The following is a 57,671-nucleotide window of genomic DNA, read 5'->3' on the forward strand; positions in this document are numbered from 1 at the left end:
CCGGTGCTGCGGGTCGAGGAGCAACGCCGGCGGGCGCTGGCCTCCCGGGCGCTGGAACTCCACCGGTACGCCGAGGAGGTGACGGTCGCCGCCGAGCGGTCGACCGTCACCGCCCAGCGGCGTCGCGACGAGTGGCTGGCGGCGCAGGAGCAGGCCGAGGCGGCCTGGCAGGCGTACGAGGCGGCGGACGCCGCCGCCCGGCGGGTGGCGGCGGCGGCCGTACTGCCCGAACCACGTACCCCACGCACCCCGGCCGAGTACGCCGACCGGGAGCGTTACCTGCACCGGGCCGCGATGGCGGCCTGTACCCGCAAGGAGCTCTCGGTCCTGCAGTTGAGTGACGCGCTGGCCAACCGCAACGGCTGGGATCCCCGGCGGCACCCGGTCGAGCAGGAGATCGTGCTGCGGCGGACCGTCCGGGACAGCCTGTTCGCCGCGCACCGGGCGGCCGCCGAGCGGGAGCGGGCCGCGTGGCGGGACGCGGAGGTCGCCGCCGAGGCGGCCCGTACGCTCCGCGAGGAGGCGTTCGCCGCCGCCGCCCGGGCCGAGGAGTTCCGGCGCTGGCTGCCGTCGTCCGTGCCGTCGACCGGCTCCACGGACGGGCCGACCGGCGGCGCGAACGGGCGGCTGCGTCCCGTGGTCCGCTGGCGGACGGCCCGGGCCGGCTGAGCCGGCCGCCGCCCCGGCCTGTCGTGCCCGGCCTGTCGTGCCCGGCCTGTCGTGCCCGGCCTGTCGTGCCGGTCCGCCGTCCCCGGGGCGGACCGGGGCAGGTGTCCCGGCCGGGTTCCGCGCTGCTACGGCTCCGGGTCCCGGCCGAGGGCCGACCGTCCGCCGTCCACCGGTACGACGGCTCCGGTGATGAAGGCCGCGTCGGTGGAGAGCAGGTGTGCGACCGAGGCGGCGACCTCCTCCGGCCGGCCCATCCGGCCGACCGGGTGCAGGTCCCGGATCTCCCGCTCGACGCGGCGCGCCACGGCCGGCTCCTGACGGGCCAGGTGGGCGGTGTGCCGCTCGGTCTCGATCGAGCCGAGGGCGACCGCGTTGACCCGGATGCCGTACCGGCCGTACTCCACGGCGAGGGCGCGGGTCAGGCCCTCGATCGCGGCCTTCGCCGTCGCGTACGGCAGGCAGCCCGGCACCGGACGCTGGGCCTGGTGCGAGGAGACGTTCACGATCGCCCCGGCGGTGCCGGCGGCGAGCAGGTGGCGGACGGCCGCCGCGCAGCCGACGACCGTGGCGTCGAGGTTCAGCGCGATGAGGTCGAGGATCCGCCGGGCCGGGGTGTCGTGGACGGAGGCGTCCCGGAACACGGCGGCGTTGTTGACCCAGCCGGTGAGGGTTCCGCCGGCGTCCGTCAGTCGGGCGCCTTCTTCGGTACGACGTTGCGGAACCGTTCGTGCGCCGACTGCCGGCTGATGCCGAGCGCGCCGCCGATCTCGGCCCAGGAGAGTCCCGCCTCGCGGGCGGCCGCCACCGCCCGTTCGATCAGCGGTCTCTGCCAGCGTTCGACCTCGGCGAGCAGGCCGAGCGCCTGCAGCGGCCAGGTCGGGGCCAACTCGGCGATGTTGTCCCGGAGGGTGTCGGAGCGGGTCACCAGCCAGCCGGGCGGGGTGGCGGCCCAGAGCGGCCTCATGTGCGCCGAACCCCACTCGGAGGTGGCCATCCAGGTGCCCTCGTCGCCGGCCGGGTAGTCGGTGTCGCCGACCCAGCCGCACGAGCACCGGGCCCGGTAGCCGACGGTGCCGTCGGGCCGTTCGGCGGCGGTGCTCAGGGTGCCGTCCGGTAACCGGAACCCGAGCAGGTCGTGGTGGCCCGGGACCGTTTCCTCCTGCATCCGTTCAGCATATTGCTGTCAGGGTTGCCTGACATCGGTCGTCAGAATATCCTGACACAGCTTCCGGGAACGCGGATGGCGCGGCCCGGAGTCGAGTCGTGGACGGAGAACGGCATGACAGTGGTCAGTGGCACCGTGGCCCCCGGTTTCGAGCCGGTACGGGACGCGTTCGTCGAGAACTTCCGCGCCGGTACGGAGGTCGGCGCGGCGGTCAGCGTCTACCGGCACGGGCGGGAGGTGGTGCATCTCTGGGGCGGGGTCGCGGATCCGGACACCGGCCGGTCCTGGCGGGAGGAGACCCTGCAGGTGGTCTATTCGGCGACCAAGAGCGTGCCGGCGGCCTGCGCGCACCTGCTGGTCCAGCGGGGTCAGCTCCGACTGGACGCCCCGGTCGCCGACCACTGGCCGGAGTTCGCGGCGGCAGGCAAGAGCGACCTGCCGGTCCGTTGGCTGTTGTCCCACCAGGCCGGCCTGCCGGTGCTGGACCGTCCGGTGCCCCTGGCCGACGCGCTGGCCTGGGAGCCGATCGTCGCCGCACTCGCCGCCCAGGCGCCGGTCTGGGAGCCGGGCGCCGCGCACGGCTACCACGGACTGACGTACGGCTGGCTGGTCGGCGAGGTGGTACGCCGGGTCTCCGGACGCGGCGTCGGGACGTACTTCGCCGACGAGATCGCCAAACCGCTCGGCCTGGACTTCTGGATCGGGCTGCCCGACGCCGAGGTGCACCGGGTCAGCCGGCTCGTCGAGGCGCCGGTCGAGCCGCCCGCCGAGCCGCTGTCGGCGGAGCTGCGGGAGACGCTCGCCGCGTACACCGATCCGGGCTCGCTGCTGGTCCGGTCGGTCGCGGTGACCGATCCGCCGCTCGACCTGGCCGACCCGGCCACCTGGTCGGCGGAGATCCCGGCGGTCAACGGCATCTGTACGGCCCGGGCCCTCGCCCGGTTCTACGCCGGGTTGATCGGCGAGGTCGACGGGATCCGGATCCTCGACGCCCCGACCCTCGCCGCCGCCACCGTCGAGCAGGCGCACGGTGTCGACCGGGTACTGGGGATGCCGACCCGGCCGGCCCTCGGTTTCGGCCTGCCCCTGCCCGACCAACCCTGGTGGTCGCCGACCGCCTTCGGCTTCCCCGGCCACGGCGGTTCGCTCGGGTACGCCGACCCGGCCAGCGGCGTCGCGTTCGGCTACGTGACGAACAACCTGAGGGTCACGACGACCCCGGACCAGCGGACGGTCAACCTGGTCGGCGCACTCCGGTCGGCACTGGCGGCGGTCTCCCGCTGACCGATCCCGGATTGCCGGGGGCGGCTCGGCGTCGCCCGGCTCCGGCCAGTCCCCGACGCCGGCGGGGGCCGGGTCACCGCCGCCGTCCGCGTGCTGCGGATCACCGCCTGATCCGGTACGGGACAATGAGCAACCGGAAAGATCACTGAAGGTAGGTCATGAGCACCGAGAACACCTGGCTGACCCGGCGGACCGGCATCACGCCGACCGCCGCGCCGACCGACAGGCTCAGCCCGAAGAGCGTGCTGGACGAGACGACCCGGCCGACCGCCCCCGAACCCCCGGACGAGGTCGAATTCACCGCCCGCGGCCGGTACGCCGGTCGGCACCTCGTCGACGTACACGACCACTACCGGGCCGAGCTACGTCAGGTGCGGGACATCCTCCGGCAGGTGAAGGAGGGGACGACCCAGCTCGGCGACGCGCGCAGCCAGATCAACCTGATGACCATCCGGGCCAACGACTGGACCCTCGGCGGGGTCTGCCAGGCCCAGTGCCGGTCGCTGACCACCCACCACACGATGGAGAGCGACGGCATCTTCCCGTACCTGCGGCAGCGTCAGCCGGACCTGGCCGCCGTACTGGACCGGCTGCACGAGGAGCACCTGGCGATCCACCACGTGCTGGAGGGGATCGACGCCGCCCTGGTGCACCTCGCCGCCAACCCGACCGACTACGGGCCGATCACCGAGGCGATCGACCTGCTCACCGACACCCTGCTGTCGCACTTCGCCTACGAGGAACGGGAACTCGTCGGCCCCCTGGCCCGGCACGGCTTCTTCGCCGGCCAGCTCTGAGCGGTCGGACGGGGCCCTTCCCACACCAGAGACGAGAGGAAAGGCCCCGTCCGTTCAGAGCAGGGTGCTGGCGGTCTGTTCGGCCTGGGAGAGCGCCTCGGCCGTCCGCTCGGAGCGCCGGCCGCCCGCGCTGGCCAGGCGACCACTCCCGCCCGTACCGCCACCGATCGTCCGGGCCGCGTCGAGGAGCACCTGCCGGGCCTGTAGCCCCCGGTCCAGCAGGGGACGGCTCAGGCCGGCGACGAGCTGGCCCTTCCCGCCGTGTCGGGTGGCCAGGACCGCGACCAGCGGCTGCGTGTCCGGGGCACGGTCCAGCAGCGACGTCACGACCGAACGCAACTCGGCCGGGGTGAGGTCGTCGCGGAGCGCGGTCACCAGCCACCCGTCGCCGACCGTGCGGCGTCGGCCGAGCAGGGTTCCGGTGAGCGTGTCCAGTTCCCGGTCCCGGTGCCGGCGCAGCGTCCGCTCGGCCTCGGTGAGCGCGTCGAGGCGCCGGGCCAGGGTCGGCACCAGCTCGTCCGGCGGCGTACCGACCAACCGGGTCACCTCGGCGAGCAGCCGCCGCTCGGTGTCCGCGTACCGCAGCGCGTCCCGGCCGGTCAGCGCCTCGATCCGGCGCAGCCCGGCACCGACCGACGACTCGGCGACGATCCGCACCGGACCGGCCTGGGTGCCGTGCCCCACGTGCGTACCGCCGCACAGCTCCCGGGACGCGTCGCCGATGTCGATGATCCGGACCTGCTCGCCGTACCGGTCGCCGAAGAACGCGAGCGCACCGGCCGCCTCCGCCTCGGCCCGGCTCGCGTGCCAGACCCGGACCTCCGGATCGTCCAGCAGGTAGTCGTTGACCAGAGCGCCGATCGTGGCCAGCTGGCTCTCGTCGACCGGCGAGAAGTGGGTGAAGTCGAACCGCAGCCGGCCGGGCGCGACCAGCGAGCCCTGCTGCCGGGCGTGCCCGCCGAGGGTACGGCGGAGCATCGCGTGCAGGACGTGGGTCGCCGAGTGGGAGCGGGCCACCGCCGCCCGGCGCTCACCGTCCAGGGTCGCCTCGACGGTCCGGCCGGGCCGCAGTTCCCCGTGCCGGACCAGCCCGTGGTGGACGTGCAGCCCGGTGACGCCGTACCGGGTGTCGGTAACCTCCACGAGCGTGCCGTCGGGCAGGCGTACCGTGCCGGTGTCGCCGACCTGGCCGCCGGACTCGGCGTAGAACGGGCTGTGCCGCAGCACCAGCTCGACCCGGTCGCCCTCACCGGCGACCTCGACCGGCCGCCCGTCGACAAGTACGGCGAGCAGGTCGGTTCCGGTGGAGATGGTGGACCCGGTGAACAGCTCCGGATAGCCGACGAAGACGGTCGGTCCGTGCCGCCCCAGCAGTTCCCGGTACGTCTCCTGTCGACGCAGGGTCTGCGCGTTCCGCTCCCGGCCGCCGCCCCGGCCACGGCGGCGCTGTTCGTCCAGCAGGGTCGCGTACCGCTGCTCGTCCACGGTCAGCCCGGCCGCCTGGGCGATCTCGACGGTCAGTTCGACCGGGAAGCCGTACGTGTCGTGGAGTTCGAACGCGGTCTCGCCGTCCAGCCGGGTCACCCCGGTCCGCCGCGCCCGCCCGATCGCCGCGTCCAGCAGCCGACCGCCCTGGCGGAGCGTACCGTCGAAGGTCTCCTCCTCGCGGGCGGTGACCGCCGCGACGAGTTCCCGCCGGGCGTCGAGTTCCGGCCACGCGCCGCCGAGGTTGTCGACCACGGAGCCGGTCACCGCGGTCAGCACCGGTTCGGTGATGCCGAGGGTACGGGCGTGCCGGATCGCCCGGCGCATCAGCCGGCGCAGTACGTAACCGCGCCCCTCGTTGCCGGGCAGCACCCCGTCGGCGATGAGGAACGCCACGGTCCGGGCGTGTTCGGTGACCACCTGGAAGGAGACGGACTCCGGACTGCCGTCGTGGCCCGGGAACGGCCGCCCGGCGAGTTCCTGCACCAGGCGGAGGGTGGGGCGGAGCAGGTCGGTCTCGCAGACCGTGCCGACGTCCTGGAGGATCGCCGCGAGGCGGTCCATCCCGAGTCCGGTGTCGATGTTGCGGGTCGGCAGGTCGCCGAGGACCGGGAAGCCGTCCTTGCCGTCGCCCTCGCCCCGCCGGTGCTGCATGAAGACCAGGTTCCAGAGTTCGAGGTAGCGCTCGTCGTTCACCGCCGGGCCGCCGTCGACGCCGAACGCGGGACCCCGGTCGTAGCAGAGTTCGGCGGACGGGCCGGACGGGCCGGGTACCCCCATCGACCAGTAGTTGTCGGCCATCCCGAGGCGCTGGATCCGGGACTCCGGTACGCCGATCCGCCGCCACAGGGTCGCCGCCTCGTGGTCGTCGTGGTGGACGGTCGCCCAGAGCCGTTCGGGGTCCAGCCCGTAGTGCCGGGTGAGCAGTTCCCACGCGTACGCCATCGCCTCGGCCTTGAAGTAGTCGCCGAAGGAGAAGTTGCCGAGCATCTCGAAGAAGGTGGCGTGCCGGGCGGTCCGGCCGACGTTGGTGATGTCGTTGGTCCGGACGCACTTCTGCACGCTGGTCAGCCGGCTGTGTGGCGGCCGTTCCTCGCCGAGGAAGTACGGCTTGAACTGGTTCATCCCGGCGATGGTGAGCAGCAGCGTCGGATCGGTGGGGATCAGCGGGGCCGACGGGACCTGCCGGTGGCCACGGTCGGTGAAGTAGTCGAGGAAGGTCTGACGGATGTCGGTGGATCGCATGGCACTGTCCTTGTCGGACGGTGGCGAACGCGCACCGGAGCCCGTCCGGTCGATGACCGGGGTACGGGTCCTCGCGGTGTCCGTCCAGGGCACGTTCGCACGGCTGACGGGGCCGGGGAAGCGGGTACGCCGAGCCGGGCCGAGGGGGTCAGGCGAGGACGCTGTCCTCGTTCCCCAGCTCGGCGTGGCTAGCTCGCCGTCCTGTCGTGCCCATCCGTGTCTCTCCGGTCGACTCGTGCCGGCGGCTCCGCTGCCCGGGCGCCCCGTAGAAGAGGGCAATGTCCCGGCGGGGCCGACGGCCTTTGCGGAGATCATATCTCGGGCCGGTGACGGACCGCGACCCTGATCCGGCGGCCGGATCGAGTCAGTCGTCAAGGGTTCCTTGACGGGGCAGCTTGTCAGGTCTAGCCTGACGGAATGGACGAACTTGTGGCGACGGCGCTGCGCCTCGACGTGACCGACGCGGCGCAGGCGTGTGTCAACACCGCCGTGAACGAGGCCAGCCGGCAGGCGGAGCTGCTGATCGGCCCCCGGCCGCTGCCCGGCACCCCCGAGTGGGTGGCGGAGCAGGGCGGCGAGGTGGGGCGGCAGCGGGAGGTCGCCGGCCAGTTGCTGCACTTCCGGATCCTCCTGGCGGCCGGGGTCGACCCGTTGGCCAGTGTGGTCGGCCTGCGCCGCTGGGGGATCACCTGGGAGTTGATCGCCCGGGCCGCCGGGGTGAGCCGTCAGGCCGCGCACGAGCGCTGGGGACGCCGGGTCCGCCAGATTCTCGACCCGTACGGGACGGGGGAGCCGGGTGGGCCGGTGCCGGACGACGAGGCGGATCTGATGTAGTGGGATGACGGTGTAACCCTACAGGGGTTATACTGGTCTCCCAGCCTGGCGCGGCGAGGAGGCACGACCATGCCGAAGATCAACGTGTATCTGCCGGACGAGTTGGCGGAGGCGGTGAAGGCCTCCGGCGTACCGGTCTCGGCGGTCTGCCAGCGCGCCCTGGAGCAGGCGGTACGCCGGGTCTCCGCGATCCGGGAGACCGTGCTGGTCGACCTCGACGACGCCGACCTGGCCGCGCGGCTGCCACGGTTCACCGAACGGGCCCGCACGACGGTCAGACTCGCGATCGAGCGGGCCCGGGCGGACGACGTCCCCGGCGTCGGCACCGGCCACCTGCTCGCCGGCCTGCTCGCCGAAGGCGGCAACCTCGCGTTGCACGTACTGCGGGTCGAGGAGATCGAGCCGGAGCGGGTGGCGCAGGCCCTCGCCGGCCGGTCGACGCCGGAACCGGGCCTCGACCCGGGGAGCTCGCCGCACTTCACCAGCCCGGCGGCCAACGCCCTGGAACTCGCGGTCACCGAGGCGACCGCGTTCGGCCACAACTACGTCGGCTGTGAGCATCTGCTGCTCGGCCTGGTCGGTGAACCGGAGGGCAACGCCGGGCAGGTGCTCCGCTCGCTCGGCGCCGAACTGCGGCTGACCCGCCGGGCCGTCGCCGCGGCCCTGGCCGGTTACGTGCACCTGCGGGCCCAGACCGGACAGTCGGCCGCTGCCGCCGGTCCGGGCGCCGGCCCGGGGTCCGCCGGCGGTGCGGCGCCGGCCACCGGTCCGGCGGCATCGGCCGGGGTCGGCCCGGTGCCGCCGACGGGGGTCGGCATCGACCCGACGCGAATCGCCAACATGCTGACTGCGGCGATCCGGCAGGAACTCCAACCCGTCGTGGCCCGCCTCGAACGCCTCGAGCAGCGGGCCGGCCTGACCACCGAGGACTGACCGTGCCCGCCCGACCCGACCGGTGGGTGTGGTGGCGGACGGTCCGGGCCGGTCCTGCGGCGCTGCTGCTGTTCCTGCTGCTCGTGCTGCCGTTGTTGACCGAACGGCCGTAGCGCCGGACCGGAGATCGGATACCGATGAGAGAGGAGCCGGACGTGGAGAGCCAGGTGCTGTTGCTGGCGACCGGGGACACCATCGCGTACTCGACGGGAGTGGGTCGGGAGGGGGTCGCGTCCGGCGCGCAGCTGCTCGCCGACGTACCACAGTGGTGGCGCGCGGCGCGGGTGGTCGTCGAGGACGTACCGGCCGAGCCGAGCTGGGACATGTCGACCGCGACCATGCTGGCCCTGGCCCGCCGGGCCCGGGCCGCGCTGGTCGACGACGGTTTCGACGGGGTGGTGGTCAGCCACGGCGCGGACACCCTGGAGGAGACCGCGTACCTCAGCGACCTGCTGGCCGGGCCGGCGGTGTCGCGCGGGACGATCGTTTTCACGAGTGCGGTACGCCAGCGTGACGCGCTCTCCGCCGACGGCCCGCGCAACCTGGCCGGGGCGATCGCCGCGGCCGTGGATCCGGCGCTGCGCGGAGCCGGTGTGCTGGCCTGCCTCGACGACGAACTGCACGCGGCGCGCTGGGTCGGCCGGGTCGACGCCACCACGGTACGGGGCTTCTCCTCGGCGCCGTACCCGCTGCTCGGACGGGTGGTCGACGCCGGCGGCGAACAGGCTGGCCTCCGGGTGGAAGCGCTCGGCGGCCCGCCGCCCCGGCCACCCGCCGGGTACGGCGAGCCGGAGACCGGGGTCGCGGTGGTCAGGACGTATCCGGGCATGGGTGCCGAGCAGCTCACCGCGGTTGTCGACGCGGGCGCGCGGGGTGTCGTACTGGAGGGGACCGGTTCGGGCAACATCCCGGTCAGCCTCTTCGCCGCGATCGGTGACCTGCTGGAGTGGGACATCCCGGTGGTGGTCGCCTCGGTGTGCCGTACCCGGGAGGTCGACCTGACGGAGCTGCCGCCACCGGCCGGGCTCGCCGGCCGGCTGGGAGCCATCGGCGCCCGGGGCCTGCCCGCCACCAAGGCCCGGTACGCCCTGATGGTCGCGCTCGGCGGGGCGACCCGGTTCGGCGGCGGTGTGGCGGCGGCCCGGGACTGGTTCGGCCGGATCGAGCCGACCGGACCTGCGGCGGGTGGGCAGCCGGGCTGAGCATCACGCGGCGGGCATCGCGCGGGGTCGATGCCCGGCCACGGCGGTCGCGTAGGCTGCTCCGGTGACGACCGGTACGGCACCGCAGGCTCCAGGGGAAGGGCGGGGTCGGGTGCTCACGGTCGCGAAGATCGCCCGGCTGGCCGGGGTCTCCGCGCCGACGGTGTCCCGGGTCCTCAACGGACAGACCGGGGTGGCGCTGGAGACCCGGGAACGGGTCGAGGCGGTGCTGCGCGAGCACGGCTACCGGCGTCCGGGCGGGGCCAGCTCCATCGCCGTACTGGAGTTGGTCTTCCACGCGCTGGACAGCCTCTGGGCGTTGGAGATCATCCGGGGCGTGGAGAAGGTCGCCCGCGAGCACGACCTGGCCGTTGTGCTGACCGAGATGCAGGGCCGGCTCACGCCGGGACGGGCCTGGACCGAGCAGGTGCTGACCCGTCGCCCGACCGGCGTGATCGCGGTCTTCTCCGAACTGACCGTCGCCCAGCAGTCGCAGTTGGCCACCCGGTCGATTCCGCTGGTTGTCCTCGACCCGACCGGTGAGCCGCTGCACCAGACGCCGTCGGTCGGGGCGACGAACTGGAACGGCGGTCTGGCCGCCACCCGGCACCTGCTCGACCTCGGCCACCGGCGGATCGCGATGCTCAGCGGGCCGACGGCGTGGCCCTGCTGCCGGGCCCGGCTCGACGGCTACCGGGCCGCGATGGACGCCGCCGACGTACCGGTCGACCCGGAGCTGGTCCGGATCAGCACCCTGTACGTCGAGGGCGGGCTGGCCGACGGCCGGGCGTTGCTGCGGCTGCCGGATCCGCCCACGGCGATCTTCGCCGCGAACGACCTGCAGGCGCTCGGGGTGTACGAGGCGGCCCGGCGGGAGGGCGTCCGGATCCCGGAGGAGTTGAGTGTGGTCGGCTTCGACGACCTCTCCTTCAGTCGGTGGTCCGGGCCGCCGATGACCACGGTTCGCCAACCGCTGGAGCGGATGGGGGCGACCGCTGCCCGCATGATCATCGAGTTGGCGGCGGGTCGGCCGCTCGAGCAGCACCGGGTGGAACTCGCCACCGAGTTGGTGGTACGGGAGAGCACCGCGTCGCCGTCCGGGTGCTGAGCAGCTGGATCGGTCGCCGGACCGGGTGCCGATCGGCCGCCTCGTCGGACGGTGTCAGCCGGACCGCGGACCAATCTCATAGTCAGATGCGTCTATCTATTGTGCGCCGAAACATTCCGATCCATACTTCGAAATGTTTCGGGTTGATGGTCGGCCGATGACCGCCTCGTTGCCCCGACGGCCGCCCGTCCCACGGCGACCCTCGGCTCGACCCGGTGGTCGACCGTTGCCGGCGGCTCAGGCATGAGGAAGGAACAGAACGGATGAGAAGGCTCCTGCAAGCGATCGGCGCCGCCGGGGTGGCGGTGGCCATGGCGGTCCTGGGCCTGGTGGTCGCCACCCCGGCATCGGCGGCGACCCTGACCGAGGTGACCAACTTCGGCACCAACCCCAGCAACCTGCGGATGCACCTCTACGTGCCGGACCGGCTCGCGGCGCGACCCGGGATCCTGGTGGCCATCCACTACTGCACCGGCACCGGCCAGGCGTTCTACTCCGGCACCCAGTACGCCTCCCTGGCGGACCGGTACGGCTACATCGTCATCTACCCCACGGCCACCCGGAGCAGCCAGTGCTTCGACGTCTACTCGCCACAGGCGCTGCGCCGCGACGGCGGTAGTGACCCGGTCGGCATCGTCTCCATGGTCCGGTACGTCCAGCAGCGCTACAGCACCGACACCTCGCGGGTCTTCGCCACCGGTACCTCCTCCGGCGCGATGATGACAAACGTCCTGCTCGGCAACTACCCGGACGTCTTCGCCGCCGGAGCCGCCTTCGCCGGCGTGCCGCACAGCTGCTTCGCCACCAACGGATCGGGGGAGTGGAACAGCCAGTGCGCCAACGGTCAGATCATCCGCAGCGCCCAGGAGTGGGGTAACGCGGTCCGCTCCGCGTACCCCGGCTACACCGGTCGCTACCCCCGGATGCAGCTCTGGCACGGCACCAACGACGAGACGCTGCGCTACCCGAACTTCGGCGAGGCGATCAAGCAGTGGACCAACGTCCACGGCCTGAGCCAGACGCCGACCTACACCGACACGCCGCAGTCCGGCTACACCCGCACCCGGTACGGCGGCAGCGGGCCCCAGGCGCCGGTCGAGGCGATCAGCATGCAGGGTGTGTCGCACAACCTGCCGGTCAATGCGGCCGAGGCGATCCGGTTCTTCGGCCTGGACCAGACGAACCCGCCGACGAACCCGCCGACCACCCCACCCACCAACCCGCCGACCACTCCGCCCACGAACCCCCCGACCACTCCGCCGACCACTCCGCCCACGAACCCGCCGTCGGGTTGTGCGGTCAGCTACGTCGTCAACGCCTGGAACACCGGCCTGACCGCCTCGGTGACCATCGCGAACCGGGGAACCAGCGCGATCAACGGCTGGAGCCTCGCCTTCACCCTGCCGTCGGGCCAGACCATCACCTCGGGCTGGAACGCCTCGTACAGCCCGACGAGCGGAGCGGTGACCGCACGCAACGCCAGCTACAACGGCACCATCGCGCCGAACTCCTCGGTGAACATCGGCTTCCAGGCCACCCACACCGGCAACACCGGCCGACCCGGCTCCTTCACGCTCAACGGAGCCACCTGCACGGTGAGCTGATCCCGGTTCCCGGCGGCGCCGTCCCCGCGCCGCCGGGCCGACCGGCCACGGACACCGCGCGGGGCGGTGGAGGTGGTGCCGCCGGCACCACGGCGCGTCCGGCCAGGACACCGGTCACCGGCGGCGGTATCGGACCGTCCGGGCGTACGGGGTGAAACCGAGGGCGGCGTAGACCTGCCTCGGTACCGGGTAGTCGTCGTCACCACGGGAACTGACCAGGGCGGTACGGGCACCCGCCTCGCGGAACGCTCGCAGCACGGCCTCGATCGTGGCCCGGGCCAGCCCCTGACCCCGGAACTCGGCGAGCGTGCCGACCGGCTCCAACACGCCGACCCGGTTGACCTCGTCATACCAGCCCAGGCAGTAGGCGAGAAAACGACCGTCGGGGGCCTCGACCACCATGTCGAACTCACCGCGGTACGGCCAACCGGCGCTGACGTTCCGGAAACGCTCCTCGGTCACCTGGGAGGGGTGCCAGACCTCGCGGTGCACGGCGGTGCGGCGGACCAGGTCGGCTTCGCCGCGTACCGGTCGTACCGTCAGCCCGGCCGGCAGCCGCGGCACCGGAGGCAGTTCGTCGAGGTCCCGGCGGTGGGCCAGCAGGAAGGTCCCGCCGTGGTCGGCGGTGTGACCACGCCGGAGCAACGCCGCGACCAGATGCCGCTCGGTGTCGAGCACGGTGACCGTCAGCGGCCCGGTCGTGACGGTGCCGGCCCAGTCCAGCACCTCGTCGACCAGGTCAGGACGCGCCGGATCGACAAGCAGTGACAGTTCGTCCTCCGGCCGGACGACCCAGCCCCAGGCCAGCACCGAGCCGTCCGCCTCCCAGAGCGCCATCGGCCACTCCGGTCGGCCGTCCGGCACCTGGCCCAGGTTCCACGCCAGCTCCCCGGCGTGCCATCGGCCGCCCGGTGACCAGATCCGTTGGGCGAAGCCGTACAGCGCCGGCAGATCCGCCGCCCCGGCAACGTCGCGTCGCATCCGGACAACCTTCGTCGGGGTCGGGCCGGTTCCGCAACCCGGTTCTCCGGTACGCCCTGCCGGGCCGCCGGCGGCCCGGCACCGTCGACCCGTCGACGCCGGACCGGGCGGCTGTCCGCAAGACGCGACCTGACAGGCTGGGCCGGTGCGACGCCTGCTGGACACCGCGACCCTGGAATCGTCGGCGGTGGTGGCGAACTCGGCGATGAACCGGGAGCGGCAACTCGACGGGGTCAACAGCTACGCCCGCGAACTCGGCTTCAACCCGCTCGACTGGCTTCTCGACCGTGCCGGCGACAAGCCTGACGGCGTCGGTTGGCTCGACCTGTGCTGCGGCAGCGGGCGGGCACTGATCCGGGCCGCGGCCCGGCTGCACCGGCTCGGCCGGACGGGTGCGGTGACGCTGGCCGGGGTGGATCTCGTCGACCACTTCGACCCGCCCGGCACTGCCGGGCTGCCACCCCGACTGGTCTGCGCATCCGTCGCCGACTGGACGCCGAACCGACGATTCGACCTGATCACCTGCGTACACGGGCTGCACTACGTCGGAGACAAGCTGGGCGTACTGGCCCGGGCCGCCGGTTGGCTCACCGAACACGGTCGGCTCGTGGCCGACCTGGATCTCGACGCGGTACGGCTGGCCGACGGCCGGCCCGCCGGCGCCCGGCTGACCCGGCTGCTCCGGGCCGCCGGCTTCACCGTCGACCGGCGTCGTCGCCGGGTCAGCCGTACCGGACCGGCGACGATCTCCCTCCCGTACCGGTATCTCGGTGCCGACGACCGGGCCGGACCGAACTACACCGGCCAACCGGCGGTCAACTCGTACTACATCGAGAGCTGACGTCGACCGGTCAACCTGCCGCGTCGCGGCGGGCCCGGGCCCGCCGCCGACCCTCGTGCATCGCCTGGACCCGGGGGATCGGAATAGTGTGCCCCTCCGCGACCAGGTCGGCATCGAGCCGCTGCGGCCCGGGCATCCGCTCCACCCACGGGTCGGCACCGTCGAGCAGCGCCGGCACGGTACGCAGGGTGAAGTCGGCCGGTGTGACGGAATCCAGGTCCGCCCAGTCCACCGGAAACGACACCGGCACCCCGGGCCGGATCCGTGGACTGTAGGCCGCCACCACGGTCGCCCCGCCGACCCGGGTCGGATCGAGGAAGACCCGCCCGCCCCGGTCGTCGCGGATGAAGGCGGTGGTCGCCAGCGCCGGGTCGAGCCGTTCCGCCCGGGCCGCGAGCGCCCGGGTCGCCGCCGCCACGTCGTCCATCGCCGTCGCCGGATCCACCGGTACGAAGATGTGCAGTCCCTTCGCCCCGCTGGTCTTCACCACCCCGGTCAGGCCGACCTCGGCCAGCGCCCGGCGGACGAGTTCGGCGGCCCGGACGACCAGCGGGAACCGGCCGCCCTCCGGCGGGTCGAGATCGAGCACCAGGTGCGTCGGCCGGCTCGGGGCGTCGGCCTGGACCAGGGCCGGGTGGTACTCCACCGCGCGCTGGTTGGCGAACCACCGCAACGTACGCCGGTCGTTGCAGAGCGCGTACGACACCTCGCGCCGGGACGTCTCCGCCCAGAGCGACACCGTCGACACCCACTCCGGGGTGTACCTCGGCACATTCTTCTGCATGAACGGTGCCTGACCCCGGAGCACCCGGACCACCGACAGCGGCCGGTCCCGCAGCTGCCCGCCAGCTGCCCGTGGACGGCGTCCAGATAGTCGACCAGCTCACGTTTGCTCGCCTCGGCACCGTCGAAGAGCGGCTGGTCGAGATTGGTCAGCGCAACCCCGTCGCGTACCTCGTCCGCAGCCGCCATCAGGTCACCTTGCCGGGGTAGGGCCGCCCGGTCAACCCGACCCGGCGTAGCGGCGGTGGAAAGGACGGTACGACGCAGGTTCAGCCGGGGACGAGGGTCACCTGGGCGCCGGACTCGTCGTGCCGGAAGCTGATCCGGCCGGTCAGGCCGGCGAGTTCGCCCGTACCAGTGCCTCCGCGTACCTGACCGTCGAGAACGGTCGGGCCTGGCTCTACGGGCCACCCCGACGCAGGTTCGAGCGGGTGCTCGCCGACGCCGGACGGGTCGTCGGCCTCGGGCCCGGCTGGGTGGTCCGGCGCTGCCGGCTGCCGGAGGCGGCGTTGTACGCCACCGAGGGTGGGCCGGTCGACTGGGTCGGACTCGCCGCCGACCTCGGCTACTACGACCAGGCACATCTGGTGCGGGACCTCACCGCCGCCGTGGGCGTACCGCCGGCCCGCTACACCGTCTGCTCCGTCTGAGGCTGCCCGTCGGGGACGGTTTCACAGATCCACCAACACCCTGGAGGATCCGGGCAGAGTGCCGTCCGGTCGCCCCGTTACCAGCGCGGACAGTATGCGGTGCCGGGAGCTTTTGCCTGCGGTTGACTGTTCCAAGAGGCGGGCCGGTACTTTCAACAGCAGTCGGGACGCGATCCCCATCTCGTCGGCCGCTGACGACAGAAGGTGGGCGAGGGCTGCGGCACGTTGTATCAAAGACGCATAGGCGGTAGCTCCGTGTCGACAGACCTCCGTCTGCAGGTCGGCTCCGATCAGAACGAATGTGAGGTCTCCCGGGACGATTCCCGACAGGGCGCCCCGGAGCGCGGCACGGGGTACGGGATCCTGTTGGACGCGGGTCCGTCCGGCGTACGCCCCATCCTTGACCCGAACCTCGCTCAACTCCTCATCGCCATCCCAGCAGTACAAGACCAAACCATCGACGACCGACGGTGCGACCTGCCGAACGGTGGCCATCGCCGTGCCGAACCAGGACTCGAACGTTGACGGAGCGTTCGAGGGCAGGCCGGTGACAGGCGGTCTCCTCGTCTGAGCCGAACCAGCCTCGTCGCCGACCACGGCATCGAGATCGAGGATCGCGAGCACGTCTTCGCCGGCAGCCAGATCGAGGACGGAGCGTGCGGACGCTGTCGACCAGTCGGACGGGACAGCTGGTCGCAGCCCCAACTGCGATCCGCTGTGTAGCAGTTGGGCCAACAGGAATCCCGCATCGTGAAGCACGACACGTCGGCCGAACCGTCCGAAGGTCACTTCGGCCGCCGTGAAGTTTCCGGTAACGCAGAGGCTGAAGCCGGTCGTCGGTTGACTTCTGTCGCCGACCGGCCACCGGAGAGGGAAGAGGTCGCCCTCATAGGGATCATAATGAGCTCCGCCGCCGAGGAGGGCACACTGCTCCAGGGGAAGCGCGTAGACCGAGGCCGTTCCTATTCCTTCCACGGTCGGCAATCTCCGGTACCGGAGTTCGCTGACCTTGCCATGACTCGTCGTGACGTCAGCCTCCAGCGCCATGCCCAGTAGCGACAGCAGCTGTCCGGGGATCTCCGCCCCGTGCGCTTCCGCGAGGTGCCGCAACGGTGGCATGTTGAAGTGCCTCCGTCGGAAAATGGACTGATTCCTGACGGACAGCCACTGCTCCACCCGACCAACGCGCCCCATCGGAATCTCGACGCTTTTCTCGTAGGTCCAGGCACGTTGCGCGGTGGCGTGCGGCGTCTCGCCATCCCTCGTGGGTACCCCGCACCCGGGACAGGTCATGTCGCCTCTCGGGAGCGCCAGATCAGATTGCCCCGTTCGCAGGTCATAACGAACCGAAGTCGTCAGGATCTCACATGGGTGAAGACCGCCCAGATAGGAGAGAACAGCGGCAGACACGATACCGCTTCCCACGGACCTGGCCGCTCGTGGCGCGTCGACCCAGTCACGCCCGTTGGAGTGGGGACCGCAGCAGCCACGACAACGCCCGACGCCGCCTTCCAGCACCGGCCCTACGACAATCTCCTCGCCGTTCCAGATGGCTGGCAGCACCGCGACCTCACCACCGGCAGCACCCGCCGTGGTTCCGCCGGTCGGCCAGGTCAGGTCCACGATCAAATCCAATGGGCGGGGAGGTGCGGCCTCGCCGTCCACCGGTGGCGTGGACACTCCCCGAAGGCGCGACCTGCCGACGCCGGAGCCCTCCAACGCGCGGACGATCTGCCCACCCATCCACGGGTCGCCGACGATCACCACGTCGGCTTCCGCAAGCCTGTGCCGAACGCCTTCCACGAGATCCGCCGCGTAACGGCCCCGCAGACTCACCAGATAGTCGTTCGTCCGGTCCGGTCGCCTCTCCAGCGCGGCCCTGTCTCCGGATTCGAGGAGCCCGGAACCCGTCAGCAACTCGACAACGTCCAGCAGCTCGGAGTCATCAGCCGAGTCGGGCCTCGAATCCATGACGACCTCGCCGGCCACCTCGCCCGACGACGCGTGTTTGAGAATGCTGATCGCCCTCCTGTCGCGTATCCGGACCCTCAGGCCGGGCTTCTCGGCAACGAGATGGTCATCCACCTCTCTCAGGAACACACCTGGGCTCAGCGCCAGGCGGCGCAGGATGGTCATCATTTCTCCCACAGGTCTCGGTACAGCCGAAGCAGCTGCGCATTGCCACGCCCAGCGCTGGCCGGGCGCGTACACCGTGGGCAGTCATGGACAGCCGTCAGGGCCTCAGCCCGCACCTTGAGCCCGTTCACGTGGAGCAGGTACACCGACCGGGGGCGACCACGCCCGGTGGGCTCCAGTAATCCGGAGAGCAAGCCGGCCACCGTGTAGGCCAGGTGTCGAGGTATACCTTCGACATGGTCTCCGCGCACGGGCACGTCGACACCGCGCAGAGGTACCTCGGTTCGCCCGTGCTGCTTCAGGCGGACCTGTAGACACAGGTAGCAGGGGCCGTCGTCCGGAACGACGTGGGGTCCGACGAACACGTACGGATAGGCGTAGCCCACGAAGCACCACGGGACGCTGAGGCGATGACTGGCGGCGTCGAACGCGTGCACCTGTCGCCAGTCGAAGCGGGAAGTGACGAGGACCGTTGTCCTCCCTGCCGCCATCACCGCGCCCGGGTTGTCCGCGCATTCTGACAGCGCCACGAGGCGGGTTTCGTACGCGGTGTCGAGTGTCTCCGCCACAGCGGCGGCGACCAGAGCGCCGAAGCTCCCGTCGAAGACGAGCTGGACGGGCGCTTCCGATGGCGTGGGATTCATTCAGGACACCGGAAGCGGATAGGGATTCAGCTCCGACTCGGGCCGCACGACGTGGTTGAGGAAACGTGGGAGTTCGTAGAGCCTTGTAGAGCCCCGGTACTGGGCACGTGGCCATACGGACAGCGGTTGCGCCTGCGGGACGATCACCTTGACGCAGGCGAGGCCGGCGTCGGCGACCTCTCGAGTGGTCATATCGACGGCGTAGACCGAACAACCTCTGGCAGACAGCCGCTCCAGCACGTGTTTCAGCGCCCTCCGTGGGTCCAGGTCGCTGTCGCCGCGTGGCTCCGCTCTTCTTCTGTCGCGGTAACCGCTGACGAGAAAGTCGAAGGCGGGTCGCCTGGCGCGCATTCCGGTGTAGGCCGCGCCGGAGTTGATGTCGGCAAACCTCTCGTGGGCGTCACCGGGCTCGCTCGCTTCAATGGCCGGAGTAAACCGCGAGCACTCCAGTATGGACTTGAGTGCCGCATTCTTCTGGTTCAGATCGCAGGCGGTGGCCGTGGTCTGAGCAGTATGCCTACCGTGAGGTGAGAACTGCGTACACCACACCACGGGAATTCCGACATCCGTCGTGGCGTCGAAGAGGAAGGTCTGAACCCCGCGCTCGTCGAACCAGCCGACGATTTCCCTCGCCTCGTCGCCGAGGAATCCGTCGTCGAGGACCGGAATCGGCATCTGCTGAAGCCACACAATGGAGCACGCGTCGCGCTCGATTACTTCACATAGTGCGGCGAGCAGCGCCTTCTCCAACGTTTCGTGTATGGCGGTGCCCGTTGAGAAGGGTAACCAGAACCGCTCTGTCCGCAGCCTGTCGGTGAGGGCGTACGCCATCACCGCGGGCACCATGACCTCGCCGCCACCGCACAGATCGACGCCCCGGGTCCATCGAATCACCTCGTCTTTGCTCGGCCTGTCCAGGAAGCCGCCCGACTCCGCTATCTCCTGCTCCGAGAACGTCGCCAACTCGTCCAGGTCCAGTGCGTCAGAACCCAGGTCTGTGGCTCGTGCGCGAGTGAATCCGTCGGTATCGTAGATCAGGGCCGCATACCGCTCCAAGCCTTCACAGATTGCGACCCGGGCCGCATGAGCCGCGTCGTCCCAGGCGTGGCCGCTTCCGACGGCGACAACCTTTCCCGACCCCGACCGGCGTACCTGGTTGACGTCGCCGGTGAGGCTGTTGTACGCCCTGATCCTGGGCGGCCGCCAACCCCCCCAGTACTCCGGTCCGTGCACGCCGAGAACACCGGCCCAACCCACGAAGTCGTCGAGTCGCAGCCCCGCCGGTGTTTCCTCGCCACCATCCCATCGAACGTTCTCGACCCGTGACTCGTCGGGTCGATGACCGGAACTGCCACCCGCCCGATCCACCCGCAACTGCTCCCTCCGCGACCCGTACGTCGGCTGGACAGCCGCGCGATTCACCGTCTCTGATGTGTGAGGAGTACATCAGTTGGTCGGTGAGCGTCGCAAGGTCTCACCGGACGCGCTCTGCCCCGACTCCCGGTCGTCGATGCCCACTGCTGGCGGAGACGGGAGTCATCGCCTAGTCTCTGAGCATGGACGTTCGGTTATAGGGCACCTTCCCGTGGATAGAGGTCTTCGACGTCATGGCGAGTGTGGACCACGATAGGAGTGACATTTCCCTCGACCCCATTCCGGCGACGCGGGGGCTGCTGAACTCCTGGACAGATTCGGGCGAAGTCCTGGGTGCGTACGTCTTCGTCTCCCATCACGGACGGTTGGTCGCCGATGTCGCGATTGGCAGATGCTCGCCTGAGCGATCCTCCAGGACTTCCGACGTCGGTCGCCTGTACTGTGGAGTCAAACCGTTCGTTGCCGTATGCCTGGCGAAGGCGGTGCAGGACGGCATGATGGAATTCGGTGCACCCGTACGTGAGTTCGTCGACGTACCGGATACCGGGCAGTGGAAGTCTGTCGACATCCTGAGCTTGCTCGCGCACTCCAGTGGGCTCAGGCCGTCCCATGACAATCCATACCTGCGGTCGTTCGACTCCTACGTCGCGACGATCGGGCGCGACGACGAACGGCCCGCCCGGTGGGTCGGACAGCCTGTATACAACACGACTGATGCCTGGCACCTCCTTGCCGCAAGTGTCGAGCGGGTGTTCCGGAGACCGATCGACGCGGTGGTTGAGGAGGTTGTCGCGCAGCCCGTCGGCGCGGACAGCCTGTGTCTGCTGCATCCCGTTGTGGAGGACTACGCACCCCTCCACGCACGTGGGCCCTCCGCGACATTCCGGGAAGTCTCCGACGCACCCCGCAGGGAGCTTTTCTCCCGGGTCAATCCCGCCCACGGGGGGTTCTCGCGCAATGGTGACGTGGGCCGCTTCTACAGTGAGCTTCTCGACTGTCATGCCGGCCGTGGGGTTCTGCTGGAGGCTCGGGTGGTCAGGGAGATGACGCGGCCACACGCCATCCTGAACGAGGGCTCGCGACAGCAACATGTGTGGGGCCTCGGCTTTGAGATGGCCGTTGCCCCGCGGTACTTCGGTGTCGGCTGGGGCAGGCGGAGCTTTGGACACAGTGGCGCGGTCGGGTACGTCACCCAAGGCCCGCCCCGGGTATTCCTGGTTTCGCTCGCCGACCCGGAGAGCGGTCTGGTTCTCTCCCTCCGGCTCGCCAGCATCGACGCTCGAAGCGGGTTCCGCTTGGCCAGCATCGGCCGGTCGTTGACCACGGATCTCGCCGACTATCTGGCGTGACGTGCGCTTGACGTCACACCGGCAGGCCAGGTACGGCGGTCCGGGTTCGAGCTCGGGAAGACGGCCAGGGGGCCATGAGGTGGAGCAGGCGGCCACGGTCGTCGAGCGGGTGGTTGATCGTCGTGCCCCGCCCAGGTCCGTTGGCCCCGCCGGAGGTGAGCTGCGGCTCACAGCACGTCGGCCGCCCCGACGCCACCGCCGACGGCTGTCGGGCGGGCAGAGCGTTGCCCGGTCTGCGGCCGCTGTGGCGTACGAGCCCCGGGCCCCTGTCTCACCGAGCGGGCCCGTCAGGGTCTCGTGGTCGCGGTGTGAACCCCGCGCAGTGCACCGGCCTCAGTTCCATGAGGTGGTCCGCGTACGGCGGGTAGGTTTGCTGGTCGAAGTCGACGTATCGATTGCCGTAGCACCAGCGACACTCGTCGAACATCGCGGATATCGCCTTGGCGCCGTGCGCGTGCTCCGACCGCAACCGCTGGTAGGCCTGTCCGTTCCAGATTTCCGCGAACGAGGTCGTCGTCAGGTCGCCGAGCAGATACCGCGCCTTCGCCTCGCCGACGAGATGGTCGCAGAAACCGACCTGGCCGCGGAAGTTGACGTAGCAGTACATCCACGGGTGGGTGCACGTCTTGTCTGTGTGGGAGAGGTCGCTCCATTCGGGGTCCAGGGCGGCATTGAGTTGGGCGTCGACACCTAGTTCCTGTGCGCGTTGCGCCGCCCGATCGAGTTCCTCTGCCAGCCTGCTCCGGTGGAGGCGCAAGTTGTCCGGATGACCCTCGGGTAGGACGACCGGGTTTATCGCGACGCGCAGTCCGAGCTCGCCGGCAAGTGAAATGATCTCGCTCAGTTCCTCCAGCGCGTTCCGCTGTACGACCACATTGAGGTGGATGTTGTCGGTACCCATGCCGGAGGCGCGGCCCTCGTCTACGAGTATCCGCAGGTTGTCGAGGACGACGTCGAGTCTCGCGCCACCGCGGAGGAGGGCGAAGGTCTCCGGGCGGGCCGCGTCGAAGGAGACCACGATCGAGGCTCCCGACCGTACGAGCTTGCGCCACAGCGCTTCGTTCGGCACAGTCAGGTTGGTCACCAGCCGGATCCGGCACCCGTATTCGAGCGTCTCGTCGACGTAGCGGGGGAAGTCGCGAAGGATCGTGCTCTCCCCCCATCCTCGAAGGTCGACGATTTCGGCGGTGGGGAAGAGTTGCTCCGCGACGTTGCTGAACAGTTCGGGCGACATCACCCGCGACCGGTCGAACTTGCCGGCCGACCGACACATCGGGCAGGAGAGGTTGCAATTGTCGGTCAGCTCGACAAAAATAACTCGGGGCATGCTCTCCAGTGCTGCGGCCCGAGCCTCGAACTCCTCAATATTTCGTTGGCGGTTGACTGCCCGTAGCCTAGACGCTGCAGCGTTACGCGTGCTTGTGTCGGTCATCGGGCAACACCTCCGAATTGGTGATGTAGCTTATTTTCCCGCGCCAATGTCTCACACGCGCTGGTCGCTCACAACCGCAGCTCTGGTTCGTGCTGGAGCGTTTGCGCCATGTGTTTATAGCGACTTTTCGTCGTGACATGCGCGAATCTGCCTTGTCAACCATCTAGTCCTTGTCCATCTATGCGGCGTCGCTCTCCGGCGTGTTGTCGGACTACGGAGCCGACCCCCGGTTGCGGGTCACAGCGCAGCATGACCAGCGGTTTCCGGTGGTGAGTCTGGCAACCGGCGTGGCGTCGCTGTCGTGGATGCCGGCGCGCGTGAGGTCGGCACACTCCTGATTGCGTGACAGCTGTGGGCGTTGGTGATCGCGCCGGGACCGGGACGCCTACGGTGCGGTGCGACACGGCCGGTGGATGGGAACGGGGAACAGGCGCGCCGTGGCGGCGGGGCAGGTGTCGGGGCTGGCCCCTGGCGACTCCGGTGGACCGTCCGTGGATGACCCGTCAACGGCGTACGGGGCCGCACCTGTTGGGTGGCGGCCAGGACGCCCCCCGGGTCGACGGCCGGGACGCCGCTCTGATGGGTCCTGTCGGGCCGCGGCCGCACTCCGGGACGAAGACGATGCCGGACGTACGGCCCTCGACCATCGCAGCCCGACCCCTACCCGTGAATGTGCACACCGCGTACTGTCGGCGCTAGTGACCGGGATGGCGCATTGGCATCACTACCCGGGCATCCACCGTGGAGGAAGTCTATGGCCGAGCTCGACGTCATGCTGTTCCCCGCAACGGACTGGGAAACGACCTCGACTCGGGCAAACGTCGCTTGGATTCTGGAAGACTGGGCGTCCGTCGTCCCATCGGGCGACGATTCTCTCATCGTGCGGCACCAGCAGGACGCCCTGATGCTGAGGTGGGTCCTGAGAGGATTGGATGCCGAGGCGTACCAGGTCCTCAAGACGCTCGGTGAACGACGAAGTGTCGGAAGCGTGGTCCGTGCCGCCGAGACGGCTGGGACAGGACCAGGCGAACGACTCGTCCGGGAACTGAACAGGCTGTTGTCGGGGCGAATCCTCAGGCTGAGTGTCGGTAGTCCCGGGAGCGATGCCCGGTTGACAGTGCGACCCGCGAGCCGGACGGCCCGGATGTCCCTGCCGCTCAGGATGCCTCGACGGCTGGTGCGACTCTCCAGGTACGTCACGGTGGGGCGTGCGTCCGACGCTCTGGAGGTTCGCAGCCCGATCCGCGGATTTGTGCTGCAGTCCCACGGACTCCCGATCGGGAACCTTCTCGATAAGACCGCGCATCGGGCGTGTGACCCGGAGGAACTGGTCGACGGTCTGCGGAGCGTGTCGCGGGAAGACGCCGTGAGCCTGCTTGCGGTGATGACCGCGACCGGGGTCCTGGGCGAAGTTGACGACCGTGGACTGCTCGCGGAGGACCAGGACGAGATATTGATCCAGCGGCAGCCGGCCGACGTCGCTTTTCACCACGCCAGTCGTCTGGGGCTCCATGTCGGGCCGTCGGGAGCGACCTTTCGGTTCGCCGGCTCGCTTCCGCCCACCCCGGCGTTGAGGGACGGTACCGCCCAGGCCCAGGAGTTGGTGAAACTCGACGGCCCGGGATCGTGGCTCGAGGCGGGCGAGGTCAGCTTCACCGAGGTGGTGGCCCGAAGGAGATCGGTTCGGGACCACGGGAGCGAACCCCTCACCGCGCGGCAGTTGGGAGAGTTTCTCTTCCGTGTCGCACGCGTGGGCCGCGTCATACCGGTCGAGGACGGCAACCCCAGAAGCTACGAGTGCAGTGAGCGTCCGTATCCGAGCGGCGGAGGGGCGTACGAAATTGAGTTGTATCTGGTGACAAGCCGGTGTGGAGGGCTCCGGAGGGGACTGTATCGCTACCGTCCGCTGGAACACGCGCTGGAACCTGTCGCGGCGTCGGCAGCACAGTGCAACATGCTCCTGGAAAACGCGCGAATGGCAACCGGTGCCAAAGAGTCGCCGCAGGTGCTGATCCTCATGGGAGCACGGTTCGCCCGGCTGAGCTGGAAATACGAGAACATGGCCTATGCGACCACATTGAAGAACGTCGGAGTCCTCTACGAGAGCATGTATCTGACAGCTGCGGCGATGGGCCTGGCGTGCTGCGCGGTCGGTAACAGTGACTCCGGCCTGTTTGCGCAGGCGACCGGTCTGCGGGTGGAAGAGGAGTCGTCGGTGGGGGAGTTGACTCTCGGAAGCCTGCCCGATCGAGACCGGGAAGGTGGAGAGGGGTGACCCTTGCCGCCGTCGATTTCGATCTTCGCCTGAAGGACCTGGGCGTCACCGGACGGGATCGGCAGGCCCTCGTCTTCGTGGAAGAGGGCCGCGCGATGTCGTATGACGAGCTGAACAGCGTGACCGAAGGGCTCAAGCACGAGCTGATGTCGGGGCTGTCCGAGCTCGGGCCCGCGTGCCTCCTGGTGGACAGCCCCGATGGGATCGGATCCTATCTGTTGCTGGTGGCGGCCCTCCGGTGCCCCGTGCCGGTCGCTCTCCGGTCACGGCTCGACGGGGACAGGACTGCCGAAAGCCTGCTGAGGGCTGGCATCGCCGTCCTGGACGCCTCGCAGATGGGCACGCTCCACGCGTTGTCGCCCGGACCTGGATGCGCCAGGGAGCAGGTGCCACCGCACGCCCTGATACTTCCGACCGGAGGGACCAGCGGGGAGGGCAGACGGGTCATCGACGTAAGAACGCGGATGGTGCCGTCTCAGCCCCGCCCGTTGCGATTGACGTCCGTTCTTGGTTGGCGCCCTCACCAGGTGCAGATGATGGCCAGCATTCCACCCCACGCGTCGTCGATGTCCTTCCTGGTGGAAGGTCTGGCGGATGGGAACACGATAGTTGTTCCAGCCGGTTTCCGGGCATCGGCGTTCCTGGAGCTGATAGACGAGCACCAGGTACGGTGGATACAGAGCACTCCGTTCCACCTGCGTATGATGCAGAAAGCCGACAACGGCAACGTAAGCCTGGGTTCCGTTCGCGCGCTGGTACACATGAGCGCGCGGTGTGCCGATGATCTCAAGCGATACTGGATTCAGCGACTCGGGCCCGAGAAGGTGTATGAGACCTACGGCAGCACCGAGGGCGTCGGCGTGACGGTGGTCGACGGGAACGAGTGGCTGGAGCGGCCGGGAACAGTCGGTAAGGGCTTTTTCACCAAAGTGAGGATCGTCGGTCCGAACGGGGAGACCGTTCCACCGGGCGTCCAGGGAACCGTGTATACGAGTGCTGGCAGGAGAGGTGCCCAGGTCTATCTCAACTCTCGTGGAGATGTGCGCCGGAGCGCGGACGGTTCGGTCAGTGTCGGGGATGAGGGATGGCTGGATCCGGAGGGCTACCTCTACCTGGCTCCACGCTCTCTGAGTCGGATCACGGTGGCGGGTGAGACCTTCGATGCCGAAGATCTCGAGAGTGTTCTCTGCGATCACCCGGATGTTGCCGACGCAGGCGTGTGCTCGGTGGAGAGAGGTGAGGACTGGGCCAGGGTGATCGCTCTTGTCGTGCCCGAGGGGGAAAGCCTGTCCGAGGCTGAGCTGCGGCTGTGGCTACGTTCGAGGGTAACCACGGCAATTGTGCCGCGACGGATTTTCCGCGTGGCCGCCCTCCCTCGGGACGGAGCGGGGAAGGTGTCGCGGCGGAGGTTGCAGGATCTGGGAGAACGGCTGGCGAGCACCGGGAGGAGCGAATAAATGTCGGTGGAGGGTGGCCACACGGTCCGGTGGATAGCGGACCTCCGTCAACATCCTCGGATAGTGGAAGCGGAAATGCTGCCATCCTCGGAGCCCCAGGTGGTAGTGATCGTCGTGCCGGAGGGATTTCGCGTGGGACCAGAGATTCGGCAGGACGTCCTCGACGTGGCCGAAGACCTTGAAACACCACTCGTGGTCGTCCCCACCTCCAACATCCCAAGGCGGTCCGATGGTTCCCTCGACCACGAGGCCGCCAGAAACCTGTACGTGAACTCCGGGTACAAGTTCACGTACCGGCGTCCGGGATCCCCCGAGGAGGAGGAGGTGCTGCGCATCGTGTCTGAACTGCTGGAAGAGTCACTCCCCGGGGTCGCCGTCAGTGTCACCGACGATCTGGCCTCGCTGGGCGGAGATTCGCTCACGGCGTTGGAGCTCTCCGACCGCATCCACAACACCTTCGGCGTGGTGTTGTCGGCCGCCGACCTGTACGGTGCGCAGTCACTGGCCGAGATCGCGGCAACGGTCCGGGACGCGAAAGGCCTGATGGGGGCCGGATAGTAGGCACTACGTCGGATGCCCGCGGGCGGGTTGGGTTGCCAGAGCTGATAGGCGGTGAGCCCGGGCAGCACGAAGAGGTGAACGTGGAAGAAGATCTCGATCTGCTGTCGACGCGGGACGACGGCGAGACCGCGGTTGTTGATGGCCGGGTGGGGAACCTGAGCGTCGCCGAGCTTCGCGCCCTCCGGGAGGAGTGGCGTCAGCGATTGCGGGCGGACAGGAAGGTCCTGGTGGAGATCGCCCGTCCCCGATCGCTCGACGGTCTCGGGGCCTATCTGGCGGCGCTGTCTCTGGGGCATGCCGTCCTGCTCGTCGACGGTGCGCCGCCAGGACTGGCATCCTCGTCCAGAGAGGCGTTCCGTCCCGACGTGTCCGTGAACAACGGGGCCGTCACCTGGTTGCCCTGGGCGAAAGCACGGACAAGTGATCTCCTCCTGCACCCGGCGCTGGCGATGGTGGTCTCTACTTCTGGTTCGGTGGGTGCCGCCAAGGCCGTCCGGCTCTCCTATGACAATCTCTCCGCCAACGCTCGGTCAATCGCCGAGGCAACCGGCATACGACCCGAAGAGCGAGCGGCAACGTCGCTTCCTGCGGATTATGCCTTCGGGCTCTCGATCATCAACTCGTATCTGATCTCGAACGGCGTTCTGGCGCTGACCGAATCGCCCCCCACGTCCAGGGGTTTCTGGTGGCAACTGGATCAGCTTGGCGCGTCCGCGGTCGGGCTACTTCCCACCACCTGCCGTCTGCTCCTGGCTCGGGGATGGAGTCCTCGAAGTCATCCCTCGTTGGAAAGGGTGCTCATAGCGGGCGGTCGGCTCGATCCGCCGGAGGCGAGGGTGATTGCCGACCTGATGAGGTCGGTCAACGGGCTGGTGAACATCATGTACGGGCAGGCGGAGGCAACGGCCCGGATTTCGGTGCTCGACACGACTTCGGCGTTGACGCATCCGGGGTCGGTGGGGCGCGTGGTGCCAGGCGGCAGAGTGGAGATCCTGGCTGAAGAGGAGACACCCGTACGGGACGGAGAGCGGGGAGAGATTGTCTACCGCGGACCTAACGTAATGCTCGGCTACGCGACCGCCCGAACGGATCTGGGTTTGGGTGACGTCCATCGGGGACGACTCCGGACCGGCGACCTCGGGTACCTGTCGAACGGGTTTCTGTACCTGACAGGCCGAGTCGACAGGCAGGTGAAGATCTTGGGCCGTCGGATCCAGCTCGACCAGATGGAAGGGCAGTTGAGAAGTGCACTGGACACCGAGGTGATGGTGATACCTCTCTCGGAGGAGATGATTGCCGTGTGTCATGAGGGCGGGGTTTCGGTCAGCGTCACGCCTGTGGTGGAACGGGTCGCGGGCCGTTGGGGGCTGCCTCGCGCATGCTTGCGCGTGCGAGAGATGCCGTTGCCGCGTCTGCACTCAGGGAAACTCGACTACCGTGGCATCAGTCTGCAACTGGCAGGGATCGGGTGATGGAGGCGTGCCGCAGCGAGGCGGTGGCTTGCGGCGCCGTCCGGAACCTGGCTCGTCACGCGTGAGTCTTCTCGGCACCCGGTCGACGGTTTGCGCGGGGTGACTATGTCCTGAGCGCCAGGCTGACGAGCCAGCCCTCGATGCGGCGAAAGATCTGCTCGACCTCGGTCGGTGAACACAACTGGGTGTCAACCAGAAAGTTCAACCGGACCGAACGGGGATCCAGGGTTACGTGCATGATGAACAGCCCACTGCTGTCCCGGGAATGGCTGGCTGCGCTCTCGAAGACGGCGGCCGCCTGCAGCTCACGCAGACGATCGGGGTCGAAACTCGGCGCAGCGGCAGGGGCTGGCAGATCGACGACGTTGAGGAAGAACTGGGGGAGTGTTTCTCCCATGCCCTTTCGTCTCAGGCGGTCAGCGACATCCAGCAGGTCGTAGATGTCGTATCGCGCCGTGGAGTAGGCCCTGAACGCTTCGGTGGCAGCTTCCTTGGCGAGGGCGGCCTGACTGCCACCCACGCCGGTCAGGAAGCACAGCCCCCACCCCATCAAGGTTTCGACAGCCACCTTGTCCTCGGCGGTGATCCTGTTGTTGAACGCGATCCGGACCGGGACGGAGGTCAGGTCGAACTCTTCGGCCACGACCTTCGCCATGCCTGCCAGGAGCAGCGCAGAGGGGGAAACCCTCAGCCGCGCGGCAAGCGTCGGTAGGGCCTCGCGCAGCACGAGGGAATCCAGGGCTCCCTTCCAGAAACGTGGCGACAACCCCGCCCGACGCGCGGCCGGCACGAGGGTCGCGCCTGTTTCCATCAATGCTCGCCACCGATCCACGTTGTGTGCCGACATTGCCTGACCGGCAGGCGAACCCTCCCATGCGGCCCTGTCCACCGGCTGTCTCCGCGGCGCCGGTGACGGCGCATCGCCCGCCAGCGACCTGGCCAGCTCCGTCGCCAGCAGGTCTGCGCCGGCGGCGTCGGTAGCCAGGTGAGACACGGCGAGTTCCACGGAGCGCACCCGGCCGCGGTGACATATGGCGCCGAATCGTACCGGCAGTCGTGTTTCGTGGTCGAAGGTGTGCCCTGCCACGTGGGTTTTGGCGGCGACCACCTCCTTTCCGTCCGATACGTCGAACATCAGTAGCGGAATCTTCACGGATCCAGCGACCCGCTGCCAGAGGTGGGCTGCGGGAGAACCGCCGAAGTAGGTGCGCAGCGCCTCGTGGCGACCGAGTAGCCCCTTGAGTGCTTCGGAGATTCGTCCTGAGTCGACACCCGGAGGTACCGGCACCGACCGCACCAGATTCTGTCGGTACGCCTCTTCGCCGGCGGCCTCGATGGCGACATACTGATTCCGCTGTCCCCACGTCATCCGTCCGTATCGCGGCGACAGGCCATCCAGCCGTACAACCGGCGCCGGTGCCATCTTCCGTCCCTTCCGCCCGATCCGACCATGATCGACCCGGGCCAGGCGCCGGGCAAGCGACACCGACTCCCGGACGCGCTGGTGAGGGCGCGGCGCTCTCGGGCAAACATGATCAGAACGGAGATTTCCCACATCGCCGGGGTCGTGCGCGAACACCGGTTCCGACCAGCCTTTCTCAAACGTTCGCCAACCGGTGCCAGTCTTCCGGTTGATCGATTCAGGACGTTCCGTTAGTCTACTTCCGGGCCATCCCACGAAGATCATGGATCATAGATCAACTTCAAGATTGGGGGCACCACGGATGAGCACCGAACTGCTCGAAATCGACAAGATCTCTGCCGACGATCGTCTCGACTCCCTCTTCGAGGAGAGCGTGGAGGGCGTCATCCCGGAGATCGAGATGGGCGCCTGCGCCTCCTCGGCCTGTCATTACTTCGACTCGCCGGAGGAGTAGTCCCAGGAGTTCCGGGTTCGACTGTCTGCGCCTTCCCGAGCCGTAGCTCGTTCGTCTGAGACGACGGAACCCAAGGGGACGCGGCTGTGAAGGTGAGTTGGGCGCGAAGCTGAGATCGTGGTCGGCGCGGGCTTCCTGCGCCGACCACGATTTAACTTTTTTCAACCCCCTCCGGTCCGTCGGGGCTGCAGGTGGAAGTCGGGGCGCATGCGCCGCGCGGTTCAGGTTGAAAAGGGTTCGTTGTGAACGTTTCCAAGAACAGGCTCGGGATGTCAAGGAACCTGGTTTCGGCGCGTGAGCATTCGGGGATTCCCGGGCAGAGACGAAGCATACTGTCCGAAACAAATCCGGTGATTAGGCTGCCTGGTACGCACCGGGCGAGGCTCCCCGAGGAGAGCTGGGCGATCATTCGGCCACTTCTCGACAGGTACGGCGTCACGAGAGTCGCCGATGTCACGCGGTTCGATGTCCTGGGTATCCCCGTGGTGTTGGCGATCCGCCCTCTCGCCAGGACATTCACGATCTCCCACGGTAAGGGGCATACTCCCCTGCTCGCGCGGCTCTCGGCGGTCATGGAGTCGGTGGAACTGTGGCATGCCGAGAACGCGTGCCCTCCGCCTGTCATCCGCAATACCAGCGCGGAGGATCTGCGGCTGCCCTATGAGCTGGGCGAGCTGCAACAGTACCGCGGCAGTCTGTTGAGCGACAGAACTCCCTTGGACTGGGTTGAGGCGTCCACCGTCGCCGGAGACATCAGGTGCCCGGTGCCACGACACTACGTGCAACTCGGCGCCGAGGTTGTCGACACCTGGTCGCCTCCGATGTTGCGACCTTCGAGCAACGGCTTGGCGAGTGGCAACAACTTCGCCGAGGCCGCGCTACACGGACTGTACGAGATGATCGAGCGCGACAGTGTCGCGAGTCTGCGGTCGGTACCGGCCGAAGGTCGCGACTATCTGGATCTCGGCACCGTCGATAACAACGGCGTCGGCGATCTTCTCGGCATGATCCGGAAAGCGGACATGCACGTGGAGGTGCTCGTGGTCCGGGGCAGGTGGCCATTCAGTACGTTCGTCGCATACCTCTGGGATGGAAGTCGCAGAGTGTCGGCGGGGTCTGGCGTCCACAGTGATCCCGCGATCGGCCTGTCCCGTGCCCTCACGGAGGCCGCGCAGAGCCGTCTGGTGGCAATCACCGGCGCTCATGATGACTTGAGCCTCGCCTGGCGGGGCGCGGTTGAGGTCCGACCGTCAGAAGTCCGGGTCTTCCGGCCCACGATGGACTGGACGACGGCGAGGGAGTCAGGCCCGTCGTTCCGCGACCTGACCGCCGAGCTGGTCTGGCTGGATGATCTGGTCCGGTCGACGACCGGGTTCGCGCCCCTGTATGTTGATCTCAGCACCCATGACGCCATCTCCGTCGTGAAAGTGGTTGCCGCCGGCCTGTCGTTCGAGGCGCGCCATTCCATTCCGCGGAATGCCTCCGTGGGAGTCGGTCGATGAGCGTACATGTCTACGTGGGCCCGACGATTCCGCAAGCGGAGGTCCGGCAGAGGCTGCCCGTCGCGGAGTTGCATCCACCGGTGGCCCACGGAGATCTGCTCCGGATACGACCGTGCCGTGGCGACGTCGTACTCATCATTGACGGCGACTTCCACGATCGGCTGCCCGTCCGGAACCAGGAGATATTGATGCTTCTCCAGGAGGGGATCCAGGTCGTCGGTGCGGCGGGGATGGGTGCCTTGAGGGCAGCCGAACTCCGCACCTACGGCATGATCGGGATCGGCGCCGTTTTCGAGATGTACCGGGACGGGACCGTCGACGGCGATGACGAGGTCGCTGTCCGGTACGGAGGCGGAAACGTGGGATACGAACCCCGTTCGGAATCATTGATCAACATGCGGTGCCTTCTGCGGGCTGCGGTTGACGAGGGCGCCATGAGCGCGGCGGAGAGCGCCCGCGTCAGTCAGGTTGCGGAGTCCGTCCGTCTCTTCGACAGGTCATGGACCCTGGTCGAGGCCCGCTTGGCGAGCGCGTCGACCGACGGGACCGAAGATCTGTTGCGGCGGTTGCGGGATCTGGTCCGTGCCGACGGAAAGGGCACCCAGTTCCGGGACGCCCTGCAGGCGCTCGATTTCGTCGCTGGTCCTGAGCTTGCCGCGCCCACGCCCACCGAAGACCCGGATCTGGTGGAGCGCGTTCCGGTGACGCCGTATGTCCGGACATGGGTCGACCAGAATCGGATCCGCGTGGTTGACGGCGAGTCGGTCGACGACGTCAGCGTGCTCAGGTTTCTCCAACTCTACGACCCTGCTTTTCCCGCGCGGTGGGCGTTGTACGCCATGGGGGTGATCGCTGACGGTTCGCCCAGGACACACCCCGTGGCGGACGACGTCAGGAGGCAGCTCGAGGACTCTTGTTCCGCGCGAGCCGTCGAGCGTCTCGGCGGAACACTCCTGGAGAAATCGGTGCAGCAGTACTGGCTGGCCGGGTCGGAGTTGTCCCTCCCCGAGCGGGACAAGCTGCTACGGGTTCTGGTGCGCTCCTACCGCGCTCCCGGCGGGGCACCGATACACGGGTGCCCGCGGCTGTTCACCCGACCCGCCGCCCTCTGGTCCAAGGCATCCGACCGTGTCGCGCAGTGCCGGAAAGAAAACCGGCGGGTAGCCGAGTTGTCCCCTCGCTACTCCGTGCAGAGGCTCAAGCGAGAGCGGGTGCTGGGCCATTTCGCCCGGACCTGGGGAGTCGAGAACGCGCGAGACGCGCTGCTTGCCGCAGCGCGAGATCGTGCGATCACGTCACTGGATCAACTCCACACGTACGGCCGGGAGATGATGCTCCCCTTCCTGGACTGGGATGCCGAGGACGTAGCGCGCGCACTGTCGCCCACCTAGGTCCTCTGTCGGAGATCGTCGGCATCCCCGACCGGTCCGGCCAGCCATGGTCCCAGGGTCTGCCCGGAGTTCAGAACTGGTGGTACATGACATGTAGCCCGACCCGGCCCAGGGTGGGATGGGCGAACGCGCCGGGTACCGTGCCGACGACCTGGAAGCCGAGCCGCCGGTAGACGGCGACCGCCGCCTGGTTCGACTCGGCGACGGCGTTGAACTGCATGCCCGCGTACCCGCGCTCCCGGGCCCAGTCGAGCGCGAACCGGCAGAGTGCCGTCCCGACCCCACGGCCCCGGGCCCCGGCGGCGACCATGAAGCTGGCGGTCGAGACGTGCGCCCCGGGCCCGGGCCGGTTCGTTCCCATCCTGGCGGTGCCGACGATCCGGCCGTCCTCGACGGCGACCACGGTCAGCTCCGGCGGCTCCGCCACCCAGATCCGGTACGCCTGCTCGGCGGTCATCGCGGGGTCGTAGGCGAAGGTGTCGGCCGCCCGTACGACGTCACGGACGATCGGCCACACCTGGGACCAGTCGTCCTCGGCGAACTCGTGGATCTGCACGGCGCGACGATAGACCCGGCGAGGTGCCACCGCGAGCTGATTTGTGGCCCGTCGAGGTGCCGCAGTGAGCTGTGGTCAGGGCCGGCGGGCCGGCCCGACGACCGTGACGAGGGTGGTCGGAGCGGGACGCGGCGCCCCCGGATCCGTCCGGTCCAGGCCGGCCCGGGCCCGGTCCTGCTCGTCGCGGTCCCCGGTCTCGGCTGCGATGCGCAGCGCCGCGCTGTGCGACCGGAGCGCCTCGGCGGGATGCCCCGCACCCCGGTACGCCTCGCCGAGGCTGTTCAGCACACTCGCCTCGCCGTACCGGTGACCGGTCTGCCGGAACAGTCGCAGGGCCTGGTCGAGTTCCTCGAGCGCCAGGTCGTGGCGGCCCGTCCCGCTGTGCAGCCGGCCCAGGTTGGACAGCGCGGTCGCCTCGCCGTCCTGGTGCCCGGCCTCCCGGAACAGCGTCGCCGCCCGGGTCAGCCCGGCCGCCGCCTCCCGGTGACGGCCGAGTACCCGCTGCACGTCACCGAGGTTGCACAGTCCGATCGCCTCGCCGATCCGGTCGCCGAGGGCGCGGAACAGCTCCAGGGACCGGCCGAGGTGCTCGGCCGCCTCGGGGTACCGGTCGAGTTCGGTGCAAACGTTGCCGAGGTTGGTCAGGGCGCCGGCCTCCCCGTACCGGTCGCCGAGTTGGCGGTAGAGGTCGAGGGCGGCGAGCTGGTGGGTGACCGCCGGACCGGGCTGACCCAGTCGCTCGTGGACGATGCCGAGGTTGGACCGGGTACGCGCCTGGCCGTACCGGTCCCCGCCACGCTCGTGCATCAGCAGGGCACGCTCGAGGTGTTCGAAGGCCTCGGGGTAGCGGCCCCGGAGGCGGTGCACCGCGCCGAGGTTGGTCAGCGCGTGCGCCTCGCCGCCCTCGTCGCCGGTGAGCCGGGCGGCGTGCAGGGCCTGCGTGTGGATGTCGAGGGCGTCCAGGTGGTGCCCGCTCTCCAGATAGCGGTAGAGCGTGCTGGAGAGGAGTACCGGGTACGCCGGCCAGCCGTGCGTCGCCGCGTACCGGCAGAGGGCCACCAGGGTGCCCCGCTCCGCGTCCAGCCAGACGGTGGCCGCCGTACGGTCGTCGAAGACCGCGACCGGCACCGGCTCGGCCGGCCGGGGCGGCGGCGGACGGTGGTGCCGTTCCGCCGGATGGCACACGTCCATCGCGGCGGCGACGCTGGCCAGGTGGTGGTCGAGCAGCCGGGTGACGGCGGCCTGCCGGTCCGGTGCCGGATCCTCGGCCTGACAGACCTGCCCCGCGTACGCCCGCAGCAGGTCGTGCATGCCCCAGTGGCACCGCCCGACGGGCTGGACCAGGTGCACCCGGGCCAGTACCGCGAGCGCCTCCCCGGTCCGGTCGACGTCGAGCCCGGCGAGCGCGGCGGCCGCCGGCAGCCCGACGTCGGTGCCGGGATGCAGACCGAGCCGCCGGAACACCAGCGCCTCGGCGGGTGGCAGCTGCTGGTACGACCAGGAGAAGACGGTCTGGACGGCGGCCCGGGGGTCACCGCCGACGTCCAGCAGCCGTACCCGTCGACGCAGGTCGGCCAGTTCCTCCACCAGGTCGGCGAGCCGGTCGTCGGGTCGGGAACCGGCGAGTTCGGCGGCGACCCGCAGCGCCAGCGGCAGTCGGGCACACTGCCCGGCGAGGGTGGTCAGCGCCGCCGGTTCGGCGTCCGCACGGGCACCGATCAGCAGCCGCAGGAGTCGGCCGGTGTCGGCGGGCGGGAGCGGCGCCAGGGTCACCCGGCGGGCACCGTGCAGCGCGACCAGGCCGGCCAGACTGTCCCGGCTGGTGACCAGGGCCATGGCTGACGCGGTACCGGGCAGCAGCGGGCGGATCTGGTCGACCGAGGCGGCGTTGTCGAGCAGGACGAGGACCGACCGGTCGGTGAGTTCGGTCCGGTACCGGGCGGCCCGTTCGTCGACCTCGAGCGGAATGTCGTGGTTGGCCACCCCGAGCCCGCTGAGCAGTCTGGCCAGGGCGTCACCGGCGGACATCGGGGGCCCGTCGTCGTGACCACGCAGGTTGACGTAGAGCTGCCCGTCCGGGAACCGGGCCCGCAGTCGGTGCGCCCAGTGCACGGCCAGCGCCGTCTTGCCGACTCCGGCGGTGCCGCAGACCGCCGCGACGAGAACGGGTCGGGGTTGGCGGGCCGACGGGTCGGTGTCGTGGGCCAGGTGCGGATCGCCGCCACCGCCCGGGTTGTCGTCCGGTCCGGCGGACCGGGGTGGGGAGAGCAGTTCGTCGAGCAGCCGGAGTTCGGCCTGGCGGCCGGTGAAGCCGTACACGTCGGCGGGAAGCTGGGCCGGCACCACGGGCGGCGCCGCTGCCGTCGTACCGTCCGGGCGGGCTGCCGGGGTCGCGGCCGGCGGCTCCGGGGCCGCGCCGACCGGCACCTGCCGCGCCGCCGCCGGCGGCGGTTTCGTGGCAGCCGGGTCGGTCAGCAGGGCCGCGTGGGCAGCTGCCAGGACCGGCCCCGGATCGACCCCGAGTTCGTCGGCGAGCCGGGCCCGGACCGCCTGGTAGGCGGCGAACGCCTGGGCCCGCTGCCCGACCGCCTGGTACGCCCGGATCAGTCGTGCCTGGGTCGCCTCGTCGAAGGGCTGGCTGGTCGCGGCCTCCTCGACCATCGGCAGCACCTCGGCCCCGGCTCCGATCTCGAGCATCGCGTCGCAGTACCGGGCCTGCGCCGCCTGCCGCTCCGCGAGCAGTGCCAGCACCTTCGGATGGCCGGCCAGCACGGGTACGTCGGCCAGCGGTCCGCCCTGCCAGAGCCGCAGTGCCTGCTCCGACAGGCTGGCCACCCGGCCCGGGTCGGGCTTCCGCGCGGCGGCAAGGGCCGCGCCGGCCAGGGCCCGGAACCGGGCCAGGTCCACCTCGTCGTCGGCGACCCGCAGGGCGTAGCCGTCACCGACCGACGGCAGCAGCCGACTCGGCGCGTGCGGGCGGCGGTCCGGCTCCAACCGCTGACGCAGGTGCTTGACGTGGGTCTGTAGGACGTTCGTCGCGCTCGCCGGTGGCTGGTCGCCCCAGAGGGCGTCGACCAGTTCGGCCCGGGCGAGCGGGTGCCCCCGGGCCAGGACCAGCAACCCGAGTACGGCCCGACGACCGGCCGGACCCAGGTCCAACTCGTGGTCGTGGCGCCAGACGCGGACCGGACCGAGTACCTGGATCCGCACACCCCGCACGGCCACCTCCCGTCGCGCGGGTCCATGCTGACATGCCGATCCATGGTCGTCTACGTTCAGTCCCTCCGGTCGGACCGCGACCCGTCCACGTCCAGTCCCCGTCCCGGCTAGCCGTCGGCGCGGCGGATCATGTTCATGACCGTCTCGAGCTGCGGCCCGCCCTTGATCGGGTAGCTGGTGGCGCCGAGGTAGCCCCACCAGTCCCAGCAGCCGTTCGGGTTGACGGCGGAGGCGCTCGCCTGCGGGTAGAGCACCACCATGTTGTTGGTGTCCGCGTACTGGTTGAGGTTCGCCCGGTCGACGAAGGCGGTACCGACCGAGGAATATCCCTGCAGGCACCCGTGCAGCGCCACCAGCAGCCGGCAGGACTGCCCGGCGGCACAGGCGGACGGCACGTAGACGAACCCCGTACCACCCATGCTGAGCGTGGCGGCGCTGCCGGTGGTGGCGAAGGTGCTCTGGTTGAAGCTGACCAGCGAGCCGCCGAGCGGGCCGGTGTTCGGTGCGCTGACCGAGCCGAGGAGCTTGCGCAGCAGGGCGTTCTGCGGATCGGTTCCGCAGTTGTTCAGGTACGGCGACGCGGTGACCGAGCAGCCGCCGGTGCCGTACGGGCTCACCCAGGCGTGTCCGGCCGACGAGCCGCTGTCGTACTGCACACTGGCGCCGAAGTCCTGGAAGTAGCGGACCAGGTCGTCGGTGACGGACTTCCGGATGGTGGTGTCGCTGTTGCCGTGGAAGACGTACACCGGTCGGCCGGAGAGGTTACGGACCGGGTCGATCCAGCCGTACGAGGCCCAGGTCCGGGTGTAGGTCTCCAGGGTGGGCAGGTACGTCGGCCAGATGTTGTCCATGCAGCCGTAGAGCGACTGGGCGACGTTGTTCTGCGCGCAGTAGTACGGTCCGGCGGTGAAGAGGGCGGCGCCCCGGATCTGGCCGGAGTAGGCGACCTGCAACTGGGTCGCGAGGTAGGCGCCGGCGGAGACGCCGGCGACGTACACGGCGGAGATGTTGTACCTGCCGAGCGATCCGGCGACCGGGGCCTTCGGGTAGGGCGCCGCGGCCGCGGCCGCGGTCGTCGCCGTGTTCGGGGTCCCGGCTGGACCGGCCTCGGACGCCGCCGCGACCGGGCTGGCGACGGACGGGGTCGCGGCGGCGAGCAGCAGTACCGCCGTCGCGGCGACGGCGGTGCGGGTCAGGAACCTCATGACGGCCTCCCTCACACGCCGGCACGGACGGTGGTGGGGCGCGGCGTGCGCCGAGGTTAGTGGGGTGGGTCCGGCGGGTGGTATCCCTGCGCGGGACATGGATCGACGCGCGGACATGTCGGTCGTCGCCAGCAACCGGCGGTCCGGCCCGCCGGCCCCCTCGGACACGGCCGTCGGCGCGGCTCGTCGATCATCCCGCCACCATCATCCCCTCGACGGTATTTCTGTACGCCGGGGAATCGATGCGGTGGAATGGGTGGGCCACGGCCGACACCTCGGGAAGGGCTGCCCATGCGGATCACCCCACCGTCCAGATCGGTCCCGGCCCGAATGGTCGGCGTTGCCGTGCTGGCGGCCACCGTACTCACGGTGACCGCGGTCGCGCCCGCTCCCGCCGCCGCACACGGCGCCCGGCCGGTCCCGCATGTCGTCGGCACCGGCACCGTTCCGGTCTACTCCTACGCCGAGGCGATCCGGGAGAGCGTCTGGGTGGAGGCGCCGATGGACTCCGACGGCGACGGCGTCCGCGACCGGATCGCCGTCGACCTGGTACGTCCCCGGGAGGCGGCGGCGGCCGGCGTCAGGGTACCGGTGATCATGGATGCCTCGCCGTACTACCAGTGCTGCGGTCGGGGCAACGAGAGCGAGGTCAAGCGGTACGACGCCAACGGGCTGATCACCTCGTTCCCGCTCTTCTACGACAACTACTTCGTGCCCCGTGGCTACGCCTTCGCCGCGGTTGACCTCAGCGGTACCAGCCGCTCGACCGGTTGCGAGGACGTCGGCGGCCGGGCCGAGGTCACCGGCGCCAAAGCGGTGATCGACTGGCTGAACGGCCGGGCCCGGGGCTTCACCGCCGACGGCACCCCGGTCCAGGCCACCGGCTGGACGACCGGCAGGGTCGGCATGATCGGCAAGTCTTGGGACGGCTCGGTCGCCAACGGGGTCGCCGCGACCGGCGTGCCGGGGCTGGCCACCATCGTGCCGATCTCGGCCATCTCCAGCTGGTACGGCTACCAACGCTTCAACGGCGTGCTCCGGGCCAGCGACTACCCCGCCTACCTGCACTCGTACGTGAACGGACGCCCGGCTGAGGCGTGCGCGGCGACCCTGGCCCGGCTGCGCGCGGACAGTGCCGAGGAGACCGGCGACTACAACGCCTACTGGGCCGAGCGGGACTACCGGACGGCGGCGGGCCGGGTACGGGCCAGCGTTTTTATGGTACACGGAATCAACGACCTGAACGTGCCGACCTCCCAGTTCGCGCTCTGGTGGGAGGCGCTGGCCGAGCGGGGCGTACCGCGCCGGATCTGGATCCACCAGACCGGTCACGAGGACCCGTTCGACGTACGCCGGGCGGAGTGGGTGCGGACCCTGCACCGCTGGTTCGACCACTGGCTCCAGGGGCTGCGCAACGGTGTCCAGTGGGAGGACAGGGCGAGCATCGAAACCAGTCCCGGTGTCTGGCGCGACGAGCCGGACTGGCCGGCCAGGGGAGCACGGCCGGTACGGGTCGCCCTCGGCGGCGGTGACGGCACCACCGGCACCATCGGCGGTCGGGGTGCCCGCCCCGGCACCGTCTTCTCCTACACCGACGAGTCGTTGGGCGAGGACGAACTGGTCACCGATCCGAACACCGCCCGGGCCGGACGGCTCGCCTTCCTGTCCGGCCCGCTGACCGGCCCGCTGCGGATCTCCGGCAGCCCGTCGGTCCGGCTGCGGATCCGGGTCGACCGGCCCACCACGGAACTCACCGCCCGCCTGGTTGACTACGGCACCGCCACCCGGATCAACCACTTCGCCTCGGAGGGCGTACGGACGCTGAGCACCGAGTCGTGCTGGGGTGAGGCCAGCCCCACCGACGACGGCTGTTACCGGGACACCGCCGAGATCACCGCGACCGGCGACCACGCGGTGCTGACCAGGGGATGGCTGGACGCGGCGCACCACACCTCGCTGCGGTTCACCACACCCCTGCGTCCGGGCCGCTGGTACACCGTCGACATTCCGCTCGACGCGTACGAGGCGGTGGTGCCGGCCGGGCACTCGCTCGGGCTGGTGCTCGGGCAGTCCGACCCGGAGTTCACCAACGTCGACGACCGGGACGCCACGGTCGACGTCGACCTGGCTGCCAGCCGGCTGACCCTGCCGGCCGTGGGTCGGGTGAGCCTGCCCGCCGTGACGGTCGCGCCGCAGGTCCGTACGGAGTCGACCGCGACGATCCGGTCGGATCCGGTGGATCCGCGTCGGGTCCCGGACCGGGGCCGGTCGACCCGCGACTGACCGTGCGGCCGGCGCCGGTCGCGTCCCGCGCCACCCAGCGAGTACGCGTGCTCGCGTCCGCGTCCCGGATGCTGCCCAGCTCAGGCCGACGGAGCCCTGGGGTGGCGGATCCGGTGTGCCACCATGCTCCGGTGACGCTCACTGATCAGCTGGCGCAGTGGCGGGACTGGCTTGTCCGCCTCGGTGCCCCGGTCGCTCCGGTCCTGAAACCGGGCAGGAGTCGGGCCGAGATCGAGGCAGTGCTCGGTGCGACGACTCCGCGTACGGTGCTCGAATGGTTCCAATGGTGCGACGGCGTCGACTACGCGCCGGGACAGACGATCGGTGACTGCTGGACGATCCCCGGCTTCTGGCCTGTCGAGCTGCGGGACGTCGCCGGGATCAAGGCAGCCCACCATGACGAGGACAGCCCACTTCTCGCCGGGAACTGGGTACCACTGCTGCAGAACGGCAGCTCGGACCTGTACGCGGCGGCCTGGTCCGACAGCAGCGAGCCGGTCGTGGTCACGATCATGCCGGAGTTCGCGCCGCCGAGCGTGGAGTTCCACAGCGTCGAGCAGATGGTCGCCGTCGTCAACGAGTGTTTCACCCGGTCGGCCTACCATCTCGACGCGGAGCGGCAACTGGATGTCGACGACGAGCTGTACGACGAGGTCTACGCCGCCATCGTCGGCTCCCGCCCGGTCGAGGAGATCTAGCGCGACGCCGATCATGCGACCGTGGCTCCGGCCACCCGTGGGCCGTCGCCGCCCCGGTTGACTGGGATCAGTCGGCCGGGCGGCGAAGGACGCTGACCGCGAAGGGCGCGTCGTCACGCCACGGGCGCAGGTCCCAGGTGGCGAAGCGGTGTTCCAGGCGCAGCCCGGCGGCGGCCGCGTCGGCGTCGAACGCGGTCAGCGGGTAGCCGCGTTCGGTGCCGAAGCCCACGGCCAGGACGCCGTCGGGGCGCAGGTGTCCGGCGATCCGGCGCAGCACCTCCGGCTCGGTGCCGACCGCGACGAACGCGAGAACGTTGCCGGCGAGCACGGCGGCGTCGAACGGCTCGACCTCACCCATCGCCGGCAGGTCCAACTCGGCCAGGTCGGCGACCAGCGAACGCAGGCCGGGGTGATCGGCGCGGGCGGCCTCCACCAGCACGGGGTCGGCGTCCACCCCGATCACGGTGTGCCCGCGCTCGACCAGTGCGGCGCCGACCCGGCCGGTGCCGCTGCCAGCGTCGAGGATCCGCGACCCGGGTTGGACCAGGGTGTCCACCAGGCGGGCCTCGCCGGCCAGATCCGCGCCCTCGGCGGCGAGCCTGCGGAACCGGTCGACGTACCACTGCGAGTGCTCCGGGCCGGTGTCGGTCGCCCAGCGGGTCGGGTTGGCCATACGGCCACGGTAGCCGGGCCGGCGGCGCGGTAAGGGAGTCGGGGCCCGGCGGCCTGGACCGGCCCTGAGGTGCGCCGCGGTGCTTGCGCGCCCGCCCGCTCCGCCGGAAAACCGGTTGCGCGTGGCCGGCACCGGGGGTCTGGTTGATCAGCCGCCAGGCACCGGAGGGAACGTGTCGCCCATGTCGCTGCCCACCCCCACGCTGCACACCGTTCGCCTTACCCTGCGTCCCTTCGACGACACGGATGCAGACGATCTCTTCGCGTTGCACAGCAACGCCTACGTGCTGCGCTACTGGGACTCGCCACCGTGGAACGAACGCGTGCGCGCCGAGCGGTTCGTCGCGGCGTGCCGGCAGATGGCGGAGGCGGGCACCGGGGCGAGGCTGGCCGTGGATCGCGACTCCGACGGGGCGTTCATCGGCTGGTGCAGCCTGAACCGGTGGAATCCGGACTACCGCAGTGCATCGCTGGGCTGCTGCTTCGACGATGGGGTGTGGGGCCACGGCTACGCGACGGAGGCCGCGCGTGCGGTGCTGCGGTGGGGATTCGACACGCTGGACCTGAATCGCGTCCAGGCTGAGGCCGATACCCGAAACGTGGCGTCTGCCCGCGTGCTGGAGAAGCTCGGGTTCGTGCGTGAAGGGACGCTGCGAGAAGACTGCATCGTGAACGGCGAGGTCTCTGACTCGTGGGTCTACGGGCTGATCAGGCGGGAATGGCGGCCGACGTCCGAGCCGCTGCCCGCCCGCTGACTCCTCGCTCCCTCGCGACGCCGCCCGGCATCGGGGTGTTTTCGCATCGTGGCGCCGAGAGAGCCGGCACCCGGCCTTCTCGCGGCCGCCGACCGCGCGTCTCGATCAGAATCGGGGACCGTCTGTTTCAGCGATAGGCGACACACAAGTTACTTAGCGTGATTGTTCGGCTCGGATAGCGAGCCGACCAACTGTCACTCTTCACGGAGAACGACGTGTAACGGATCTGCGCCGTCGTGCTGGCGCGCCCGGCAGGATTCGAACCTGCGACCAACTGCTTAGAAGGCAGCTGCTCTATCCGCTGAGCTACGGGCGCGTGGCGGGAGGTGGTGCGTGCCCCAGCAGGCTACCGCTGTCGAGGAACACCGGTAGGACGAGGGCGTGACGTTCCGGCCTGCACATACTAGGTTTCCAGGCGTGCAGTTGACGAGCACGATGTTTCTGCCGCTGCTGGCGTCGGTCGAGGACCCCCGGCTCGGTACAGAACACCTGCTCGAGGATTTCGGTCCGGAGCTGGTTGTCGCCTACTCGTACGGGCCGCCGTACGGCAGCCGGTTCGTCGCCTGGGCTGATCTTGAGCAGCTCGAACTCGGCCCGCGGACGCTGCGACGGGTGGCGCTGGACAATCTCCACCGACTCCTGCCCAAGCTCCGGATCGAGGGGCAGCCGCCCGCCCCGATGCTCTCCTTCGGCGGGCTGGAGTCCAGCGTGCTGCTCGCCGACGAGGTCTGGGCCGGGCTGAGCCGGTCGGTGCCGGGGGAGCTGGTGGTCGGTGTGCCGGCCCGGGACGTCGTGATCTTCACCGGGTCGGAGTCGCGGCCTGGACTGGCCAAGGTACGGCGGGCGGTGGACCGGATCTTCTTCGCCGGTGACCAGCACCTGCTCAGTCGGGACCTGCTGGTGTGGCGGGACGGCTGGTCGACGTACCTGCCGGCGGAGTCCGAGTCGGCGATGTCGGACCCGGGGCCCTGGGGGCCGCCGGACCGGCGGGAGCCGCCGTCGCCCGATCCGGATCCGTCGGCGGACCCGGAGGTGGACCGGGCGCAGGGGTCGGAGCGGTACCGGGTGCCGCGACAGCGGTCCGGTGAGGCGGGCCCGACGGACTGGCCGGAGCGTTCGTCGACCCGTCGTTCGGCGCGACGTAGGCGCAGACCCAGCGGGCCAGCTCGGTGAAGACCCGCTGCCGGACCGCCGGCGCGGACAGGGTGAGGTCGTGCAGGGCGCCGTCGACCCGGAGCAGGGTGACGTGCGGTCCCAGCTTCGGCGCCCACCGCGCGATGTGCGTGACGTCGAGTACGGCGTCGGCGGCCGTCGCCGAGTCGTGCCAGACCCGTCCCTGGAAGCTGGCGGTGCAGGAGGCGACCATGACCGGCACCGGGATGTCCAGGCCGGCGTGCAGCTGTCGCTGGCCCCGTCGGATCGCCGCCAGCCAGCCGACCCGCAACGGAAATCCGGCCAGCGGCTTCCAGTCGAGGTTGTAGGTCCACTCGCCCTGGTGTGCGGCGTGCAGGCTGCTGCCGTACACCTCGGAGAGCCCGAACGGGATGGTCCGGTACGGCGTCCGCCGGGCCAGCCGGAGCATCGCGTCCAGGACCGGCCGACGGATCAGCCCGGGCAGATTGAGGTCGAAGAACGGGCTGTTCAGGAGCAGTCCGTTCACGTACCCGGTGTCGCGCCGGGCGTGTGCCCAGAGCGCGGCGATCAGGCCGCCGGTCGAGTGGCCGTTGAGCAGCAGGGTGCGGTTGCCGTCGCTGTCCCGGATGAGCCGGACCGCCGCGTCGAGCTCGGGAAAGTACTCGGTCAGGTCGTGGCAGAAGTTCGGGGTCTGGTGCGGAAGCAGGCTACGTCCGTGTTTGCGCAGGTCGAGTGCGTAGAAGTGCCAGCCGTGCGCGACGAAGAAGTCGGCCAGGTGGGTCTGGAAGAAGTAGTCCACGAACCCGTGCACGTAGAGCACCGCCCGGTGGCTCGGCCGCTCTGTCGGGCGGCGGACCAGAGTCGCCACCACCGGGCCCTCCGCGTCCCGGCCGAGGTCGATCGTCTGCCGCTCGTAGGGCGGTCCGAGCAGGTCCGGCTGCACGCTCTGACGCTACTTCGCCATAGCAGGAGAAAGCTTGATCAGGTTCTTTTCCACAGAGGGCCGGGTTGTCCACAGGGCCGGCGGTGGTGGTGGCCGCGGTGGTGCCGGGGCGGCCAGGCTGTCGGTCGAGTCGGCTCGGACGGTAACCACCTGAACCCTGTGGAGGGGCGATGTTCGATACCAATGTCACCATTGTCGGCAACGTGCTGACCGCGCCGGAGTGGCGGCGTACCAGCCAGACCGGCACCCTGGTGGCCAACTTCAAGGTGGCCTCGACCGCCCGCCGGCTCGACCGGGAGAGCGGACGCTGGGTCGACGGCAACAGCCTTCGGGTACGGGTCAACTGCTGGCGGAAGCTCGCCGAGGGCGTGGCCTCCTCCGTGATGGTGGGTGACCCGATCATCGTGGTCGGCCGGATGTACACCCGGGACTGGATCGACGACGCCGGCAACCACCGCACCATGTACGAGTTGGAGGCGGCGGCGGTCGGCCACGACCTGTCCCGGGGGCGGGGACGGTTCGCTCGCAACCGCCCGACCGCCGCGACGTCGACGCTGGAGGACGCCGAGGCGCAGTCCCGGGTGCACGGCGAGGTTGCCGAGCCGGTGCCGGCCGACGAGGCGCCGGTGCTGCCCGATGACCGGCCCTTCGACGACGACCGTGACTACGCCGACGGGGAGTTTCCCGACGGCGCAGATCGTGGCCTGTCGGTCACGCCGGGCCAGTTCTTCGGGACGGTGGCCGGTCAGGACGCGGGCCCGGGCCAGGGCTTCGGGACCGTCACGATCTCGTCGGGTGACATCAACGTCGACCGGCACGACCTCGGCGATCTGGATCGGGAGCCGGCCGTGGGTGTCGCCGCGACGGTCGATGGGTTCGACGGTGGTGAGCAGGATGTCGCCGGCTTCGACGGTGGTGAGCAGGATGTCGCCGCGACGGTCGACGAACTCGACGGTGGCGGTCGGGACGGCCACGGTCCCGCCGGTGGCGAGCAGGACGGCCCGGGACCCGACGGTGGTGGGCGGGAGCCTGGCGGTACCGACGCCGGCCCGCAGGGTGGCGATGCGGGCGTTGGCGGCCGTGGCCGCCGTGGCCGGGGTCGGGTCCCGGTGCCCGCCTGAGACCTGCCGCAATTCGCGCCGACTGAGGCCGGTCGGCTGAGTTGTCGGCGGTGGCCGCCTCCCCACCGCCGCTTCGGCCGACCCAGGGTGGGAGGCAGGTCAGCTGAGCGCTGGCCTGCCTCCCACCAATCCGCTCGTCGTCTCGGGACCGCCTGTCGGTCCGGAGTCAGGCAGACGGCGTCGTTGCTGCTGGATCAATCCCGGCGGCGCGCCGCCGGGGCCGGACCGCCGTCGTCGGGGGCCGAGCACCCGCATCATCGGCGTTTCGACGAAGCGGAACAACAATGCCGCGGCGACCAGGCTGGCCAGGAGCATCAGGATCGCGACAACCGGGCCTCGCCAACCGGTGAAGCCGCCGGGGTGGCCGGCGAAACGGAGTATGGCCTTGATCAGGAAGACATGTACCAGATAGAACGCGAACGAGACCTCGCCGAGCCAGCGCATCGGCCGGGACCGCAACGGGGACCATCGGCCCTGGGTGTCGGCGGCCGCTGCGCTGGTGATTACCAGGATGTATCCGAGGGCCAGCACGGTGGTCCACAGTTCGGCGCGGATCCACTCCATGCAGGCGACCCAGATCAGCACGAACACGCCGGTGGAGAGCAGCAGGTTCGGGCCACGCCACTTCCCGCGCAGCATCAGTTCAGCGGCGGCCACCCCGATCCAGAACTCGAAGGATCGCACGATGGGGAAGATCTGGGTGAACCACCAGCGGTTCTCCTCCGGCACCAACTGCTGGCCCGGCCACATCGCCAGGATGAGCAGCGGCATGCCGATCACGACGCCGTAGAGCACCCACGGCGGGGTGCGGCGGAGCAGCGGCAGTACGAACGGCAGGCAGAGATAGAAGAACATCTCGCACGAGATCGACCAGCTGACGTTGTTGATGCTGTAGAAGTAACCGTCGAGGGGGAGCCAGGCCTGCAGCAGGAACAGGTTCGCGAAGGCGGCTTTCAGGTTGATCGGGTCCGCCCAGTAAAGCATGAGCCCGATCACCGCAGCCCAGGTCACCACATGGTTGGGAAAGATCTTCGCGATCCGGCGACGCCAGAACGCCCGTTTCGTGTCCCCGGGGCGGGCCGACCAGACGAGCACAAATCCGCTGAGGATGAAAAAGAACTGCACACCGGAGAGGCCGAGAGTGAACACCCAGTCGATGATGTGGCGGTAGTCCGGCTCGGCGACAATCCGCATGGTCCCGATGTGGAAACCGAAAACCAGCATCGCGGCGATCCAGCGCAGACCGGTCAGCGACGGCAGCCGGTTCAACGGGTTGACCAGCGTCGGGCCGGTGGGCGTCAGACTGGGCGCCGATACCGCGACCGATGTGGTGCTGGTCATCCGGGTCTCCCGCCGACGACCACCTCGATGACCAGCACTTTCGCCTCCTGTTGGCAAGCTTGTGTCGGTATGTTCCTGTCTGCCCCGTCGGTCCGGGGCTGCGGCCACGGCCGCAGGTCAGTTCGCGACCCTATCCGGTGCGGCGACCGAGAGGTTGTGGCCCGGCTCGCTCTCCCGGCCGCTGGACGAGCTCTCCGGGCGGTTGGCGAGTCTCTGGGGGCGGTTGGCGGGTTGTCCGGGCTGGTGGGTGGGCTCCTCGGGCCGCTGGGCGGATTCCTCGGGCCGGTGGGTGAGCCGGGACGTTCCCCCGGACTCGCCCAAACAGGCGCCGAAGGCCGGCCACTAGGCTTCCGCGCGGAGGTGGTCACATGCGGCCGAAGATCGTCAGTGTGCGGTCGGTGACTCGCCGTCCGGGCTCGCCGGCGCCGACCTGGATGAGCGACGGGGCGGCCAACGCCGCCGGGCTCGCCGTCGGTTACGCCCTGGACGCGTTGATCGGCGATCCACGGCGCGGCCATCCGGTAGCCGGATTCGGGCGACTGGCCGGCGCGCTGGAACGGCGCCTCTACCGGCCCGACCGGTCGGCCGGGGTCGGCTACACCGCGTTGGCGGTCGGCGTACCGGTGCTGCTCGGTGGGGCCGCCGCGCTCGCGACCCGCAACCGCCCGCTGGCGAGAGCGGCGCTGGTCGCGGCCGGCACGTGGACCGTGCTCGGCGGCCGGACGCTGCGGCGCGAGGCGGCGGCGATGAGCCAGGCGCTGGGAACGGCCGACCTGCCGGCCGCCCGACGCCGGCTCAACCACCTCTGTGGGCGGGACCCCTCCGCGCTGGACGAGTCCGAACTCGCCCGGGCCACCGTCGAGTCGGTCGCCGAGAACACCTCCGACGCCGTCGTCGCACCGCTGTTCTGGGGTGCGGTGGCCGGGCTGCCGGGGCTGGTCGGCTACCGGGCGGCGAACACCCTGGACGCGATGGTGGGGCACCGCTCACCCCGGTACGAGCGGTTCGGCACCGCCGCCGCCCGGCTCGACGACGTGCTCAACCTGCTGCCGTCCCGGCTCACCGGCCTGCTCACCATCGCCGCCGCACCACTGGTCCGGGGCGACCGCACCCGGGCCTGGCGGATCTGGCGTCGGGACCGGCGAGACCATCCCAGCCCCAATGCCGGGCAGTGCGAGGCGGCGATGGCCGGATCGCTCGGAGTCCGGCTCGGCGGTCGCAACGTCTACTTCGGACGCTCCGAGGTCCGACCGTTCCTCGGTGACGGGCCCCGGCCGGAGGCCCGGCACATCGACCGGGCGGCCAGGCTCTCCAGCGGTGTGGGGCTCGCCGCGCTCGGCCTCGCGGTGACGTACGCGGTGACCAGCCGGCCCCGGCGGGCCGCCACCCGTCGGCTCCTCGGCCGGCTGTCGGCCGTACGTCGGCGTCCGTCGGCCGGCCCGTCTGATGCCGGGCGTCCGTGAGCGGCGGTCTGCTGGTCGCGGGAACGACCTCCGACGCCGGTAAGAGCGTGCTGACCGCCGGCATCTGCCGATGGCTGCACCGCCAGGGTGTCGCGGTTGCACCGTTCAAGGCCCAGAACATGTCCAACAACTCGGCGGTGGTGATCGGGCCCGACGGCCGCGCCGGTGAGATCGGCCGGGCGCAGGCGATGCAGGCCGCCGCGTGTGGCGTTCCGGCGGACCTGCGGTTCAACCCGGTGCTGCTCAAACCGGGCAGTGACCGGTCGAGCCAGGTGATCCTGCTCGGCGAGGCGGTCGACACGATCACCGCCGACAACTTCCGGTCCCTGCGGCCCCGGCTCGCCGAAGCGGCCTTCGCGGCTCTGACCGAGCTGCGCACCGAGTACGACGTGGTGGTCTGCGAGGGAGCCGGCAGCCCTGCCGAGATCAACCTGCGGGACGCCGACTACACCAACATGGGGCTGGCCCGGCACGCCCGACTGCCGACGATCGTGGTCGGTGACATCGACCGGGGCGGCGTCTTCGCCTCGATGTTCGGCACACTCGCGTTACTCGACGCCGCCGACCAGGCGCTCGTCGCCGGATATGTGATCAACAAGTTCCGGGGGGACCTCGGCCTGCTCCGCCCCGGCCTGGAGATGCTGACCCAGCTCACCGGACGGCCGACGTACGGGGTGCTGCCGTGGCACGTCGACCTGTGGCTGGACGCCGAGGACTCGCTCGCCTACGGACAGGTGCTGGGGCGGCCGGCCCCGCCGCGCGGCAGCGAATGGCTGGACGTGGCGGTGCTCCGACTGCCCCGGATCTCGAACGCCACCGACGTGGAGGCGCTCGCCACCGAGCCGGGCGTCCGGGTCCGACTGACCGTCGAACCGGCCGAGATCGCCGCCGCCGACCTGGTCGTACTGCCAGGCAGCAAGTCGACCGTGGCGGACCTGGACTGGCTGCGCCGGACCGGACTGGCCGAGGCCGTACGGGCACACGTCGCCGCCGGACGGCCGCTGCTCGGAATCTGCGGCGGCTTCCAGATGCTGGCCCGCACCATCACCGACGAGGTGGAGAGCGGGCGCGGTCAGGTTCCCGGCCTCGGCCTGCTGCCCATCGAGATCACCTTCGGTGCTCGCAAGACCGTGGCCCGGTCGGCGGGCACGGCGGGCACGGCGGGCACCCCGTTCGGTCCGGTGCCGGTACGCGGCTACGAGATCCACCACGGGTACGTCTCCGCCGCCGACCCGGCCCTGTCGCCCCTGCTGCACCACTCGGACGGCCGGACGGAGGGTGCGGTCGCCGGCACCGTCTTCGGCACCCACTGGCACGGCACGTTCTCCTCCGACGAGTTTCGTCGACGGTTCCTCGCCGAGGCGGCCCGGCTCGCCAACCGACACGGGTTCCAGGTCGCCCCGGACACCTCCTTCGCGGCCGCCCGGGAACGAACCCTCGACCTGCTCGGCGACCTGGTGGAGGAACATCTCGACACCACGGCCCTGTGGCGGCTCATCGAGCAGGGCGCGCCCGGCGGACTTCCGTTCGTGCCGCCCGGCGCACCGGCCACACCCGCCTTCGTCTCCGACGCGCCTGCGCCCCGATCGAGCGCCGACGCGCCCGCGCCCCGATCGAGCGCCGACCCGACGTCGGCCGAGGTGGCGGTTGAGCCGCGTCCGCCCGGGTCGGCGGTTGGCCGGACGTCGTCCGGATGAGCGGCGCAGTCGAGTCGTACGCCGAACTGGCCGTGCGGATTCTCGACCGGCCGGCGCGGCTCGGGCGTACCCGACTGGTCGCGGTCGACGGCCCGAGCGGGGCGGGAAAGAGTACCTTCGCCGAGCGGTTGGCCGCCGCGCTCCGGCCCCTGGTCGAGCCGAGGACCGCAAACGAACCGCCGGATCCGGTGTCGGTGCTGCACACCGACGACCTGCTCGACGGCTGGACGGACCAGTTCACCTTCTGGCCCCGACTCGAGGAATGGATACTGGCGCCGCTACGGTCCGGCCGTCCCGCCCGCTATCGGCGGTACGACTGGACGGCCGGGCAGTTCGGCGAATCCTGGATCCCGGTGCCACCCGTACCGGTGGTGATCCTGGAAGGCGTCTCCAGCGCCCGCGCCGCCGTCGCCGCCGAACTGACGTACGCGATTCTGGTCACCGCGCCGGCCGGACTGCGCCGCGACCGCGCGGTGGCCCGGGACGGCGCGGCGCTGCTTCCACAGCTCACCCGTTGGTGGGCGGGGGAGCGGGCCCACTTCGCGGCGGACCGGACCGTCGAGCGGGCCGACCTGGTGGTGGACGGTGCCGTCGCCCCGACACCCGACGCCGCCGACCGGTTCGTCCGGCTGCGCTGAGCACACGTCCCGGTCGACGTCGGATCAATCAACGCCTACCCATGGACGGATCCGGGAGCCTGCGGGACGATCGGCAGAACAGTCCGACCCACGGCGAGCGGGGGCCCCGATGACCACAGACAGTACGGGTGGCGCCCCGGCCCGACGGCGGGTCACGCTCACCGGGATCAGTTCCCGAGCGTGGGAGCATCCGGCCGATCGTGGGGCGTTGACCGCGCTGCGCGAGTTGCGGGGCTTCGACGACGTGGTCAAGGCGTTCTTCGGCATGTGGAACGAGCGGGCGTTCCGCCTCTCCTACCTGGCCGCCGCCATCCGGGTGGACCATCGGCAGTATCCCCGCGTCCACCGCCTGTTCGCGGAGGCCGGCACGGCACTGGACGTGACCGTACTACCGGAGCTTTTTGTCACGCAGTCGCCGTGGCTCAGCGCCGAGGCGATCGGGCTCGACCGGCCGTTCGTCGTCGTCAGTTCGGCGTGTGTTCAGCAGTTCGACGACGACGAACTGCGGTGCCTGCTCGGTCACGAACTCGGCCACGTCGGCAGCGGGCACGCCGTCTACAAGACGATCCTGAGCATTCTCACCCGGTGGGCGGCCAACCTGAGCTGGCTGCCGGTGGGTGCCCTGGCGCTGCGGGGCATCATCGCCGCAATGCTGGAGTGGTGGCGCAAGGCGGAGCTCTCCGGGGACCGGGCCGGGCTGCTCGCCGGGCAGGACCCGGCGGCCGCGCTGCGACTGCTGATGAAGCTGGCCGGCGGTGGCGACCTGAGTCAGATCGACACCACCGCCTTTCTTGAGCAGGCCACCGAGTACGACGGCGGTGGCGACCTGCGGGACAGCCTGCACAAGATCCGGATGACCGCGTGGAGCACCCATCCGGTTCCGGTGGCCCGGGCCGCGGACCTGCGGCGGTGGATCGACTCCGGCGAGTACGCCCGGATGCTCGACGGAGAATATCCGCGACGCGCGGACGACGACCTGACGTCGGTCTCCGCCGAGATCAAGGCGGCGGCGGAGTCGTACCGGGAGGCGTTCGGGCGCTCGCAGGACCCCCTGGTCGGGCTGCTCCGCCGACTCGGTGACGGCGCGAGCGACCTTGGTGAGTGGGCCGGTGGTGGCGCCGCCCGGGCCCGCTCCTGGATGGGCGCGGCGGGTGACGCGGCGACCCGGGCCGCCGGTCGGGCCCGCCGGACCGGCCGGAGCGACACGGGTGCCGGTCCGGCCTCCCCGGACGCCGACCGGGCCGACCCGCCGCGGGAATCGTGACGCGCCGGTGTCCCGACCGGGGATGACCGGCCGGTTTCCGGTCCGGCTCGTTGTCAGCCTGGTCGCGGCGCCTACGATCATGAACATGAGCGAAGCTACCCGTACCGAATCCGAACTTCGTGCCGCGATCGAACGCGAGCTGCCCGGCGTACGGGCGGATCTGGAGCGTCTGGTCCGGATCCCCGGCATCGCCTTCGACGGTTTCGACCACTCCCACGTCGAGCGCTCCGCCGAGGCGGTCGCCGAACTGCTGCGCGGTTGTGGCCTCGACGTACAGGTGGTGCGGTCCGGCAACGGGCAGCCGGCGGTGATCGGTAGGAGGCCGGCGCCGCCCGGCGCGCCGACGGTGATGCTGTACGCGCACCACGACGTACAGCCGGTCGGTGACCTGTCGCTGTGGCAGAGCGAGCCGTTCGAGCCGGTCGAGCGGGACGGCCGGCTCTACGGCCGGGGTGCGGCGGACGACAAGGCCGGCGTGATGGCGCACGTCGCCGCCCTCCGGGCCTTCGGCGACGCGTTGCCGGTCGGCGTGGTGCTGTTCATCGAGGGAGAAGAGGAGTACGGCTCCGACTCGCTGGAGCGGCTGCTCGTCGAGCACCGTGACGAGATCGCCGCCGACGTGATCGTGATCGCCGACTCCGGTAACTGGGACATCGGCGTACCGGCCCTGACGACGTCGCTGCGCGGGATCGTCAACTGCTTCGTCGAGGTCAAGACCCTCGGCCAGGCGATCCACAGCGGGATGTTCGGCGGCGCGGTGCCGGACGCGCTCACCACGCTCTGCCGGCTGTTGGCGACCCTGCACGACTCCGCCGGGGACGTGGCGGTGCAGGGTCTGGTCAGCGCACCCGGCGCCACGGTCGACTACCCCGAGGAGCGGCTGCGGGCCGAGGCGGGGATGCTCGACGGGGTGTCGTTCATCGGCACCGGCCGGCTCACCGACCGGTTCTGGAACAAGCCGGCGATCTCGGTGATCGGACTGGACGCGCCGCCGACCGGGGAGGCGGCGAACGCGCTGGTGCCGGCGGCGAAGGCGAAACTCAGCGTACGGCTCGCGCCGGGTGACAACGCCGCGAGGGCGTACGAGGCGCTGACCGAGCACCTCCGCCAGCATGCCCCGTTCGGCGCCTCGGTGACGGTGACCCTGGAGCACGACGGGGAGCCGTGTGTGATCGACGCGTCCGGCCCGATGTTCGACGCGGCCCGGGACGCCTTCCGGACCGCCTGGGACGGGGTCGACCCGGTCGACATCGGCGTCGGTGGCTCGATTCCGTTCATCGCCACGTTCCAGGAGATGTTTCCGGAGGCCGCGATCCTGGTGACCGGGGTGGAGGATCCGTACGCCCGGGCACACGGGCCGAACGAGAGCCTGCACCTGGGGGAGTTCGCCCGGGTCTGCCTGGCTGAGGCGCTGCTGCTGGCCAAGGTCGCCGAGGTGGCCGCCACCCGCTGACCGGACGGGACCGGCGGCCCCGGGTTCGGCCGCTGCGGCATGACCGGTTGTCGGCCCGGCTTGTTGACGCGGCAGGGGCGGGACCGGGGGTGCCGGTCCCGCCCCTGCCGTCGGACTGTCGTCGGTCGGTCGGGCTATTCCTCGGAGGCGACCCGGCGGCGCCGGACCAGCAGGAGGAGCAGCACACCGAGCAGCACCGCGCTGGCACCGAGCGCCCCGGTCGGGCCGGGCCGGGCGCCGGTGATCGGCAGTTCCCCGCCGCCACCGCCCGGCTTGTTGATCACGATTCGCGCGGTGTTGTTGCTGGTGCTGGTCTCCGTCGAGTGTCCGTGGGGACGTACCGTGATCGTGCCGTTGGTGCCCGGCTCCGACTTGATCTTCACGCGGACGGTGGCGGAGACCGTGCCGCTGCCGGACGCCTCGGCCGGCCAGTCGTCTTTGGCGCCGCACTCCACCGCGGAGAGTTCGGTGGCCGGGCGGCCCTGGTCGTCGCGGAACTCGCACCACTCGCTCGGCAGCAGTACGGTGCCGCTCGGTGCGACGATCCGCCACGAGGCGCTGCCGTCGGACGGTCCACGGTTGGTGATCGTGTACGCCACCTCGACCGTGTCGCCCACCGCGCCGGTCAGCGAGGGCACCGCGACGGCGAAGTCGTAGGTGTTGGCCTTGGACCAGATGGTGAACTCGGCGGCCGGCTTGAGGTCGTTGACGTTGTCCGGCCACGGGTCGCGGGCGGCGCGGGCGGTTCTGGCGTCGGCAGCCCGGAGCACGGTGACCCGCTCGGCCAGCCGCGAGGTCTGCCCGTCCGGCGCGGTCCGGGACGGCGCGGGCTGTGCCGGCGTGCTCTGGGCCGGCGCGGTCTGGGCCGGATCAGCCGGCGGTGCCGACGACGACCCGTCCGGCGCGGCCCGCGACCGGGCTCCAGGCAGCGGCGACTGGTCGTCCTCGTCGACCTCGAACGAGCCGGAGTGCCGGGTCGGTCCGGGCAGGTTCCTGCCGAAGGTCGCGTTGAACAGGGCCTCGTCGGTCTCCTCGTCGGCGAGCACCAGACCGTCACCGGGCTGGAGGGTCAACGGCAGCACACAGGTCACGCTGGTCGCGTCGTAGACGTACCCGGCGGGGGGCGTACCGGGCCGGTCGCCCTCGTAGACACACTCCTCGTACCGCTCGGCGAAGGTGGCGCCGACCGGCAGCGTGGCCTTCACCCGGACGTTCTGCGCCTCGGTGATCCCCCGGTTCACCACCACGGCGCGCAGCGGGCGGGTGTCGCCGGCGCCGACCCGGTCGTCGTCCGAGCCCACGTCCTCGGCGGCGACCACCAGATCCGGGTCGGGCAGGATCTCGACGTCGAGGGGGAACATGATGCTCGCCGGGGTGCCGTCGGGGCCGGTGCCGGCGAGGGTGACGCTCATGGCGCCGCCGGTGCCCGGGCGGGCGTCGGGGCGGCTGGTGAGGATGATCTGCTCGACCAGGTCGACCTGACCGGGCGCCAGGTCGCGATGCTCGCAGAGGACGCTCTTTCCGGTGAGCTGACAACCCGCCGCGGTGTCGGTCAACGAGACGAGGACGTCGTCGGTGAGCTGGTCGCCGTTGTACCGGACGGTGACGTCGGTGGCCGCCCCCTTGCCCTGGTTGGCGAGGTTGAGCCCGATCGTGACGCCGGACTCGTGGATGTAGGGGGAGACGGTGCCGGTCACCCAGAGAGTGGGCTGTTCAGGCTCGGCGGCGTACGCCGGTGGGGAGACGGCGGTGAGGGCGAGTGCCGTGAGGGTCGCCGCGGCGCCCGCGCCCACCCGGTTGCGGATCTGACGGGTGGCGGGATGCATGGCTCTGTCGTGTCCTTCTCTCTGCTGGCCACGCCGCCCGGCGGGCCACCGGTCGCCGGCGGATCGTGGCGCCGGCGCGGAGGTGTCGCGGTTGGTCGGATCGGAGTCGTGCGGGTCCGTGTTGGTGACTCCGGTCGACGGCGGCCGAGGGGACCGGGGGACGGGGTGACGATAAGCGCAAGATAGCCGATGACGCCCAGCCCTGACGACCCGTGGGAGAAACCGGAGAAAGCGCCCGCGGTGCCCGCCCGGACGGTAAGCTCTCGAACATGAGTACGAACGAGGCGATCGCGCGGCTCGACGCCGCGGTCAGTGCGCTGCGGGACGTCGACGTCTCCGCGTGGTCCGAGGAGACGCTCCGTGAGCGGCTCGGCGAACTGTCCACCGTTCTCTGTGCGCTCGACGCCGCGTTGGCCCGGGTTGCCGACGGCGTACGGGCCCGGGGGCTGCGGATCGAGGAGTCGATCTCCGCCTAGCGCGGCCGGGAGCGCCGGTGGATCGGCAGGCCGTTCTTCGCGCGGCTCGGCCGGTTGTGTCGGTGCCGGCTGCCAGGATGGAGTCGTGCGCTTCGTTGACCTGGCCGCCGCCTCCGCCGCTGTCGCCGCGACCTCGGCCCGGCGGGCCAAGGTCGACCTGATCGCCGGGGCACTGCGCCAACTCGGGCCGGACGAGATCGCCGCCGGAGCGGCGTACCTCGCCGGTGAGCTGCGGCAACGACAGACCGGCGTCGGCTACGCCAGCCTGCGTGAGTTGCCGCCCCCGGCCGAGCAGCCGACCCTGACCGTCGCGGCTGTCGACGCCGCCGTCGGCGCGCTGGCCGAGGTACGGGGCCCGGGTTCCCAGGCCCGGCGCCGCGAGCTGCTCGGCGGGCTGTTCGCCGCCGCCACCGTCGAGGAGCGTCGGATGCTGCTCGGGTTGTTCAGCGGTGAGCTGCGGCAGGGCGCCCAGGCGGGGCTGCTGGTCGAGGCGATCGCCCGGGCCGCCGAGGTGCCGCCGCCGATGGTCCGCCGCGCGCTGCTGCTCGCCGGCGACGTCAAGACGGTGGCGGTGGCCGCGCTCACCGGCGGACCCGGTGCGCTGGCCGGGTTCGCGTTGCAGGTCGGCCGTCCGCTCTCCCCGATGCTCGCGCAGAGCGCCACGTCGGTCGAGGAGGCCCTGTCCACGATCGGGCTACCGGCGGTCGTCGACGTCAAACTGGACGGCATCCGGATCCAGGTGCACCGCTCCGGCGACGACATCGCCGTCTTCACCCGCAGCCTCGACGAGATCACCCCGCGGGTGCCGGAGGTGGTCGCGGCGGTCCGCGCCCTGCCCGCCCGGGAGCTGGTGCTCGACGGTGAGGCGATCGCGCTCGACCCGTCCGGGCGGCCCCGGCCGTTCCAGGAGACCGCGAGCCGGGCCGCGACCCGGGGTGCCCGGCGCGGTGTCCGGGCGGACCTGGCCCGGGCCGAGTCGCCTCAGGCCGAGTCGCCCCGGGCCGACGGCGACGGTCCGGGCGGCGACGGCCCGGACGGTGATCCGGGTGGCACCCGCAGCTTCGGCGCCGTACCGGCCGACTCGCCGGAAGCCGGCTCGGCCCGGAGTTCCGGCGAGGTGCCGACCGACATCTCCGAACTGCCCCGGGTCGGCACGTCCGGGCCGTCCCCGGCGACCATTCCCGCGCCGGACCGGCCACCGGCCGCCGCGCCCTCGGTGCTCGCCGCCGCCAGCACCAGCGGTACGACACTGCTGACGCCGTACTTCTTCGACCTGCTCCACCTCGACGGGACGGATCTGCTCGACGCGCCGACACACCAGCGCTGGGCGAGCCTGGCCGGCCTGGTCGCCCCGGCACACCTGATTCCGCGTAGCGAGGTCGACTCCGTCGAGCAGGCGTCGGAGGCGTTCGCCGCCGCCCTGGACGCCGGCCACGAGGGGATCGTGGTGAAGGCGCCGGACGCGCCGTACGACGCCGGTCGGCGGGGGGCGGCGTGGATCAAGGTCAAGCCGCGGCACACCCTCGACCTGGTGGTGCTCGCCGTCGAGTGGGGCAGCGGGCGGCGTACCGGCTGGCTGTCGAACCTGCACCTGGGCGCCCGCGACCCGGACAACGGCGGTTTCGTGATGCTCGGCAAGACGTTCAAGGGGCTCACCGACGAACTGCTGCGCTGGCAGACCGAACGCTTCCAGGAACTCGCCGTCGAGCGGGGCGACTGGATGGTCCGGGTCCGCCCCGAACAGGTGGTGGAGATCGCCTTCGACGGGGTGCAGACCAGTCCGCGCTACCCGGGCGGGATGGCGCTGCGCTTCGCCCGGGTGGTCCGCTACCGCCACGACAAGACCGCCGCCGAGGCGGACACCATCGACACCGTA

General features: G+C 70.5%; 45 protein-coding genes, 1 tRNA gene and 2 pseudogenes (2 of these 48 only partly in view). 29 read left to right on the forward strand and 19 right to left on the reverse strand.

From position 1 onward, the window contains the following. Positions 1-669 carry the 3' portion of a hypothetical protein gene (locus tag ABGB05_RS19460; protein ID WP_347654850.1) on the forward strand. The gene continues 189 nt to the left of window position 1, outside the view, so the window shows 669 of its 858 coding nt (coding positions 190-858); the start codon falls outside the window, past its left edge; it ends in the stop codon at positions 667-669. A gap of 125 nt (positions 670-794) precedes the next feature. On the opposite strand, the gene ABGB05_RS19465 is transcribed toward ABGB05_RS19460, so the two are convergent. Next, the gene (locus ABGB05_RS19465; RefSeq protein WP_347654908.1) at positions 795-1,445 is read right to left on the reverse strand and encodes an SDR family oxidoreductase; all 651 of its coding nucleotides are present in this window, start codon (positions 1,443-1,445) and stop codon (positions 795-797) included. Further along, a complete protein-coding gene (locus ABGB05_RS19470) occupies positions 1,355-1,834 on the reverse strand; it encodes a hypothetical protein (protein WP_347654851.1) in 480 nt (159 codons plus the stop codon). The genes ABGB05_RS19465 and ABGB05_RS19470 overlap by 91 nt, the downstream gene beginning before the upstream one ends. A 114-nt stretch (positions 1,835-1,948) precedes the next feature. Here ABGB05_RS19470 and ABGB05_RS19475 point away from each other — a divergent pair, with 114 nt between their 5' ends. Beyond that, entirely contained in the window at positions 1,949-3,118 is a 1,170-nt protein-coding gene (locus ABGB05_RS19475) for a serine hydrolase domain-containing protein (RefSeq protein WP_347654852.1), read from the forward strand. Positions 3,119-3,276: 158 nt separating this feature from the next. Continuing rightward, entirely contained in the window at positions 3,277-3,915 is a 639-nt protein-coding gene (locus ABGB05_RS19480) for a hemerythrin domain-containing protein (RefSeq protein WP_347654853.1), read from the forward strand. Between the two features lie 54 nt (positions 3,916-3,969). Here ABGB05_RS19480 and alaS read toward each other — a convergent pair whose 3' ends face one another. Continuing rightward, a complete protein-coding gene (gene alaS, locus ABGB05_RS19485) occupies positions 3,970-6,645 on the reverse strand; it encodes an alanine--tRNA ligase (RefSeq protein WP_347654854.1) in 2,676 nt (891 codons plus the stop codon). 417 nt (positions 6,646-7,062) lie between these two features. Here alaS and ABGB05_RS19490 point away from each other — a divergent pair, with 417 nt between their 5' ends. The 5 genes from ABGB05_RS19490 (at position 7,063) to ABGB05_RS19510 (ending at position 12,326) form a co-directional block, all read left to right on the forward strand. After that, positions 7,063-7,479 (forward strand): hypothetical protein, encoded by a 417-nt coding sequence (locus tag ABGB05_RS19490; protein WP_347654855.1) that lies wholly within the window; start codon positions 7,063-7,065, stop codon positions 7,477-7,479. 69 nt (positions 7,480-7,548) lie between these two features. After that, on the forward strand, positions 7,549-8,412 hold the full coding sequence (locus ABGB05_RS19495; RefSeq protein ID WP_347654856.1) for a Clp protease N-terminal domain-containing protein: 864 nt from the start codon (positions 7,549-7,551) through the stop codon (positions 8,410-8,412). 137 nt (positions 8,413-8,549) lie between these two features. Continuing rightward, the gene (locus tag ABGB05_RS19500) at positions 8,550-9,614 is read left to right on the forward strand and encodes an asparaginase (RefSeq protein ID WP_347654857.1); all 1,065 of its coding nucleotides are present in this window, start codon (positions 8,550-8,552) and stop codon (positions 9,612-9,614) included. Positions 9,615-9,678: 64 nt separating this feature from the next. After that, a complete protein-coding gene (locus ABGB05_RS19505) occupies positions 9,679-10,722 on the forward strand; it encodes a LacI family DNA-binding transcriptional regulator (RefSeq protein ID WP_347654858.1) in 1,044 nt (347 codons plus the stop codon). A 263-nt stretch (positions 10,723-10,985) separates the two neighbouring features. After that, a complete protein-coding gene (locus ABGB05_RS19510) occupies positions 10,986-12,326 on the forward strand; it encodes a PHB depolymerase family esterase (RefSeq protein WP_347654859.1) in 1,341 nt (446 codons plus the stop codon). 114 nt (positions 12,327-12,440) lie between these two features. Here the strand turns inward: ABGB05_RS19510 and ABGB05_RS19515 are convergent, their stop codons facing one another. Then, positions 12,441-13,307, reverse strand: coding sequence for a GNAT family N-acetyltransferase (locus ABGB05_RS19515; protein ID WP_347654860.1), 867 nt, complete (start codon positions 13,305-13,307; stop codon positions 12,441-12,443). Between the two features lie 145 nt (positions 13,308-13,452). Between ABGB05_RS19515 and ABGB05_RS19520 the strand changes: the two genes are divergently transcribed. Next, positions 13,453-14,148 carry a methyltransferase domain-containing protein gene (locus ABGB05_RS19520; RefSeq protein ID WP_347654861.1) on the forward strand — a complete coding sequence of 232 codons (696 nt, stop codon included), beginning with the start codon at positions 13,453-13,455 and terminating at the stop codon, positions 14,146-14,148. A 10-nt stretch (positions 14,149-14,158) separates the two neighbouring features. Here ABGB05_RS19520 and ABGB05_RS19525 read toward each other — a convergent pair. Continuing rightward, a pseudogene (locus tag ABGB05_RS19525) lies at positions 14,159-15,120 on the reverse strand (ATP-dependent DNA ligase). 119 nt (positions 15,121-15,239) lie between these two features. Between ABGB05_RS19525 and ABGB05_RS19530 the strand changes: the two are divergent. Next, a complete protein-coding gene (locus ABGB05_RS19530; protein ID WP_347654862.1) occupies positions 15,240-15,581 on the forward strand; it encodes a helix-turn-helix domain-containing protein in 342 nt (113 codons plus the stop codon). 21 nt (positions 15,582-15,602) lie between these two features. Here ABGB05_RS19530 and ABGB05_RS19535 read toward each other — a convergent pair whose 3' ends face one another. Genes ABGB05_RS19535 through ABGB05_RS19545 form a run of 3 tightly spaced genes read right to left on the reverse strand, consistent with a single transcriptional unit; the run spans position 15,603 to position 19,729 of the window. After that, positions 15,603-17,717 (reverse strand): hypothetical protein, encoded by a 2,115-nt coding sequence (locus ABGB05_RS19535; RefSeq protein WP_347654863.1) that lies wholly within the window; start codon positions 17,715-17,717, stop codon positions 15,603-15,605. Beyond that, the gene (locus ABGB05_RS19540; protein ID WP_347654864.1) at positions 17,717-18,361 is read right to left on the reverse strand and encodes a TOMM precursor leader peptide-binding protein; all 645 of its coding nucleotides are present in this window, start codon (positions 18,359-18,361) and stop codon (positions 17,717-17,719) included. The genes ABGB05_RS19535 and ABGB05_RS19540 overlap by 1 nt, the downstream gene beginning before the upstream one ends. Next, on the reverse strand, positions 18,362-19,729 hold the full coding sequence (locus ABGB05_RS19545; RefSeq protein WP_347654865.1) for a YcaO-like family protein: 1,368 nt from the start codon (positions 19,727-19,729) through the stop codon (positions 18,362-18,364). Positions 19,730-19,968: 239 nt separating this feature from the next. On the opposite strand from ABGB05_RS19545, the gene ABGB05_RS19550 reads away from it, so the two are divergent. After that, on the forward strand, positions 19,969-21,084 hold the full coding sequence (locus ABGB05_RS19550; RefSeq protein ID WP_347654866.1) for a serine hydrolase domain-containing protein: 1,116 nt from the start codon (positions 19,969-19,971) through the stop codon (positions 21,082-21,084). A gap of 271 nt (positions 21,085-21,355) precedes the next feature. Here the strand turns inward: ABGB05_RS19550 and ABGB05_RS19555 are convergent, their stop codons facing one another. Next, complete coding sequence (locus ABGB05_RS19555) at positions 21,356-22,516, reverse strand: radical SAM protein (RefSeq protein WP_347654867.1); 1,161 nt, start codon at positions 22,514-22,516, stop codon at positions 21,356-21,358. Between the two features lie 754 nt (positions 22,517-23,270). Here ABGB05_RS19555 and ABGB05_RS19560 point away from each other — a divergent pair. The 4 genes from ABGB05_RS19560 (at position 23,271) to ABGB05_RS19575 (ending at position 28,281) form a co-directional block, all read left to right on the forward strand. Beyond that, positions 23,271-24,791 (forward strand): SagB family peptide dehydrogenase, encoded by a 1,521-nt coding sequence (locus ABGB05_RS19560; protein ID WP_347654868.1) that lies wholly within the window; start codon positions 23,271-23,273, stop codon positions 24,789-24,791. Continuing rightward, positions 24,788-26,248 carry an AMP-binding protein gene (locus tag ABGB05_RS19565; RefSeq protein WP_347654869.1) on the forward strand — a complete coding sequence of 487 codons (1,461 nt, stop codon included), beginning with the start codon at positions 24,788-24,790 and terminating at the stop codon, positions 26,246-26,248. Before ABGB05_RS19560 ends, ABGB05_RS19565 begins: the two co-directional genes overlap by 4 nt. Positions 26,249-26,311: 63 nt before the next feature. Next, positions 26,312-26,806 carry a phosphopantetheine-binding protein gene (locus ABGB05_RS19570; protein WP_347654870.1) on the forward strand — a complete coding sequence of 165 codons (495 nt, stop codon included), beginning with the start codon at positions 26,312-26,314 and terminating at the stop codon, positions 26,804-26,806. Between the two features lie 83 nt (positions 26,807-26,889). Next, positions 26,890-28,281: an AMP-binding protein gene (locus ABGB05_RS19575; protein WP_347654871.1), complete on the forward strand. Its 1,392-nt coding sequence runs from the start codon at positions 26,890-26,892 to the stop codon at positions 28,279-28,281. A 103-nt stretch (positions 28,282-28,384) separates the two neighbouring features. On the opposite strand, the gene ABGB05_RS19580 is transcribed toward ABGB05_RS19575, so the two are convergent. Continuing rightward, on the reverse strand, positions 28,385-29,968 hold the full coding sequence (locus ABGB05_RS19580; RefSeq protein WP_347654872.1) for a hypothetical protein: 1,584 nt from the start codon (positions 29,966-29,968) through the stop codon (positions 28,385-28,387). Positions 29,969-30,005: 37 nt separating this feature from the next. Between ABGB05_RS19580 and ABGB05_RS19585 the strand changes: the two genes are divergently transcribed. From ABGB05_RS19585 to ABGB05_RS19595, 3 genes are all read left to right on the forward strand, one after another. Beyond that, positions 30,006-30,158 carry a hypothetical protein gene (locus tag ABGB05_RS19585; protein WP_347654873.1) on the forward strand — a complete coding sequence of 51 codons (153 nt, stop codon included), beginning with the start codon at positions 30,006-30,008 and terminating at the stop codon, positions 30,156-30,158. A gap of 242 nt (positions 30,159-30,400) precedes the next feature. Beyond that, a complete protein-coding gene (locus ABGB05_RS19590; RefSeq protein ID WP_347654874.1) occupies positions 30,401-31,660 on the forward strand; it encodes a YcaO-like family protein in 1,260 nt (419 codons plus the stop codon). Beyond that, entirely contained in the window at positions 31,657-33,051 is a 1,395-nt protein-coding gene (locus ABGB05_RS19595) for a TfuA-like protein (protein ID WP_347654875.1), read from the forward strand. Before ABGB05_RS19590 ends, ABGB05_RS19595 begins: the two co-directional genes overlap by 4 nt. Before the next feature lie 70 nt (positions 33,052-33,121). Here the strand turns inward: ABGB05_RS19595 and ABGB05_RS19600 are convergent, their stop codons facing one another. From ABGB05_RS19600 to ABGB05_RS19610, 3 genes are all read right to left on the reverse strand, one after another. After that, positions 33,122-33,607, reverse strand: a complete 486-nt coding sequence (locus ABGB05_RS19600) for a GNAT family N-acetyltransferase (RefSeq protein ID WP_347654876.1) — start codon at positions 33,605-33,607, stop codon at positions 33,122-33,124. A gap of 75 nt (positions 33,608-33,682) precedes the next feature. Further along, entirely contained in the window at positions 33,683-36,826 is a 3,144-nt protein-coding gene (locus tag ABGB05_RS19605) for a tetratricopeptide repeat protein (RefSeq protein WP_347654877.1), read from the reverse strand. 107 nt (positions 36,827-36,933) lie between these two features. Beyond that, positions 36,934-38,031 carry a PHB depolymerase family esterase gene (locus tag ABGB05_RS19610; protein WP_347654878.1) on the reverse strand — a complete coding sequence of 366 codons (1,098 nt, stop codon included), beginning with the start codon at positions 38,029-38,031 and terminating at the stop codon, positions 36,934-36,936. Positions 38,032-38,361: 330 nt separating this feature from the next. On the opposite strand from ABGB05_RS19610, the gene ABGB05_RS19615 reads away from it, so the two are divergent. Further along, positions 38,362-40,314 (forward strand): Xaa-Pro dipeptidyl-peptidase, encoded by a 1,953-nt coding sequence (locus tag ABGB05_RS19615; protein ID WP_347654879.1) that lies wholly within the window; start codon positions 38,362-38,364, stop codon positions 40,312-40,314. 131 nt (positions 40,315-40,445) lie between these two features. Continuing rightward, positions 40,446-41,012 (forward strand): hypothetical protein, encoded by a 567-nt coding sequence (locus tag ABGB05_RS19620; RefSeq protein WP_347654880.1) that lies wholly within the window; start codon positions 40,446-40,448, stop codon positions 41,010-41,012. Positions 41,013-41,079: 67 nt separating this feature from the next. On the opposite strand, the gene ABGB05_RS19625 is transcribed toward ABGB05_RS19620, so the two are convergent. After that, the gene (locus ABGB05_RS19625; RefSeq protein WP_347654881.1) at positions 41,080-41,685 is read right to left on the reverse strand and encodes a class I SAM-dependent methyltransferase; all 606 of its coding nucleotides are present in this window, start codon (positions 41,683-41,685) and stop codon (positions 41,080-41,082) included. A 181-nt stretch (positions 41,686-41,866) separates the two neighbouring features. On the opposite strand from ABGB05_RS19625, the gene ABGB05_RS19630 reads away from it, so the two are divergent. Then, the gene (locus ABGB05_RS19630) at positions 41,867-42,439 is read left to right on the forward strand and encodes a GNAT family N-acetyltransferase (protein WP_347654882.1); all 573 of its coding nucleotides are present in this window, start codon (positions 41,867-41,869) and stop codon (positions 42,437-42,439) included. A 240-nt stretch (positions 42,440-42,679) separates the two neighbouring features. Here ABGB05_RS19630 and ABGB05_RS19635 read toward each other — a convergent pair. The 3 genes and pseudogenes from ABGB05_RS19635 to ABGB05_RS19645 all read right to left on the reverse strand — a co-directional run. Then, positions 42,680-42,755 (reverse strand) — tRNA-Arg (locus tag ABGB05_RS19635). A 208-nt stretch (positions 42,756-42,963) separates the two neighbouring features. Further along, a complete protein-coding gene (locus ABGB05_RS19640; protein ID WP_347654883.1) occupies positions 42,964-43,242 on the reverse strand; it encodes a hypothetical protein in 279 nt (92 codons plus the stop codon). Positions 43,243-43,592: 350 nt separating this feature from the next. After that, positions 43,593-44,516: pseudogene (locus ABGB05_RS19645) on the reverse strand (alpha/beta hydrolase); the annotation flags it as partial. A 170-nt stretch (positions 44,517-44,686) separates the two neighbouring features. On the opposite strand from ABGB05_RS19645, the gene ABGB05_RS19650 reads away from it, so the two are divergent. Continuing rightward, positions 44,687-45,637 (forward strand): single-stranded DNA-binding protein, encoded by a 951-nt coding sequence (locus ABGB05_RS19650; protein ID WP_347654884.1) that lies wholly within the window; start codon positions 44,687-44,689, stop codon positions 45,635-45,637. A gap of 99 nt (positions 45,638-45,736) precedes the next feature. Here the strand turns inward: ABGB05_RS19650 and ABGB05_RS19655 are convergent, their stop codons facing one another. Then, positions 45,737-46,978 carry an acyltransferase gene (locus ABGB05_RS19655; RefSeq protein ID WP_347654885.1) on the reverse strand — a complete coding sequence of 414 codons (1,242 nt, stop codon included), beginning with the start codon at positions 46,976-46,978 and terminating at the stop codon, positions 45,737-45,739. A gap of 434 nt (positions 46,979-47,412) precedes the next feature. On the opposite strand from ABGB05_RS19655, the gene ABGB05_RS19660 reads away from it, so the two are divergent. The 5 genes from ABGB05_RS19660 (at position 47,413) to ABGB05_RS19680 (ending at position 53,493) form a co-directional block, all read left to right on the forward strand. Beyond that, positions 47,413-48,441, forward strand: a complete 1,029-nt coding sequence (locus tag ABGB05_RS19660; protein WP_347654909.1) for a cobalamin biosynthesis protein — start codon at positions 47,413-47,415, stop codon at positions 48,439-48,441. After that, on the forward strand, positions 48,438-50,138 hold the full coding sequence (locus tag ABGB05_RS19665; protein ID WP_347654886.1) for a cobyric acid synthase: 1,701 nt from the start codon (positions 48,438-48,440) through the stop codon (positions 50,136-50,138). Before ABGB05_RS19660 ends, ABGB05_RS19665 begins: the two co-directional genes overlap by 4 nt. Then, a complete protein-coding gene (locus ABGB05_RS19670) occupies positions 50,135-50,776 on the forward strand; it encodes a hypothetical protein (RefSeq protein ID WP_347654887.1) in 642 nt (213 codons plus the stop codon). Before ABGB05_RS19665 ends, ABGB05_RS19670 begins: the two co-directional genes overlap by 4 nt. Positions 50,777-50,885: 109 nt before the next feature. Then, the gene (locus tag ABGB05_RS19675; RefSeq protein WP_347654888.1) at positions 50,886-52,040 is read left to right on the forward strand and encodes a M48 family metallopeptidase; all 1,155 of its coding nucleotides are present in this window, start codon (positions 50,886-50,888) and stop codon (positions 52,038-52,040) included. Positions 52,041-52,125: 85 nt separating this feature from the next. Next, positions 52,126-53,493 carry a dipeptidase gene (locus ABGB05_RS19680; RefSeq protein ID WP_347654889.1) on the forward strand — a complete coding sequence of 456 codons (1,368 nt, stop codon included), beginning with the start codon at positions 52,126-52,128 and terminating at the stop codon, positions 53,491-53,493. Between the two features lie 134 nt (positions 53,494-53,627). On the opposite strand, the gene ABGB05_RS19685 is transcribed toward ABGB05_RS19680, so the two are convergent. Continuing rightward, positions 53,628-55,319 carry a peptidase gene (locus ABGB05_RS19685; RefSeq protein WP_347654890.1) on the reverse strand — a complete coding sequence of 564 codons (1,692 nt, stop codon included), beginning with the start codon at positions 55,317-55,319 and terminating at the stop codon, positions 53,628-53,630. 269 nt (positions 55,320-55,588) lie between these two features. On the opposite strand from ABGB05_RS19685, the gene ABGB05_RS19690 reads away from it, so the two are divergent. Together ABGB05_RS19690 and ABGB05_RS19695 are read left to right on the forward strand one after the other, a co-directional pair. Then, on the forward strand, positions 55,589-55,795 hold the full coding sequence (locus tag ABGB05_RS19690) for a hypothetical protein (RefSeq protein ID WP_347654891.1): 207 nt from the start codon (positions 55,589-55,591) through the stop codon (positions 55,793-55,795). A gap of 85 nt (positions 55,796-55,880) precedes the next feature. After that, a protein-coding gene (locus ABGB05_RS19695) for an ATP-dependent DNA ligase (RefSeq protein WP_347654892.1) crosses the window boundary here: on the forward strand, positions 55,881-57,671 show its 5' portion. It continues 30 nt past the right edge of the window; only the first 1,791 of its 1,821 coding nucleotides appear in the window; its start codon is at positions 55,881-55,883; the stop codon falls past the right edge of the window.

Source organism: Plantactinospora sp. B5E13, from assembly GCF_039871775.1.
GTDB lineage: Bacteria > Actinomycetota > Actinomycetes > Mycobacteriales > Micromonosporaceae > Plantactinospora.

Excerpts from the sequence above, each read along its gene's own strand:
- ABGB05_RS19480 (WP_347654853.1), top strand. The coding sequence starts at position 3,277 with ATGAGCACCGAGAACACCTGGCTGACCCGGCGGACCGGCATCACGCCG.
- ABGB05_RS19580 (WP_347654872.1), bottom strand. The coding sequence starts at position 29,968 with ATGATCTTCGTGGGATGGCCCGGAAGTAGACTAACGGAACGTCCTGAA.
- ABGB05_RS19615 (WP_347654879.1), top strand. The coding sequence starts at position 38,362 with ATGGTCGGCGTTGCCGTGCTGGCGGCCACCGTACTCACGGTGACCGCG.
- ABGB05_RS19510 (WP_347654859.1), top strand. The coding sequence starts at position 10,986 with ATGAGAAGGCTCCTGCAAGCGATCGGCGCCGCCGGGGTGGCGGTGGCC.
- ABGB05_RS19595 (WP_347654875.1), top strand. The coding sequence starts at position 31,657 with ATGAGCGTACATGTCTACGTGGGCCCGACGATTCCGCAAGCGGAGGTC.
- ABGB05_RS19555 (WP_347654867.1), bottom strand. The coding sequence starts at position 22,516 with ATGACCGACACAAGCACGCGTAACGCTGCAGCGTCTAGGCTACGGGCA.
- ABGB05_RS19560 (WP_347654868.1), top strand. The coding sequence starts at position 23,271 with ATGGCCGAGCTCGACGTCATGCTGTTCCCCGCAACGGACTGGGAAACG.
- alaS (WP_347654854.1), bottom strand. The coding sequence starts at position 6,645 with ATGCGATCCACCGACATCCGTCAGACCTTCCTCGACTACTTCACCGAC.
- ABGB05_RS19500 (WP_347654857.1), top strand. The coding sequence starts at position 8,550 with ATGAGAGAGGAGCCGGACGTGGAGAGCCAGGTGCTGTTGCTGGCGACC.
- ABGB05_RS19515 (WP_347654860.1), bottom strand. The coding sequence starts at position 13,307 with ATGCGACGCGACGTTGCCGGGGCGGCGGATCTGCCGGCGCTGTACGGC.
- ABGB05_RS19585 (WP_347654873.1), top strand. The coding sequence starts at position 30,006 with ATGAGCACCGAACTGCTCGAAATCGACAAGATCTCTGCCGACGATCGT.
- ABGB05_RS19625 (WP_347654881.1), bottom strand. The coding sequence starts at position 41,685 with ATGGCCAACCCGACCCGCTGGGCGACCGACACCGGCCCGGAGCACTCG.
- ABGB05_RS19690 (WP_347654891.1), top strand. The coding sequence starts at position 55,589 with ATGAGTACGAACGAGGCGATCGCGCGGCTCGACGCCGCGGTCAGTGCG.
- ABGB05_RS19680 (WP_347654889.1), top strand. The coding sequence starts at position 52,126 with ATGAGCGAAGCTACCCGTACCGAATCCGAACTTCGTGCCGCGATCGAA.
- ABGB05_RS19670 (WP_347654887.1), top strand. The coding sequence starts at position 50,135 with ATGAGCGGCGCAGTCGAGTCGTACGCCGAACTGGCCGTGCGGATTCTC.
- ABGB05_RS19660 (WP_347654909.1), top strand. The coding sequence starts at position 47,413 with ATGAGCGACGGGGCGGCCAACGCCGCCGGGCTCGCCGTCGGTTACGCC.
- ABGB05_RS19495 (WP_347654856.1), top strand. The coding sequence starts at position 7,549 with ATGCCGAAGATCAACGTGTATCTGCCGGACGAGTTGGCGGAGGCGGTG.
- ABGB05_RS19610 (WP_347654878.1), bottom strand. The coding sequence starts at position 38,031 with ATGAGGTTCCTGACCCGCACCGCCGTCGCCGCGACGGCGGTACTGCTG.
- ABGB05_RS19650 (WP_347654884.1), top strand. The coding sequence starts at position 44,687 with ATGTTCGATACCAATGTCACCATTGTCGGCAACGTGCTGACCGCGCCG.
- ABGB05_RS19675 (WP_347654888.1), top strand. The coding sequence starts at position 50,886 with ATGACCACAGACAGTACGGGTGGCGCCCCGGCCCGACGGCGGGTCACG.
- ABGB05_RS19685 (WP_347654890.1), bottom strand. The coding sequence starts at position 55,319 with ATGCATCCCGCCACCCGTCAGATCCGCAACCGGGTGGGCGCGGGCGCC.
- ABGB05_RS19655 (WP_347654885.1), bottom strand. The coding sequence starts at position 46,978 with ATGACCAGCACCACATCGGTCGCGGTATCGGCGCCCAGTCTGACGCCC.
- ABGB05_RS19630 (WP_347654882.1), top strand. The coding sequence starts at position 41,867 with ATGTCGCTGCCCACCCCCACGCTGCACACCGTTCGCCTTACCCTGCGT.
- ABGB05_RS19490 (WP_347654855.1), top strand. The coding sequence starts at position 7,063 with ATGGACGAACTTGTGGCGACGGCGCTGCGCCTCGACGTGACCGACGCG.
- ABGB05_RS19475 (WP_347654852.1), top strand. The coding sequence starts at position 1,949 with ATGACAGTGGTCAGTGGCACCGTGGCCCCCGGTTTCGAGCCGGTACGG.
- ABGB05_RS19540 (WP_347654864.1), bottom strand. The coding sequence starts at position 18,361 with ATGAATCCCACGCCATCGGAAGCGCCCGTCCAGCTCGTCTTCGACGGG.
- ABGB05_RS19470 (WP_347654851.1), bottom strand. The coding sequence starts at position 1,834 with ATGCAGGAGGAAACGGTCCCGGGCCACCACGACCTGCTCGGGTTCCGG.
- ABGB05_RS19535 (WP_347654863.1), bottom strand. The coding sequence starts at position 17,717 with ATGACCATCCTGCGCCGCCTGGCGCTGAGCCCAGGTGTGTTCCTGAGA.
- ABGB05_RS19550 (WP_347654866.1), top strand. The coding sequence starts at position 19,969 with ATGGCGAGTGTGGACCACGATAGGAGTGACATTTCCCTCGACCCCATT.